We start from the raw sequence: 57,229 nt of genomic DNA, 5'->3' as shown, positions 1-57,229 counted from the left end.
CTGCGCAACCAGCGGATCCTTGCGGAGCTGAACGACCCGCAAACCGCTGTCGTGTTGTTCGATCTCGTGCTGGGTTATGGCGCATCGACAGAACCTGCCCGCGAGTTGTTAGAGCTGATCGAACACGCGCGCCTTCAGGCGGCTGGCCGCGACCTGCCGGTCCTGATCTCGCACGTCTGCGGCACGGAAGCCGATCCACAAGTCAGAAGCCGTCAGGTCGATACCTTGCGCGAAGCCGGCGTTCTCGTCGCCGGTTGCAACGCGCAGGCGGCGCTCTGGGCGAGCCACGTCGCCCACCTTCAGGCGCAAAAATAACGGGACCATGATGAACACGCTATTTAACCAGCCACTGACCGTGGTGAATGCAGGCTTGAGCAGTTTCGCCGATAACCTGGCGCTAGCCGGCGGCGACGTCACCGATTTGCGCTGGCAGCCGCCCGCTCTCGGCGATGTCGACGCGGGACTGGCGCTGGCATCGCTGATTCGCCATCCGCTGGTCGAGCAGGCCAACGTCCAGGCGTTCCAGCAATATCTCGCGGCGCAGCCCGTGCTCGTCGATGTCATGAGTGCAGCGCAAGCGATCAGCGCGATGGCGCATCGCAAGCTGATCCTCCACGCGGGGCCGCCGATCGACTGGGCCGATATGTGCGGACCGGTGAAGGGTGCGATTGTCGGCGCGATCCTGTTTGAGGGATGGGCGACGACCCACGAAGCCGCCGAGCGGCTGGCGGCGGATGGCGCGATCGACTTCGAGCCGTGTCACCACTATCAGGCGGTCGGCCCCATGGCGGGCATCATCAGCCCGTCCATGCCGCTGTGGGTGATCGAGAACAAAACAAATGGCCGGCGGGCTTTCAGCAACTTCAACGAAGGACTCGGCAAGGTGCTGCGTTTCGGCGCCAATAACCACGAAGTCCTGGACCGCCTGCACTGGATGACGCAAGAACTCGCGCCGGCTTTGAAGGCCGCATTAAAGGTGCTGGGCGAAGTCGAGTTGAAGCCGATGATGGCGCAGGCGCTGCACATGGGCGACGAAGTCCATAACCGCAATGCGGCCGCCACCGGCCTCCTGATCAAGCGCCTGATTCCCGCGTTGCTATCGACCGGATTGCCGATCGAGCGGATTCAGCGCGTGACGGAGTTCATCGTTGGCAACGATCACTTCTTCCTCAATCTCTCGATGGCCGCATGCAAGGCGATGACCGATGCGGCCCACAACGTGCCCTTCAGTTCAATGATCACGGTCATGGCGCGCAACGGCGTGAATTTCGGTATCCGCATGTCCGGCACGGGCGACCGATGGTTCCAGGCGCCGGCCAATCCCGTGGAAGGTTTGTTCTTCCCGGGCTATGGAGTGGAAGACGCCGCAGCCGATCTCGGCGACAGCGCGATCACCGAGACGGCGGGCGTGGGCGGCTTCGCCATGGCGTCGTCGCCGGCGATTGTCAAGTTCGTGGGCGGCACGCCGGCGGACGCCACCAGCAACAGCCGTCGCATGCAAGCCATCACGCTGGGCGGCAATCCCGCGTTCACGCTTCCCGCGCTGAATTTCGCACCGACCGCCGCGGGCATTGATGCCCGCAAGGTGGTTGATCGCGGCATCCTGCCGATCATCAATACCGGGATTGCGCACAAGGAGGCGGGCGTCGGGCAGATTGGCGCGGGCATTACCACGGCGCCGATGCCGGGTTTCATCGAAGCGATTCGCGCGCTCGCCGAATACGTTTAAACCACACGGGACACGCATCATGACCAAGCCTCTGGCAATTGTCGCGGTCGGCGGCAACGCGCTGATCCGCGACGATCAACACGATAGTATTCCTGATCAATATGACGCGGTCGTCGAAAGTGCGGGGCACATTGCCGACATGATCGAGGCCGGATGGGATCTGGTGCTGACGCACGGCAACGGACCTCAAGTCGGTTTTATCCTGCGCCGCTCCGAACTCGCCGCCGATGAAGTCCGGCCAGTGCCCCTGGACTACGCCGTCGGCGATACGCAGGGCGCTATTGGCTACATGTTTCAAAAGGCGTTGAGCAACGCGTTGCGGCGTCGCGGGATTCGTCGGCAAGTGGTCACGGTTGTGACCCAGACGCGTGTCAGCCGCGACGATCCGGCGTTCCTCAAACCGGGCAAGCCAATAGGCGCTTTCCTCGATGAAGCCACCGCGCTGCAGCGCCAAAAGTCACTCGGATGGACGCTGATGGAGGATGCCGGACGAGGCTGGCGCCGGACCGTGGCGTCGCCTCAGCCGCTGGAGATCATGGAGCGGGAGGTCATCGCGACGCTGCTTGCGCAGGGGTGCGTGGTGATTGCGTGCGGCGGCGGCGGCATTCCAGTTCTGGTCGATGAACACCATCAGATCTCGGGTGTGGAAGCGGTCATCGACAAGGACCTGGCTTCGGCGCTTCTCGCCGAGCAATTGGGTGCCGATCTCCTGCTGATTCCCACAGGCGTTGAACAGGTGGCGATTAATTTCGGCAAGCCGGAACAGCGCTGGCTCGACACGCTTAGCCTGGCCGAAGCGCAAAAATTGATCTCGCAAGATCAGTTCGGCGCGGGAAGCATGCTGCCCAAAGTGGAAGCAATCATGCGATTCGTTACCCATAGCCGGGCGCATGGCGGACACGGCAAAGGCTTGATTACCAGTCCGGAAGCGATCAAGCGTGCGCTCGATCGCAAGACCGGGACGTGGATCACGCAATAGCGGTTCGTGTCGTGTGAATTTAACTTAGCAATACGAATTTCATTGAAGAACGAAGGCAGACAGATGAACAAAACTACTTTGCTGGCCGTCAACGGCACGCTCATGCGCGGGCTCGAACTGAACGGCAACATGACCGCGGCGGGCGGCGTGTTCTTGCGTGAAGATCACACCGATCCGCATTACCGGCTCTGGAGCATTGGCGATCGTCATCCGGGAATGATCCGCGTGGCAGCCGGCGGAACCTCTGTCGCGCTCGAGGTCTGGGAATTGCCGCTCGCGTCGTTTGCCGCTTTGTTGTTGAGCGAACCGGCGGGTCTGGCGATCGGCAAGGTGACGCTTCGCGACGGCAATCAGGTGTTGGGCGTGCTGGCCGAACCCTGGCTGGTTGAAAACCAGAAAGACATCACCGCGCACGGAAGCTGGCGTGCCTATACCGGCCATTTCCATTCCGCCTGACCGTTCGAAACCTCCGGGGACATTTGTATGCGCAACACTGACGAAGGCCCGAATACGGCGCCCGGGTACCGCATTGCCATGATTTTATTGGGCATTGCCATTACGCCGGTTTTACTCTCCTCTTCCAGTCTGGGGAGCCAGTTATCAAGTCTGGCGTTGATCAAAGTGGTGGTCATCGGCGGCATTATCCTGACCATCCTTTCCGCGATCACGATTTGCGTCGGCGAGAAGGCGCGGCTGCCAACCTACGGTATCGTCAAATATCCGTTCGGCGAAAAAGGGGCGATCGCCATCAACATCCTGCTCGCGATCAGCTTGTTCGGGTGGATCGCCGTGACCGCGAATATGTTTGGGCATTCGGTTCACGATCTGCTGGCGCAGCAGGGCTTTGAAATACCCGTGCCGCTGCTGGTTGCGGTGGGTTGCGTGATTTTTGTGGCCGCTACAGCGTTTGGTTTCGAACTGCTTGGGAAGGTGGCTCAGTTCGCCATACCTGTCATTGCGTTGATGCTTTGTTATTGCGTTTATGTCGCGGCGCACGGGATGGTCCCGGTGCCAGCCGGATTCACCGATATGAATACCGGCGTGGCCGTTTCCACTGTTGTCGGGACGATTATTGTGCTGGTGGCCACGCTGCCGGATTTCGGCAGTTTCGTTCACGACCGCAAGCACGCGTTGATTGGCGCGGTGCTGACGTTCCTGATTGCTTATCCGTTGTTGTATTGGGCGGGCGCCACGCCGAGCGGGATATCAGGGAAAGCTTCCTTGCTCGGCGCGATGGCTGTGTTTGGCGCTGTGCTGCCGGCTGCGTTGCTGCTCATTTTTGCGACGGTAACGGGGAATGCCGGGAATATGTTTCAAGGCACGCTGGTCGTTTCGACCTTGTTCACGCGGTTTCCGAAATGGCAGATTACTGTCGCGCTGGGCGTGCTGGCGGTCATTGTCGGGAGCATGGACATCATGGCGTGGTTTATCCCGTTCCTGCTTTTTTTGGGGATCGCGACGCCGCCGGTGGCTGGGATTTATATCGCTGACTTTTTGCTTTATCGGCGAGGCGGGTATGACGCGCGCTTGCTCACTACTGATCCTCAAGTGAAGGTGCTTACGTTCGTTGCATGGATCATCGGGTCGCTGGTCGGGTTCATGACGGTGAAGGGCGTTTTTTCCTTCACGAGCATCCCGTCGCTTGATTCGATTATTGTCGCGTGTGCTTGTTATGCGATTTTTAGCCGGGTTACGCGGTTGCGGGGGGTCGCTTCGCGGCTTTAAGTGGAATTGGTTTTCGTTCGCACTCGGGTGGGGGCGCTGGCGCTTGGTGGGCTGGGGGTGGGTTTTCGGGTTGGTGGGCCGGGGTCGATGCCAGGGTGTCAGGTTCTGGGGTTAGTGGGCGGGGTCATCGCTGGGGTGGTCGGTTCTGGGGTTAGCGGTCAGGGTCAATGCCGGGTTGCTGCTTTCAGCGGTAGTGGTCTGCGAGAGTCGGATTTTCTCTTTATCACTATTAGCCACTGTGCGTGGCGGCACGTCATTTCTTTGTCCAAAGCGACAAAGAAACGAAGCAAAGAAAGCGCTTTAACCGCTCTACCCTAAGTGTCCACAGCGTGCAGTTTCTATTCATAGGTGCCCCAAAAGCACGGTGCTCGCCAGAGCCACGGATGTGTGAAACCCTCCTTCTCCGAACACCGATACCCACACGCTTCGCCACCAGTGATTGAACCTGCCCAAGGTTCACCCCGCGCTATCCGCGGACAACCTCCCGCCAAATCAGTACGCGCCTCGAACCTCGTCGCCAACCCGCCAAGAAACGAAGCCGTGAAGATGTGGGCGGCCGTAACCGACGAAGATAGCTGTACAGAACGCGCAGCCAATTCACAAAAAACTGAAGCAGCAAACACAAACACGCATGAAGCTGCCCTATGAATACGGTCGCACAGACCAGGTAGCTAACCTGTCAAAAAACCGCAGCCGTAAATACCTGTGAGGCCGTTCGGGTTCCTTAGCAATGGTGCTTGCCCGAGAGCGTACGGGGCGAAGCGTGTTCGTGTCAGGATTCGCGAGAAGGAGGGGTTCAAACATCCTTCGCTCTGGCGAGCACCGTGCTTTTGGGGCACCTATGAATGAAAACTGCACGCTGTGGACACTTAGGGTAGCGTGTTTGAAAGCGTTTTCTTTGCTTCGTTTCTTTGTCGCTTTGGACAAAGAAATGACGTGCCGCCACGCACAGTGGCTAATAGTGATAAAGAGAAAATCCGACTCTTGCAGACCACTAACACTGAAAGCAGCAACCCGGCATTGACTCCGACCGCTAACGCCAAAAGCACCACCTTGGCACTGACCCCGACCGCTGACCCCAGAACCTAGCAACCCAGCACTGGCCCCAACCCACTAACACCAAAATCACCACCCATAAGACCCGCCCCCAGACCGCGCGCCAGCAAACCTCCCTTCGCCAGCAAACCTCCCTCCTTACCCCTGCGCCCCGATCAAATTCATTACCTTGATGTTCCGCGTATCCGGCACCTCCGCATACGACAGGACCTTCAATTGCGGCAAGCTCCTCCTCAAAAAACGAGCAAGCATGGCGCGCAACGCATGCTGCACCAGAAGCACCGGCGGTAATCCCATGTTCTGCTGACGCAGAATCGCATTTTGCGTCGAATTCAACAGCGTCTGCGCCAAGCCCGGCTCCAGCCCCGGATTCGCCCCCGTCGCCAGCGCCTGCGACAACACGCGCTCCAACGCCGGGTCCAGTCCCATCACCTGCAACTCGCCACTCCCCGGATACCATTGCTGCGTGATCGCACGCCCCAACGCAAGTCGTACCGCCGCCGTCAGGTCGTATGCATCGGATATCTTCGGTGCATGTTCCTGTAATGCATCCAGGATCGTGCGCATGTCGCGGATAGGAACACCTTCTTCCAGCAAATTCTGCAGTACCTTCTGCAAAGTGGTCAGCGCCATCGTCTTCGGCACCAGATCGTCCGTCAACGAAGGCGTGTCCTTGCCAATGCGCTCAAGTAACGCCTGCACTTCCTGACGACCCAGCAATTCCGCCGCGTGCGTAACCACCAGATGGTTGAGGTGAGTGGCCACGACCGTGCTGGCATCGACTACGGTATAGCCGTACACCTGCGCCTGTTCACGCAGGCTCGTATCGATCCACACCGCCGGCAAACCAAACGCCGGATCGTGTGTCGGATTCCCCGGCAGCGTTGCCGAAACCTGCCCCGGATTGATCGCAAGCCATTGGCCCGGGAATGCTTCCCCTACGCCCACTTCCACGCCCTTCAACGCAATCCGATAACCATTCGGACGCAACTCCAGGTTGTCGCGAATATGGATCACCGGCGGCAGAAAACCGATTTCCTGAGCGAACTTCTTGCGGATACCCTTGATCCGCTTCAACAACTCACCATCCGCGTTCCGGTCGACCAGCGGTATCAGCCGATACCCCACCTCAAGCCCGAGCGGATCGATCATCGCAACGTCGTCCCAGCTCGCTTCGGTATTTTCGATCGGTGCGGCGGCGGTGGGCACGACGTCGGTGACCAGCGACGCTTTTTTCTTCGCCTGGATGCGCTGGTTCATCGAACGTGCCGCGTATATCAGACCGCCGCCCAGCAGCAAGAACGCGAAATGCGGCATGCCCGGAATCAGCCCCATGATGCCGATGATCACGCCGGTAATCATCAACACGCGCGGGTTGTTGAAGAGCTGCCCCGTCAACTGCGTGCCGATATCCTCTTCAGTCGCCACCCGCGACACGATCACACCCGCTGCCGTCGAAATGATCAGCGAAGGAATCTGCGCGACGAGGCCATCGCCGATAGTCAGCAGCGTGTAGTTCGTGGCCGCGTGCGCGAAGTCCATGTCGTGCTGGAGCATCCCGACAATCAAGCCGCCCACGATGTTGATGATCATGATCATCAAGCCCGCGATCGCGTCGCCGCGCACGAACTTGCTTGCACCGTCCATGGAGCCGTAGAACTCGGCTTCCTGCGCGACCTGCAAGCGGCGCTTGCGCGCCTGGTCTTCGTTGATGAGACCGGCGTTCAAGTCGGCATCGATAGCCATCTGCTTGCCCGGCATGGCATCGAGGGTGAAGCGCGCGCCCACTTCAGCAATCCGGCCCGCGCCCTTGGTAATCACCATGAAGTTGATGATCATCAGGATCACGAACACCACAATACCGACCGCGAAATTCCCGCCCACCAGGAAGTGGCCGAATGATTCGATCACCTGGCCGGCGGCATCGGGACCGGTATGGCCTTCGAGCAGGACGATCCGCGTGGACGCCACGTTCAGCGACAAACGCAGCAGCGTGGAGAACAGCAGCACGCTGGGGAACGCGGCGAAGTCGAGCGGCTTCTGCGTGTACATGCTGACCAGCAAGACCATCACCGACAGCGCGATGTTGAACGTGAACAGCAAGTCGAGCAAAAAGGCCGGCAACGGCAAGATCATCATGCCGAGGATCATGCAGATCAGCACCGGCCCGGCGAGGGCCCGCAAGTTCTGCGATCCCAATGCGTCGGGGCGCTTCGAGAAAAATCCGGCGCGCGCGTTCATGCTGTGCTTCCTTTCATCGGGTCATTTGGGCCATTGGTGCCATTAGTGCCGCTGCTGGCTTGTTCAGCCGCGAACGCCTCGGCGGCTTCCTGGTCGGCTTCTGATTCGGGGACGCCGCCTTTATCGAGTTCGGGAGGAACCTCGAGGTTCTCGGGTTCGTCCGGCCTCGTGCCGCCTTCTTTCTTGAACTTGCGCAACTGGTACACCCACGCCAGCACTTGCGCCACGGCGCCGTACAGCGCGCCAGGAATCTCACGATCGATCTCGACGTTGTGATACAGCGCCCGGGCAAGCGGCGGCGCTTCGAGCAGCGGTATGTTGTGTTCGAGCGCCATTTCGCGGATGCGCGTGGCCACGAGATTCACGCCCTTCGCGACGACCTTCGGCGCGCGCATTTCGCCATCGGCATATTTCAGCGCGACGGCGAAGTGGGTTGGGTTCGTGACGATCACGTCGGCGGTGGGCACCGCAGTCATCATCCGGCGGCGGGCAGCGGCGCGTTGCTGCGCACGAATGCGGGCCTTGACCGCCGGGTCGCCATCGCTTTCACGATGCTCACGCTTCACTTCCTCCTTGCTCATGCGCAGCTTCTTCGCGTGCGTCCAGAGCTGGTAGGGGACATCGATTGCGGCGACGAGGAACAGTCCGGCGATCGCCATGCCGCAGCACACCACGAGCAGATGCATGGTGTCGGCGAGCGCGAGGTTCAGCGGTTTCGTGACGAGGCCCAGCACCTCCTCCTTGCGGCTCCACATCGCCCAGCCGGCGAGTCCACCGACCACCAGGGTCTTCAGGATCGACATGCCGAGCGCAATCGGTCCTTGCACCGAGAAGATCTTGCCAAGCCCGCTGATAGGGTTCAGGCGGCCGAAATTAGGCGCGATGGGCTTGAGACTGAGCAGCCAGCCACCGAGCGCCATGGGTGCGGCGACGGCGGCCAGGGCCGTCAGCGCGAGCACGGGCAGCAGGGCCATGAACCCTTCCTTGCTTGCCGCAGAGGCGCCAATCAGCATCTGGTTGGTATCGAGAACGGTGTTGTGATTGAACGTGAACGCGCCGCGCAAGAGGGCCTGCATATGCTGGCTGATGGGACCGGACATTCCCCAGACGCCGAAGAATCCCGCCGCCAGCAGGGCGAACGACGTGAGTTCCCGCGAGCGCGCGACCTGACCTTCCTCCCGCGCCTTTTCAAGGCGCTTGGGAGTGGCTGATTCGGTCTTTTCGACGTCGCTCTCTTCTGCCACTTCGCTGTGCTCCAGTCCTGCAGGGCTTCAACGAAACCCCGACGCATTGATCCACTGCAGCGATTATTGCGAAAAGCAGCAAGCGGCCATTGCTTGATCAGGGTGGAGAAACCGGGGTAATTCGGGCGATGGAATCGGCGCAAAACGCGCGCGGCCGAACAAAATGAAAAATGCGCCGGTCCCGGGGCGGGAAGCGGCGCACAGTGCAGTGTTTTGAATCGGTCGGGCAGAACCGCTTTTACACCCCGTAGATCCCGGGGACGCGGCCATCGGGACCATAGAACGATGACTTGGGCGGCGCCATGGTCAACGCGGCAAGCGCATTGCGGTTGTATTCCATGCGCGAGCGGATCAGCACGCCGATGGTGTTATTGCCTTGCCGCGCGCGTCCCGCCGCTGCGAGCAATTCCTGCCAGTGCGAGGCCAGCGCTTCGTCGCCGGTAACGGCTTGTTCCATGCCGGCAAAACCCTTCGGCAATCCGAGCGCGTCAAGTTGCTCGTCGCGCTGGCGTTCCAGTGCGGCAAGCTGCTCGGTCAACGCGGTTTTTTGTTCGATGATCGAAGGCAGCGTATCGAGCGGCGCGGCCGCAATGAGCGCTTTTTCTTCGTGGGCAAGGAGCGACTCGAACGCCTGGACGGCAGCAGTTTCGTCGATAACAGTGGCAAGCAGGGCGTCTTTCATGGGCGACTCGCTAAAAACTCCGGCCCGCATTCATAGCGGTGCCAAGGTCAAAAAAAGCCGCCCGGCGCTGCATCGTGGAAACGATGCGTCTATCTGAAACCTATCGTCCATGTACCGCGGGCTCGCTCTGGGCGTCGCCTGCAACACGTAGCCGTTATGCTCAGCCGCCGGCCGGCGGGGTGTTCGTTTGGATCAGTTCACGTGCGCTGCTGAGCATGCCGTCGGCGACCTTGCCCGAATCGACCTTGTAGCTGCCGTCGTTCAGCGCGGCCTTGATCGACGCGACTTTCGCCGTATCGATGTCGGACGTGCCCGACGTGCGCAAATCCGTCGATAACGCCGACAAGCTCACTGTCGAATTCGAGCCGCCGGTGCTGCTGGCCGTGCCGCCGGTCGTGCTGGCGGCTTGCGCGTCGGCTTGCGCCGCACGTTGTTGTGCAGCTTCCTGCAAAGCTGCGATCTGGCTGGTGTTGCTGGTATCGATTTTCACGATGGTCTTCCCTGACGATGTGATCCCTTTATCGGCGGACCTACGTAAAAACTTTAACCCTCCCGCCGCCCAGACCACGCGCCAGTCAGCCCTATCTTCCGCTCAGCCTTACCGGATAAGCCCGATAAGGAATTGCAACAATTTGAAACAGGTGAGGGGTAACCCACATAGGGCGCCTCCGGACCATTTTTCAAAGCTGGATCTCCACGGTCGAGCCGTCTTTCACAATGCCGGAAATGATCTGTCCCCCGGCCGTTTTGACGCGGACCTGCTGACCCGGCGCGGCGTTATTCATGACGCTGCCTTCCGCTGATATCGAAAAGCCCGTTCCGGCGGTCACCACGCGCACGCTCTGTCCGATCACCACGGCGCCGGCGCCGCGCAGCATGTCGGTGCGCAGCGGCAGGCCCGCCGCGAGCCGCGACAACGTCACCGCGCCGACGGCTTGTGACGGGTCCGTGACAATGGCTTGCGGCATGGAGGTGAGATCCCCGTCGCGGGGAATCAGGTCAGCAGCGGTGAGCACTTCGCCGGGCGCAACCGCGCGGGCGGCAAGGTAATACGTGGCCATTACCGAGACGCGTGCTTGCAGGTAGAGCGTCCACGGCCGGTCGCCGGAGCAACGCACGCCGACGGTGGTGCGGCCCCAGAGACGCGAACCTGCCGGCAGGAACGGCTCGAGCGTCGAACAGGCCGCGAGGCCGCGCGGGAAGACGGGCGTAACGGTGATGTCGGCCTTGCCGGGTAACCCCGCCGCCTGCTGGGTCAGGAAGATGAGCGCAGCGGCGCGCACCGAGTCGCCGTCCTGCGTCTGCTGGTTGGGCCCGCCGGCCATCGCGGGCGCGGGCTGGAGCGGGGCGCGGATGGGCGCGGCGGTGCGCATCGAAACGGGCATCATGCCGGCGACCGGCGTGGCAGGCGCAGCCGCGATCGGCCTCACCTGGAAGCCTCGCGAGGTGCCCTGGGCCGATGCGCTGCCGTCCGTCGCGACAACCACGGGCATTACGTCGCGCGAGGATGTGGTGACGCGGGGAAGGGTATCGGCGGCGTTGTTTCCAGCGTTACTGATACTGGCAGGCGCTTTCGGCTCGCCATTACCGGGGATCTCGATCATTACGCCGGCATCGGGGGCATTGATCGATGCCGCTGCGCTCCGGCTCGGCGTCATCGCCAGCCTGGGCGCCGTAGCCGTGGGCTTCGCCGCCTTCGCTTCGCCCGGCCCGGGAATCACGATGAAACCGCTGGTATCGGCGGAAGAGGAAGACGCATCGGCGGCGTCGGCGTGGGCATCGAGTGCCTGCGCGGCGGCACGCATGGCGGCATCGGCTGCATGGGCCGCCGCGGCGTAACCCGCCGGACGCGAGGTGCGCGCCGGCTGAGCGGGGCTCGTGGGCGGGCTTGCACTTGCGTCCACTGTCATGCCGGCGTCTTTCGCCATCGTCACGACGGCCGCCGGATTGGTTTCGGCGGGACCGGCAATCATGATCGTGCCGCCGTTATCCTGCGCGCGCGCCGTTGTCACGCCTGCCGTCATGAGAGCCAATGCAAGCACGCAGAGCGCAACTGGAGCGCTCGGCACAACACGGCGAGCCAGGTGAGCGCGGGCTTTCACCAGGCCGTTCGCGGCCAGGCGATGAACCGCCGGCTTGCGAGCAGGCGCAGTGAAGCTGTGCATTGTGTTTCTCCCAAACAAATCCAGCAAATCCGGCCAACCAAAAACGGGCAACCCCTCATCCAAAGTCGGTGAATTCCTCAAAAGATCAACTCACGAGACGAATTCTAGATTTCGGCGGCTAAAGGCAAGCGTCGAATAGAGGCCGGCTTTCCCTGTTATTCGTCTGATTGCATCTTGCGTCTCCCTCCTAATATTCGTCTCATGCAAAAGTCTTCGATAGCCAATGGCCGATGACCGATGACAACCCGGCGCTTGCCCGATTGCCCGGCGCCATTGGCCGCGAACCGCGCGAAGACACGCGAAGCACCGCAGACAAGATCCGAAGCTGAAGGAGGACCGCCATGCTGGACAAGCTCGACCAGGAATTTGCGTTTGGCCGTGAAGCGCTGGATGTGCGCGCGTACCGGCAGGAACTGTTGTCGTCGAATATTGCTAACGCCGATACCCCGGGCTACAAGGCACGCGACGTCGATTTCTCCAGCGCCCTCGCAGGCGCGCTGAAAAAGACCGGCGCGGCCGCGAACACCACGGCTTCCGGCACCGCGCCGCTGCAGATGGCGCAACCGGTGAGCGTGTCGACCGGCGCGGCGCTCGCGACGACATCGGCGGGACATATGTCCGGCAACACCACGCTTACCGCCAGCGGTGGCAGCACCGACGACTACGGCCGGCTCGCATACCGGATTCCGAGCCAGCCGGCGCTTGACGGCAATACCGTCGACATGGATTCGGAGCGGGTCCAGTTCGCGGACAACGCGCTGCATTTCGAATCCGGCATGACGGTGGTGTCGTCGCAGATCAAGACGATGCTTTCCGCGATCACGTCGAACTGAACTGAACACTGAACGCGCACAGCGCGCAGCAGCCAAGCTAACGAGGAGAAGCAATGCCCTCTTTGATGAACATCTTCAGCGTTGCCGGTTCGGCGATGTCCGCGCAGGCACAGCGCCTGAACGTGACCGCCTCGAACCTGGCGAACGCGGACAGCACGACGGGCCCGGACGGCCAGCCGTACAAGGCGAAGCAGGTGGTATTCGCCGTCGATCCGCTCGGCGGCGCGCGCACGGCGTCCGGCCAGCAAGTGGGCGGCGTGCAGGTGACGGGCGTGATCGACGACCCGACGCCGATGAAAACCAGCTACGACCCGACCAATCCTGCAGCCAACCCGGACGGCTACGTGACCTTGCCGAACGTCGATCCCGTGCAGGAAATGGTCAACATGATTTCTGCGTCTCGTTCGTATCAGGCGAATGTGGAAACGCTCAATACCGCCAAGCAGCTGATGCTTAAGACCCTGACGATCGGAACCTGAGGACAACCCCGTGACAACCAATACTTCGATCGGCAACAACGGCACGCCGATGTCGCAGACGCTGCTGAACACCATGAACGGCACGTCGAGTTCATCGAGTTCATCGTCGGCCAGCTCGAGCTCCAGCGCGACCGGCGCGCAGTCGCCGGCGGACCTGCAGAACACCTTCCTGACGCTGCTCGTCACGCAGCTCCAGAACCAGGACCCGACGAACCCGACCGACAGCTCGCAGATGACCTCGCAGCTCGCGCAGATCAGCACGGTGTCGGGCATCGGCCAGTTGAACACGTCGCTGAGCTCGCTTGCGACGCAATTGTCGGCGGGACAGTCGGCACAGGCTGCATCGCTGATCGGTGCGACCGTGCTTGCGCCGGGCAACACCATGACCGTGAGCGGCGGCAAGGCCAGCGCCTTCGGCGCGCAGACGGCCAACGCGCTCAGCGACATGACGGTGAGCATCACGAACAGCGCCGGCCAGGTGGTGCAGACCATCGACCTCGGGGCGCAGGCGGCAGGCACGGTGCCGATCTCAGGCTGGACGCCAACCGACAAGACCGGCGCGACGCTGCCCGACGGCACGTACACCATCACGGCGGCGGGCACGATCAACGGCGCCGCGGCCACGGCGACCGCGCTGTCCTCCTCGCAGGTGCAAAGCGTGGTGCAACAGGCCGACGGCACCACGGGCGTCCTGTTGACGAGCGGCAAGACGGTCGCGTTGACCAGCATTGCATCGATTCTCTAAGCCTTTATTCATTAGCGCATTCTTCTAGAAGCGGAGACCGTCATGGGTTACCAACAAGGTTTATCGGGTTTGTCGGGCGCGTCGAACGATCTCGACGTGATCGGCAATAACATTGCCAACGCGAATACCGTCGGCTTCAAGCAAGGCCAGGCGCAATTCGCCGATATGTACGCGAACTCCGTGGCCACCTCGGTGAACAACCAGATCGGCATCGGCACGCAGATGTCGCAAGTGCAGCAGCAGTTCGGCCAGGGCACGATCACCACGACCAGCCAGGCGCTGGACGTCGCGATCAACGGCAATGGCTTCTTCCAGATGTCGAGTAACGGCGCGAACGTGTACTCGCGCAACGGCGTGTTCAACCTCGCGTCCAACGGCACGATCGTCAACGCCGCCGGCCAGACGCTGATGGGCTATGCCGCCAATGCGCAGGGCGTGATCAACAGCTCGGGCACCGTGCCGCTGGTCGTGCCGAATTCGAACCTGCCGCCGTCGGCCACCCAGAACGTGAGTTTTCAGTTCAACCTGAATTCGCAGCAGGCCCTCCCGACCCAGACGCCGTTCGATCCCACCAACGCGAATACCTATAGCGCCACCAGCCAGATCAACGTCAACGACACGCTCGGCGGCACGCATCCGGTCAACGTGTTCTTCGTCAAGCAGGCGACGGGTTCATGGGAAGCGTATGCGACCACCGGCGCAGACAACACCCCCGTCACGGGCACGTCGACCGGCGTGGCCGGCGATCTGGGCCAGGTCTCGTTCGACCAGTCGGGCAACCTGATCCCGACGCCGCCAGCCACCAGCATTACGCCGTTCTCCTTTGCGATTCCCGATGGCGCGTCCAACACCGGCGGCGTGCAGACCATGTCGATGTCATTCGCCGGCACGACCCAGTACGGCGCCACAACCGGCCTCGTGAGCAGTAGCCAGGACGGCTATTCGTCGAGCGAACTGGCGGGCTTTTCGGTCGGCCCGGACGGCACGCTGACGGGCACATACACGAACGGCAAGACGCAGGCGCTCGGTCAGATCGCACTGGCAACGTTCGCCAACCAGAACGGCTTGCAGGACCTTGGCGGCAATAACTTCCAGCAGACCGCGGCTTCGGGCCTCGCGCAGGTGTCGGTGCCGGGTTCGACCAACCACGGCTCGCTGCAAGGCGGCGCGGTGGAAAACTCGAACGTCGACTTGACCAGCTCGCTCGTGGACCTGATCACGGCGCAGCGCAATTACCAGGCGAACGCGCAGACGATCAAGACGCAGCAAACCGTCGACCAGACGCTCATCAACCTGTAAGAGCCGCCCACGCCGCGCACGAGAGAGTCATAAATGGACCGTCTGATCTATACCGCGATGAGCGGCGCCGCGCAGGCGCTCGAGCAGCAGAGCGTCACGGCGAACAACCTCGCGAATGCATCGACGACGGGATTTCGTGCGCAGCTTTCCGCGTTTCGACAGGTGCCGATGAACTTCGAGAACAGCGCGTCGGGCGACCCGACCACGCGCACTTTCGTGCTGTCGTCCACGCCGACCGCCGATTACACGCCCGGTCCGATCCAGCAGACCGGCAATCCTCTCGATGTCGCTGTCCAGGGTCCGGGCTGGCTGTCGGTGCAAACCGACGACGGCAGCGAGGCGTACACGCGCGCCGGCAATCTCCATGTCGATGCCAACGGCCAGTTGGTCACGGCGACCAACCTGCCGGTGATCGGCAACAGCGGTCCGATGTCGATTCCGCCGGGCGCGGAGGTCACCATCGGCAAGGACGGGACGGTGACTGCGCTGATGCCGGGAGATCCGCCGACATCGATCGCAATAGTCGACCAATTGAAGCTCGTCAATCCCGATTCGGCGACTCTGACGCGCGGCGACGACGGCCTGTTTCGCACCGCCGACAACCAGCCCGCCGACGCCGATCCGACGGTGACGGTGGCGCCCGCGTCGCTTGAGGGCAGCAACGTGAATGCGGTGGCCGCGATGGTCGACATGATCACCAACGCCCGCCAGTTCCAGATGCAGACCAAGTTGCTCGAATCGGCCAGCACGAACGACCAGGCGGCTGACAAGCTGCTCGACTTCAGTTAATCCGCAGTACCAGGATAAAAGACATGAACCGCTCTCTTTACATCGCCGCAACCGGCATGAACGCGCAGCAGTCGCAGATGGACGTGATTTCGAACAATCTCGCCAACGTCAGCACGAACGGCTTCAAGGGCTCGCGCGCGGTGTTCGAGGACTTGCTGTACCAGACCGTCCGCCAGCCGGGCGCGAATTCCACGCAACAGACCGAACTGGCGTCGGGCAGCCAGATCGGCACCGGTGTGCAGCAGGTCGCAACCGAACGTCTCTACACGCAGGGCAACCTGTCGCAGACCGGCAATTCGAAGGACGTCGCCATCAACGGCAACGGCTTTTTCCAGGTGACGATGCCCGACGGCACGACCGCCTACACCCGCGACGGCTCGTTCCAGACCAATGCGCAAGGCCAGCTCGTGACGTCGAGCGGGTATCAGGTGACCCCGGCCATCACGATCCCCACGACCGCGACTGGCATCACCATCGGCTCGGACGGCACGGTCACGGTGACGCAGCAGGGCAATGCGGCCAACACAACCGTCGGCCAGTTGCAGCTCGCGACCTTCGTCAACCCGGCCGGCCTCGACGCGCGCGGTGAAAATCTGTTCGCGGAAACGGCTTCGTCCGGTAATGCGAACGTCGTCACGCCGGGTTTGAACGGCGCGGGACAGTTGCAGCAGGGGTACGTGGAAGCGTCGAATGTGAACGTGGTCCAGGAACTGGTGAACATGATCCAGACCCAGCGCGCCTATGAAATCAACAGCAAGGCCGTGACCACGTCGGACCAGATGCTGCAGACGCTGAGCCAGATGCAGGTTTAAGTTGCACCAACCGCATCACCCGCAGCAGCGTAATTCCGAAGGATCACGAAGATGTCATCACAATTTTCACGGACTCTCAGCGTATCGATGGTCGCGCTGGTCGCCTTGGCGGCCTGCGCCCTCGTGCCCAAAGAGCCGATCACCCAGCAGCCGATGACCGCGCGCCCGCCGGCGCCGCCGCTCAATTCGGCATCGCCGGGCGCGATCTACAACGCGGGCTACGCGGGACGGCCGCTGTTCGAGGACCAGCGGCCGCGCAATACCGGCGACATCATCACCATCGTGATCGCGGAAAACGTCAACGCGACGAAGTCATCGGCAGCGAATGCGGCGCGTAACGCCAGCGAGGCGTTCGCCGTGCCGGTCACGCCGGGTATCTTCGGCGGGCTGTTCCACAACACCAATTTGAGCGCCAGCGGTTCCAACGGTTTCAACGGCGCGGGCGGCGCAAGCGCGGCCAATACCTTCAACGGCACGCTGACGGTTACCGTCACGGGTGTTCTGCCCAACGGCAACCTGGAAGTGAGCGGCGAGAAGCAGATGCTCATCAACCAGGGCAACGAATTCGTGCGCTTTTCGGGTGTCGTCAATCCGACGACCATCTCCGGCACCAATACGGTCTTTTCCACCCAGGTGGCGGACGCGAAGATCGAATATTCGGCGAAGGGTTATATCGATGAATCGCAGCAGATGGGCTGGCTGCAGCGCTTCTTTCTCAACGTGGCGCCCTTTTGATCATGAAACTCATTCCTCGCTTCGCTTTCATTGCGCTGGCGTTTGTTGCCGCGCTCGTTGCCGCACTTCCGCAGGCAGCTCAAGCGGAGCGCCTCAAGGACCTGGTTTCGTTCCAGGGCGTGCGTGACAATCCGCTGATTGGCTATGGCCTCGTGGTCGGGCTCGACGGCACCGGCGACCAGACCACCCAGACGCCGTTTACCACGCAAAGCTTGGTAAACATGCTCGGCAACCTCGGCATTACGCTGAATTCGTCGACCACCCAGAACATGCAGTTGAAGAACGTCGCCGCCGTGATGGTGACCGCTGTGCTGCCGCCGTTCTCGCGGCCGGGCGAAGCGATTGACGTGACGGTGTCGTCGCTCGGCAATGCCAAGAGCCTGCGCGGCGGGACGCTGCTGATGGCGCCGCTCAAAGGCGCCGACGGCCAGGTCTACGCCATGGCGCAGGGCAATCTCGCGGTCGGCGGCGCGGGCGCCAGCGCCAACGGCAGCCGGGTCCAGGTCAACCAGCTTGCGGTGGGCCGCATTCCGGGCGGCGCGTTGGTCGAACGGGCCGTGCCCGCGGCCGTGACGCAAGCCGGCGGCGTCATGACGATGGAACTGAACACGCTCGACTTCGACACCACGCAGAAGATCGTGGCGGCAGTGAACAACGATTTCGGCATGGGCACGGCGATCGCGCTCGACGGCCGCACGATCCAGTTGCGCGCGCCGAGCGACCCGTCGCAAGTGGTGTCGTTCATGGCGCAGCTGGAGAATATCGATGTCAGGCCGTCGCAGGCCGCGGCGAAGGTGATCGTCAATGCGCGCACGGGTTCTATCGTGATGAACCAGATGGTCACGCTGCAGAACTGCGCGGTCGCGCATGGCAACTTGTCCGTGGTGATCAACACGCAGACCGCCGTGAGCCAGCCGGGTGCGTTCTCCAACGGTCAGACCGTGGCGGCGCGGCAGTCAAGTATCCAGTTGAAGCAGGACACGGGCGCGCTCAAGTCGGTAGCGGCAAGCGCGACGCTCGCGGACGTGGTCAAGGCGTTGAATGCCCTCGGGGCGACGCCGGCGGATTTGATCTCGATTTTGCAATCGATGAAAGCGGCGGGTGCGTTGCGCGCCGATCTTGAAATTATTTAAAGGCGACAGGTCATGAACGCGAACGGGACCGGTACGACAAGCAACGCGCTCGCAGCAATGAATACAACCGACACCGGGAACGGCCTGGGTTCGTTGTCGAACCGGTTTGCGCTCGACGTGCAGGGCTTCGACGCCATGCGCGCCCAGGCCAACGCCGCGCCGCAACAGGGGTTGAAGGCGGCGGCCAAGCAGTTTGACGCCGTTTTCACGCAGATGATGCTCAAGAGCATGCGGGACGCCACGCCGTCGGACGGTCCCTTCGATTCGCACGACAGCGCGACTTTCACGTCGATGCTCGACCAGCAGCTTGCGCAAAACATGGGGGCGAAGGGCATTGGCGTAGCCGACATGATGCTCAAGCAACTGATGCGCAACGCCGGGGCCAGCGCGGGAACGCAGGCGGACGGCGCGGGCGCGAGCGGCGACACCAGCGCGAACGCCGGCAACATGGCCGCGATGAACGCGATGGCGAAGGCGTATGCGAACGCGGCGGGTTCGTCGACGGCTTCGTCGAAAGCATCGCTTGCCGGTAACGGTTACAGCGCCGACAGCGCGCTGACGCCGCCCGCGCGCGGTGTGGGCTCGGACAAGGTCGCCGCGTTCGTCGACCGTCTCGCCGCGCCGGCGCAGGCCGCCAGCTCGGCGACCGGGATTCCGGCGCGGTTTATCATCGGTCAGGCGGCGCTCGAGTCCGGCTGGGGCAAGCGCCAGATCAAGAACACCGACGGCAGCTCGAGCCATAACGTGTTCGGCATCAAGGCGACCAGCGACTGGAGCGGCAAGACCACGAGCGCGGTGACCACGGAATACGTGAACGGCAAGCCGCAGAAAGTGGTGGAAAAATTCCGCTCCTACGACTCGTACGAGGACGCACTCACCGACTACGCCAGCGTGCTCAAGAGCAATCCGCGCTACGCGCCAGTCGTGGAAGCGTCGCGCGATGCCGCCGGTTTCGCGCACGGAATGCAGAAAGCGGGCTACGCAACCGACCCGCAATACGCTAAAAAGTTGATTTCGATCATGCGGCACATTGCTTGATGGGTGCGGACTGAGTGCGAACTGGCGCACCTTTTGCAGCATCTAATATAAGTGGACGAAACGTATTACGAGTAAGGTGTGAAAAGCGACGGGGCCAATGTCGCAATAAAAGACGATGCAGGCTGACGGCGAGGAACGGGTGCATGGTGCGCCCGGACGGCAGTCGGCCGGGACGCATCGAAATGGAGAGAGAACGTGCTGGTTCGTTTCGATTTGCGCGCTTTGCGAACGTTTTCGGCCGCCGGATACGGGATTAGGAAAGTTTTTTTACAGCCAACCCTAAATATTCGATCCCGGTTGCCGCTAAATGAAACATCGAAGTGCCGGACCCACCGGGTCCGGTTGGACGCTCGAACTGTCTCGGGGATCGTGACGTGAGCGAGCAAACGAACACGGCAAGCACCATGAACATGAATCCGCCAAACGGTTCCGACATCGCAGACGACGAGTCCGACCTTCCCGATTTCGGCCGGCGCAACCCGCTGGAAATCGGCGTCTCCCTGCGCAACCTCGTTAATCGAGCCGATTTTCTGACCGTCGGTCACGGCACGGGCCAGATCGTCACCCGCCTGCTCGACGTGAATCCGGCGGCGCGCACCTTTGTCTTCGATTGGGGTGGCATTCCCGAGCAGAACCAGGCCATGCTGCGCACGGAAAACCTGATGTTCCACGCGAGTCCCGACGGAATCCGTGTTGAATTCGCCACCGGCACGCCGCGTGAAATCGCCTTCGAAGGGCGCCCGGCGTTTGAAGCGGATTTTCCGCCGGTGTTGTTCTACATGCAGCGGCGCGAGTATTTCCGCGTGGAAGCGCCCGTGCTCGATCCGTACATCTGCAGCGGCGAACTGCCGAGTGGCGAGCGTTTTCGCTTTGAGGTGAACGACCTCTCGCTGGGCGGCGTTGCGCTGCGGACCATGGACGAGCGGGTTGCATCGATGGAAGTCGGCTTGATCCTGCATTCCGTGGAACTGCACTTCAGCAACCCGGGTAAAGTGGTCCTCGACCTGCAGCTGATGTCGAACCGGCAGACCGTGAATACACGGGGCGATCTGCGTTATACGCTCGGCTTCAAGTTCATGAGCTTGCCGGGGTCAGCCGAAAACACGCTGCAGCGCCTGATTACCCAACTCGAGATGAAACGCCGGTCGCTCGCGCGGTAACTTTGATACGGCGGCGAGCCCCGTGCTCGCTGCGCCCGCGCTTCAACGCTTCTTCAGTACTCCGTCCATCCGGCGAACTGACGCCCAATCTCCTCGCTGCTTCACCAATTGCCCCGATCCACGCCGTTGAATAATCCGTCATGGCGCAGTGCGCGCACGGATTTCATCGGGGCTTGAGCCGGACGGCGCCCACTTTGCGATGAAATTCACCCGCGCTCCGATTCACCGCGCCGGGATTCAACTTTTTCTGCAATCGGCCGATATACACCAGTTGTCGTCAAACAGCGGCGGCCCGGGCTTCGTGCCTTTACCAGGATTCCTTGCATGTCCCTATTCGATATCGGCGTCAGTGGTCTTAATGCAGCCCAATGGGGTCTGACGACCACCGGACAGAACATCAGCAACGCCGCAACTCCCGGTTACACCCTGGAGAAGCCGGTGTACCAGGAAGCGTCGGGGCAATACACGACCTCGGGTTATCTCGGCTCCGGCGTCAATACGGCGACCGTCGCGCGTTCATATAGCTCGTTCCTGACCACGCAGCTCAATAACGCGCAGTCCAACAGCAGTTCGCTGAACACCTACTACTCGATGTTGTCGCAGTTGAACAACCTCGTGGGCGATCCGACCACGGGTATTGGCGCCGGCATGACGAGCTATTTCACCGGCTTGCAGTCGGTGGCGAACAGCTCCGCCACGACGTCGACGCGCCAGTCGCTGATGAGCGCCGGGCAATCGCTCGTCAACCAGATGAACGCCGCCGCCGCGAACTACAACCAGCTCCGCTCCGGCGTTAACCAGTCGCTCACCAGCGCGGTCACGCAGATCAACAGCTACACCAACCAGATCGCCACGCTGAACGGCCAGATTGCGTCCGCGAGCGCACAGGGGCAGCCGCCGAACCAGTTGCTCGACGCACGGGATCAGGCGGTATCGAACCTGAGCCAGTTGACGAACGTGCAGGTCACCACCGTCAACGGCGCGTACAACGTGTCGATCGGCACGGGTCAGCCGCTGGTCTCGGGTACCACGGCGTATCAACTGCAGGCGGTGACGTCGGCGTCGGACCCGAGCGAGTTGTCGATCGCGTATGCATCGCCGGACGGCTCGCCGCAGACGCCCGCGCAAACGCAATATCTGCCGGACTCTACCTTCGGCGGCGGTACGGTAGGCGGATTGCTCGCGTTCCGCAGTCAGTCGCTCGATCCCGCGCAAGCCCAGCTTGGTTCGCTCGCGACCAGTTTCGCCGCTCAACTGAACCAGCAAAACGCGCTGGGCGTGGACCTGAACGGCAATCCCGGCACCGCGCTGTTCTCGACCGGCAGCCCGGTCATTTATGCGAATGCGCGCAATACGGGCAGTGCTCAGTTAAGCGTATCGATTGCGAATCCGACCCAGCCGCCGAGCAGCAACTACACGCTCTCCTACAACGGCACGAACTACACGCTCACCGACAGCGCAAGCGGCGCGTCGCTTGGCACCATCACGCCCGATCCGACGACCGGCGCGGTCAGCGGCACGATTGCGGGCCTGAATATCTCGGTGGCCAGCGGCACCATGAAGGCCGGCGATTCGTTCAACATCCAGCCGACGAGCGGCGCGCTCGCCGCCTTCTCGCTGGTGACCACGAACCCGACCGCAATTGCGGCGGCGTCCCCGGCGGTGGCATCGGCGGGAGCGAGCAACGCTGGCACCGCGAACATCTCGGCGGCGACGGTGACCGCGGGTTATTCGATCCCGAGCGCCATGACGTTGACGTACAACGCGACCACCCAGCAGATGACGTCAAACCTGCAGGTCACGTTGCCGGACGGCACGACCGTCGGGGCGGGCGTGCCGTTCGCCTACGACCCTGCCCAGGGCCTCACCATATCCAACGGCACGAATGTCAGCGCGACGATCACCGGCACGCCGGCAAACGGCGATACCTTCACCATCGGCGCGAACAAGGGCGGCAGCAGCGACGGCAGCAATGCACTCGCGATGGCGAATCTGGGGTCGGCGAAGTCGCTGAACGGCGGCACGGATTCGTTGACGAGCGCGTATGCGAACTACGTCAACCAGATCGGCAACCAGACCAACAATCTGGAGAGTTCGAGTACGTCGGCGACCGCCGTGCTCACGCAGGCGACGTCGGCGCAGCAGTCGGTGTCAGGCGTGAACCTGAATGAAGAGGCCGCCAACCTGATTCAGTACCAGCAGTTGTACCAGGCCAACAGCAAGGTCATCCAGACCGCCTCCACGCTGTTCACGACGCTGCTCGGCATTTTCAACTGAGGCTTTCACGATGCGCATCTCCAGCTCCCAGTACTTCACGATGAACGTCGAGACGATGAGCAATCAGCAGGCATCGCTCGCCAACATGTACGCGCAGATCTCATCGGGCAAGGCCTTGCAGACCGCTGCAGACAATCCGCTCGGCGCCGCGCAGGCCGTGGCGCTGACCGCGCAGGCGTCCAACCTCGCGCAATACACGACCAACCAGTCGTCCGCGCTGACCTCGCTGCAGCAGGAAGACGCCACGCTCACCAGCGTGACGACCGTGATGCAGAGCATCCAGTCGCTGGTGGTGAACGCCGGCAATGGCACGCTCAACGACACCGACCGGACCTCGCTTGCGACCCAGCTCCAGGGTTATCGCAGTACGCTGATGACGCTTGCCAACACCACCGACAGCAACGGCAACTACATCTTTGCCGGCTTCCAGGGCGGCTCGCAGCCATTCGTCGACAACGCATCGGGCGTTGGCGCGACCTACGCGGGCGGCCCCGGGCAGCGGCAGGTGCAGATTTCCGATACCCGCACGATCAACGTAGCCGATCCGGGTTCAGCAATATTCCAAAGCGTTTCGTCGAACGAAAGCACGCCGGTTTCGGCGGGATCGGCCGCCAATACGGGTTCGGGCACGATCGGTCCGGTCAGCGTGACCGACAGCAGCGACCCGGCCAACTCGTCGACCTACGCCATCACCTTCGGGACCACGACCACCGGCACGCCGCCCACGACAGTCAGTTCGTATTCGGTTACGGCTCAAGATCCGGCGACAGGCATAACCACAACCGTGACTCCCCCGACGCCCTATACGGCCGGCGACAACATCACGCTGGGTTCGCAGACCGTCGCTATTTCCGGCACACCGGCATCGGGCGATACGTTCACCGTGGCGCCGGCGAACACCGGCAATATCAGCGATACGGACATTTTCACGACGCTAGATTCGTTGGTGAATGCACTGAAACAGCCGGCAGATACGGCGGCCGGGCAGGCGACGCTGCAAAACGCGCTGACCACCGCGGGCTCGAAAATCAGCAACACGTACAACAACGTGCTGACGACGCAGACGGCCGTGGGTGGCCGCGAACAGGAAGTCTCGGCAACGCAGCTCTCGACGCAGACGACCTCGACCCAGACCGCCAGCAACCTGTCGGACCTGGTGAGCGTCAATCTGGTCAGTGCGATCAGCCAGTACGAACTGACGCAGAACTCGCTGCAGGCCGCACAACAGGCGTTTGCGCAGATCCAGAAGATGTCGTTGTTCAACTATTTGAGCAGTTAAGCGCCGGGGGGCGAGCGGGGAAGGAATTGATGTGGGTTGTAGGATGTGTTTTGGGCCGCCGGTTTGAAGGGCGGCCCTTTTTATTGGGTCATGGGGAGCATGTAGATGCCCGTTGAACGCCGTGTGGGAACCGATGCGGTGAATAGCCGCCTTATTCTCCGCATTTTATGCGGAGAATAAATCGCCCTTTGCGGTGATTACGCCTCATAATCACCGCATGAAACGCGGAGAATGGACTTTTGTCTGGGAGGATCCTGACTGGCCGGTCTGGCGCTACGATCTGTCGATGATCGCCGCGCCACTGGCCGCGGTCAGTCGCGCCCAGGGGTTGCTGCACGGCAGGCTAGCCGATGTCGGTTTGACCCTGCGCAATCAGGCGAGTCTGGCCGCGCTCACGGAGGAGGTGCTCAAGACCAGCGAGATCGAAGGGGAAAGGCTGAATGCGGATTCGGTCCGATCGTCTATCGCGCGCCGGCTTGGGGTGGATATCGGCGCGCTTGCACCGGTCGACCGGCACGTGGAGGGCGTGGTTGAAATGGTCCTCGACGCCACCACCCGCTGCGATGCCCCGCTGACCCGCGAGCGCTTGTTTGCGTGGCACGCGGCGTTGTTCCCGACAGGCTTCAGCGGTATGTCACGGATCCAGATCGGCGCATGGCGTAACGACGAAAACGGCGCCATGCAGGTGGTCTCCGGTCCTATCGGCCGTCAGCGGGTTCATTTCGAGGCACCGCCGGCCGATCGCCTCAACGCCGAGACAACGCGTTTTCTCGACTGGCTTAATCAGGACTCGGCCGTGGCGCCGGTGATCAAGGCCGGGCTGGCGCACCTATGGTTCGTCACGCTGCATCCTTTCGACGACGGCAACGGCCGTATCGCCCGGGCAATAGGCGACTTGCTGCTCGCTCGCGCCGACGGCAGTCCGCAGCGCTTCTATAGCCTGTCGGCGCAAATCCAGTCGGAGCGCGGCGCTTATTACGACATCCTTGAGCAGACGCAGCGCGGATCGCTCGATGTCACCGCGTGGCTCGCGTGGTTCCTGGACGCGCTGCATCGCGCGGTGGACAACGCTCAGCACACGGTGGACGCGGTGCTGGTCAAGACGCGTTTCTGGCAGCGCTGGGCTGCCGCGCCGTTCAACGAGCGGCAGATCAAGCTGCTGAACCGGCTGCTGGATGGTTTCGATGGCAAGCTGACCAGCAGCAAGTGGGCGGCGATCGCGAAGTGTTCGCCGGATACCGCGTTACGGGACATCGGCGAACTGGTGGCGTTGGGGGTGCTGCGCAGATCGGTGTCGGGCGGGCGCAGCACGGCGTACGAACTGGTTGATTGAAGTCCTGCGCGTTCCCGTTGTCCCGTGCGTGATCGTAGGCCGGGTCCAAATCCATGCCGCAACGCCGCGCGAACATCTCGGGCTACGCCAGCGCAGCCAATGCCGCCTCGACCCACCCGAAGCCAATCCTCTCCTGTTCAAGACGCAGGTTTTTACGCAGCCGGTTATCGCGCAAGTCGTTGAACAGGGCCTGCTCTTGCTCGTTGAGTCTCGGCAGATCGCGCAGCGTTTGCTGTTCCTCCCGATCCCATTGCGACGCAAATGCCAGCAACGTTTCGCGGTCCATCAGAAACGACTCCGCATGATCGAACCGGCTGCGCAGTTGATCGAGGATCGCGAAGCCGTGGGTGTCGATATCGCCCCAATAATAAATCTGGCGACGTGTAAGCCATTGCGCGTTGGCCAGCATCTCGAAGCCATATCCCGCACCGAAGATGACCATGCCGTCCTTGACTGGCGGAAAGGCCAGGAAGTTGATTTCGTTTTCGGTGATAAAAATCCGGCCAACATCAGGGTTGAGTTCGATAAAGCTCGCGGCATCGAGCGTAATGTCTTGCGTGGCGTGCGTAGTCCGGAACAGCGCCTTGTCCGCGTCGAGCACGCGAAAGCGGATGCGCAACGGCTTTTCGCGCAAGCCAAAACGGCTGGCGAACTGATTCACGCCGGAGCGCGACGGGTCGACCGCCTCCGGGCTCAAGACACGATCGAGCAACTCCGCCAGCACGCCGCGATGACCCTCAATGAACTTGGTGTGGATATCGGGGATATCTACCTGCCGGAGATAGACATCGGGACGCGGATGAGCCTGGAACCACTCACAGATATCCAGCAGTTTGCTCCACACATCGGCAAGCTCGAGCGCGCGCAGCGGCCGCTCGGCAAGCCACGGCAGCAAACGCGCTTCCCGCGTGCGCGTCGTTTCCAGCAACGCTGCGAAGCGGGCCGTTTCCCGTTGCTTGCCGATAAAGGCCACCGCGTACTCGAGCGAATCGAGCCATACGGCGTCCGGCAAAGCATTGGCGCCGAATACCCGATGCCTGAACTCCCTCATTTCGACGCGGCAATGGGTAATCGCCCGAAGCTCGATGATCCATTGCCGGATCTCCTCGAATCGATCGGCGATCTCGGCGGATGAAGGACCCTTGAGCATGAGTCGCCTGGGAAAAAGCGACTCGCCCCTGGCCAGGCTGCCGAGCAATTCTCCCCGCTCCCAAAGCCGCATGACCTGTTTGCGCAGATCGGCTGGCGTGGTCCAGCTCATTGGCCCTTCCTTGCTTTTTCCTCGCGATACTCTTCGATCGACAGATTGCGCAATCTCGATTCCCGCCCTTCCTTGTTATCGACGAAACCCACGCTCGCGACGAAGGGCTCGATGATGTGGATTTTCTGCAAGGGCGTGACGATCAGCAGTTGCAGATTGAGCTGCGCAAAAAGGCGCAGGCCGTATTGCGCGGACTCATCGGAACCACGGCCGAACGCTTCGTCGATCACCACGAAGCGAAACGAGCGGGAACGCACCGCGCCCCATTCAAGGCCAAACTGGTAAGCGAGGCTGGCCGCGAGAATGGTATAGGCGAGCTTCTCCTTCTGACCGCCCGACTTGCCACCGGAATCCGAGTAATGCTCGTGTTCCGTATCGTCCTCACGCCAACGCTCACTGGCGGCGAATACGAACCAGTTCCGTACGTCGGTGACTTTGGTGGTCCAGCGGCGATCCGGTTCACCCAAACCCTCACGTCCGCGAAAGCGTTCAATGATCTGTTTGACCTGTAGAAACTTGGCCTCCGAATATTGGGCGTCGTCGGAACCCGTCAGCGTGCCTTCGGTGCAAGAACGTAACTCGCTTTGAAAGTCGCGAATATCCGCGTCGGGCGTCGACAACGCTTCGAGCACGATGTAGCGCCCCGTGTTGTAGTCAATCTGCGTGAGCGACTCGTTGATGCGCGTGATGCGTTCCTTGATCGTCTCTCGCTCTCGCGCCAGTTGCGACTGGAAGTTGGCCACTTCCCGAATCGTGTTTTCGTTCAGCAGGTCCTTGAAGCGGTTTTCAAACCGGGGCAAATCATCACCCTTCAGCTTGTCCAGCATCATCCGGTATTCACCCGCCGATTCAATGGCAACGTCCACTTCCTGCGTTTCCAGCGGGAAAGCGAGGTTATAGGCGCTCATTGCCTGGACGATCTTGTCGCGCTGGCGTGAGACTTTCTTGTCTTCGGCGTCGATAGTGGTCTGAAGAAATCCGCGCAGGTCGCTTTCGCGGTTGTCGCAGGATTCCACCGTGAGCTGATGTTTGCCCAGCACTTCGTGCCAGGTCGATTCCAGTTGCCCGAAATAAGCCGTGTAGCTTTCGTAGCCGGGGTCATCGAGAATGGCGCGGGTCTGCGTGCGCAATTCTTCCGCGATGCTCTGCTTTTCGCCGGTTCGGGAACGCGCGTCCTTGTGCTCGTCGAGCTGGCTTTCCGTGCTCTTCAGCGCCGCGCTGACTTCACTCAACCGCGCGGTCAGTTGCGCGAGCATGTCCGACGCCGACTCGAGCAGCCGCTTTTCATCGCGTAATTGAGCTACTTCAACCGCGAGTGAATTCCAGTCGAGTTCACGGAACTCGGCATGCTCCTCCAGCTTCGAAAGTACCGTCAACCGATGCTTGCACGCTTTCTGATCGGCCAGGATTTTGGCGACAAGACTGCCCAGTTCGCTCAGTTGAGCGGCCAACTGCCGGGCTTTGGCTTCAAGGGCCGCGATCTTGGCTTCGTTGGTCCATCCCAGTACATATCGGCTGCGATCATCCAGGCGATGACGGTCGTCCTTCTCATGGCGTTCACCCGGCGCCTTGATCTGGCCCGCACGCGTGATTGCCCGCGTTTCACGGCGGAACTGTTCCTGCGTGCTGCAGCAAACCACGTTGAAGCGGTGTGCGACCTCGCGTTCGAGCCAGTCGTAGAAGGGCGAATCCGGCTTGATCGCAAGCTTCCGGGCGAGGGAATCGGCCTGCAGCGCAGGCAGTTCGCCACGAACGCCCGACCGGATCCGGAAGAACACGAGCCGTCCCCGGAGGTGGGTTTTGTCGACCCATTCCACGACCGCCGCGTAATGCGTGTCAGGGACCAGCAATGACAGGCCGAAGCTGCGCAAGAGCCGTTCGGCCGCGCCTTCCCAATCGCGCTCGTCTTCGCGTACCTGCAGCAGTTCGCCGGCGAACGAGAGTGACGCCTCAGGCAGATCGAGCGCCTCGCACAATGCCACGCGCATGGCGACTTGTTCCGCGGGAATGTTGCTTCGACGGCTTTTCAGGCTGTCGATTTCCGCCGACAACGCGTCGTGCTCCTGTTTCCCCTGACGCAGGCTGACGCCATGCTCGGTCAGATCGTTCTGATAGCGAACGTCTGCTTCCTGAGCGGACTCGGACAGGGCGGACAGGCGTTGGCGCAACGCCTGGAATGCGGCTTCGTCTTCAGCCGGATGCTCGCCGACGGCACACACCAGCTCGGCATGATGCTGTGCCTTGCGTTTGCGGGTGTCGCAATCGAGGTCCTTCTTGCGTATTTCGGCGTCAAGCCGCTCCAGGCGGTCACCGCCGTTCTCGGCGATGTTGCGCTTGAGTTCGCTTTCTTCCACGCGCTGATTGTCACGCAAGGCTTCGAGCCGCCTGATCTGGCCGTCTTGCCTTTCCCAGTCCGCCGTCAATCCCGCGATGCGTTTGTCAAGCAAGCCAAGTTTCAGGCCTGCGGCGTAGTAGCGAAGCGCTTCACGGCATGCGCGCAGTCCTTCCACCTGGAGCAATAGCTTGGCGTATCGGTCGCAGTCGTCGGTGAGTGGCGTGAGACGGTCCATTTGCCGCTTGGCTTTGAGCACCGCTTCGTGCGCGCGATTCAGGTCGTCGAAATGGGCAATCAAGGCGGCAATCCGCGGTGCAACCTCGAAGGGCTCGAGCATATGGCTGCGCACGAAGTCGGTGAGATTGCCCACGGACTTCATCGATACGGTCTGATGAAACAGTTCCAGCGCCTGTTCGTTTTCAATCCCGAAGCGACGGCGGAACCACGCGCCGTACGGGGGGAAACTATCGAATACTTCTGCTCCGAGGCCGCGCAGCTTCTTGCGCAATGCCGCGATATCCGTGCCGAAGTTCGCGAAGTCCGCGGCTATCGACAATGCGCGCTCGGCGCCGACAAAAAGCCTTGCGGGCTGGCCGTGCGGCTCCTTCATCCAGAAGACCTGGGCGAGCGTGATGGTCTGGTCATAGCCGGCGTTATGAAAGGTGCCCAGGACGACGGAGTAGTTGTTGTGATCCCGCAGCGCGACAGGCTTGGCGTTACCGCTGACCTCGTTGCGTTCTGACTTGTAGTGACCGAGCACGTACGAACGAAGCGATCTTTCCTTGTTGTCCGCGCCGGCCGCCTTGTTGTAGGCAATGCGATGCGCCGGAACGAGCAGCGTGGTGACCGCGTCGACCAGCGTCGATTTGCCCGAGCCGATATCGCCCGTCAGCAGCGCGTTCTCGCCGTGCGGATTCAGCACCCAAACGCGGCCGTCGAAGGTGCCCCAGTTGTAGACCTCCAGGCGCTGAAGGCGGAAACCCGACAGCGCGTCGTCGGCCACGAAGTCGAGACCTGGCAGTTGCATGTCAGTCATGGGCGTCTGCCTCCGCTGAACCATCGAGTTGAGCGCGGTAGGCCGCGAGCCTTGCATCGAAATCAGCGAGCCACTGAGCGTCCACGAACGCTTTCAGGATGCGCTGCACCTCGAACGCGGCCGGACCTTCCTGTTTACCTGCCCCAGGTTTGAGCCGTCGCAAGAATCCCAGTTCGACGATTCTGTTGACATGCGTCTCGATCTGATCGACCACTTTTGCATCGTTGCTGCCGGCGGGCAGAAATACCCGCATCAGTTCGGTGATCTGTTCGCGCGTGAGGATGAGGCGAGTATCCGCACCGCCTGCGTCAGATTCGGCCAGCTTCTTTCTGAGCAACGCAAGCAGCAGGCTGACCGGGAACGACAACGGCCGCCGTGCGACGAGACGCGGCAGTTTGGGTTCGTCATCTGCCCCGTCTTCCTCCGGACGCGCGCGTAAAAAGGCGTACCCCTCCGCTTCGTCCAGCACCAGCGTGAGGCCAAGTACCGAAACATAATCGCGCACGCGGGCTTGCAGTTCGAGCAAGGCGTGCCAGAGAGCGGGGTCGCTGTCCCTATAGCAGACGCCTTTGAGCAGCGGAATAACCACGCTGGAGAGACCGGCTGTGGAGGGTGTAGCTACGTCTGAATCTTGATCCGGCATGCTTACCTCACAAAAATGACGCGCGGAAAGCTGGCTTGCCGCGTGTGTTGCTCGCCGCTTGGCGCCTTGCCTTGCCAAGTCACGATATCGACCGCTTTTTCATCCACCACTGTCGTAAAAGAGTCGCTGCCGAGTTGCAGGTAGGCCACCAGTTCCGCCAAACCGTGTTCAAGCGGTTGCGTGTCGCATAGCTCACGCAACGTCACTTGAGCGCGATCCTGCAGGACATGACGGATGTGCCGCGCAAGCTTTTCGCGGTCGATCACGACCTGCGAATAGAGCGCGCCAGCGTCCACGTTGGCGTCACCGGCTTGCAGCGCGATATCGGCCAGGCGCGGTTTGAAAGACGGGACGTGCAGCGGCCTTTCCATGGGGAGCTCGATGTCCGCGGCGGTGTCGGCGATAGTCATTATCTGACCGGGTGGCGGCTGCTCTCGCACAGCCAGCGCATGCATCTCCACGCCGCGCAGGATGTCCATGATGCGGCGATTTTCCAGCCACGCCTGATCGTCGAGAAACCGTCGCAACTGCTGCGAAAGCGTGGCCACGGTTCGCTGCGTATGCTCACCGGCTTCCAGCCAGTCGTAATGCACCCGGCGCGTGCGGCCATCGGGTTTGAGTTCTGCGACGGACGGCAGCGCCAGCACGCGTTCGAGCAGCATCGACAACTCTTCCTGCCTGCTGCTCGACATCAGGAAATCCCAAAAGGCGCGAAAACTTCGCCCCTGATCGGAGTCGGAAATGGCGTCGCGCTCGCCAAGGATTTCCTCCAGCAGCGCACCTTTGGCGCCGTCCCATAGCGCAATGCGCTCGCGCACGCGCCGGTCCAGGCCACGGAAATTCTGCTCTACCTCGCGAAAATCGGTCAGGAGTTCCCGCGCTAACGCGATGAACTGCTGGAACCGGTCTTTCAGCTCGGTGGCATCGAGGAGTGCGATATCGCCAGTCAGCGCTCGGGCGATTTCCGCGTCGATGTCGTCGCGCCGTTTCTGCAACTCCGTGATCCGGGCCTGCGGGTCGCTTTCACTTCCTTGGCTCATTTGCTTGAGCAATTCGAACAGGGTGAGCAGCCGGGACTCGGTGCCGACAAAGCTGCGTTCCACCAGCGTCCCTAGCCACGCGATGGCTTTCTCGGTGGCGGGGGTGAGATCGAAGTGAGGTTCGTCCGAACCTTGAGGATAGAACTTGCGCAGCCAGCCTTTGTCGTTGGCGGCCCAGTCGTCCAGATAACTCTGCGCCGTTTTCGGGAAGGCCGCGGATCCCAATTGTTCGCGCAGGCCGAACAGTTCGTCCTCCAGCGCCTCGGCCAGATCGGCTTGCGACATGACCCGCACGTTGGGCGCGATGAAGGTCCGTTGCAGGAAGCTTGCTACAAGGGGGGCGTGATCGGATCGCAGGAGGCGCCACGCCGGATGATTCTGGCGCAACTGGTCGAGGGTGAAATAGTCGAGGTTCATGGGCGAAGCGCGTGACCGCCGGCCAAGGGAATGGGAGGGGAAATAACTGAATGATAGCCGCGCGGCGGAACCGCCAAGCGCGTGAGGTTGATTTGTTACGTGCCGACGAGAATCTAAAGCGCAGCCGCCACGCGCCCCATCTGGTCGATACCGCTATCGAAGATGCGCTGAAAGAACGGGATCATGTTGGGGATCATCAACTGGAGCAGCAGGAATCCGACCAGCATGGTGACCGGAAAACCCACCTGGAAAATCCCGATCTGCGGCGCCGCGCGATTCAGGATGCCAAGCGCCAGGTTGGTAATCAGCAACGCGGCGACGACCGGCAATGAGAGCAGCAAGCCCGTCGAAAACACGCTCACGCCATAGGTCGCAAGCGTCTGCCAGCCGCGTGCGTGTACGGCTGAGCCCAGCACATTCGCGCTCACCGGCACGCTCTGGAATGTCTGCACAAGGGCGCTGATCATTTGCAGATGGCCGTCGAACACAAGGAACGCCAGCATGGCGATGGTGTTCAGATAACTCGATATCACCACCGAATTCCCGCCGGCACGCGGGTCGTAAAGCATCGCAAAACTCAGGCCCATTTGCATGCCGATGAACTCGCCGGCGGCATCGATGGTAGCGAACGCAATCTGCATCGTCATGCCGAGCGCCGCGCCGATCAGGAACTGATTGATGAGGATGAGCACGCCATCGGCGGAAAACACCGTCACTTGCGGCACTGCGCCAATAGTCGGCGCCACGATCAGCGCCAGGAATCCCGCGAGCGCCACCTTGACGCGAATCGGAATGGCCTGGTGGCTGAGCATCGGCGCGGTCGCGATCAACGCGAGAATCCGCGTGAACGGCCAGAGGAACGACGTCAGCCAGACATTGAGCTGCGCGTAAGTGACGGAGAACATGGCTAGCCGGTGATGGCGGGCGTGATGGTGAAAACGTGGCGCATGTAGTCGAGCAGCATTTCCATCATCCACGGTCCGGCGATCACGAGCGTAAGCGCCACGGCGAGCAATTTCGGAATGAACGAGAGCGTGCTTTCGTTGATCTGCGTGGCGGCCTGGAACAGGCTCACGACCAGGCCGACCACCAGTGCGACCAGTAACAGCGGAGCCGAGAGCAGCAGCGCCACGTACATGGCCTGGTGCGCGATCGACATGACGGATTCTGGGGTCATCGTGTGAGTCTCGTTCTCTTTCTCTGACTTTAGGATACGAAGCTCTGCGCGAGCGAGCCGATCAGCAACTGCCAGCCGTCCACCAGCACGAACAACATCAGCTTGAACGGCAACGAGATAGTGGTGGGCGACACCATCATCATCCCCATCGACATCAGCACGCTCGCCACCACCATGTCGATGATCAGGAACGGAATGAAGATGGTGAAGCCGATCTGGAAGCCGGTTTTAAGCTCACTCGTCACAAACGACGGCACCAGCAGAGAGAGCGGCACGTCTTCGGGACCGTTCATCGGCGGCGCCTTGGCGATCCGGGCGAACAGCGCGAGATCAGCCTCGCGGGTCTGGCGCAGCATGAATTGCTTGAACGGCGCGACGCCGCGCGTCATGGCCTGATCCATCGTGATGGTGCCGTCGGAGAACGGCTTGTACGCGTCGACATAAGCCTTGTCGAGGACCGGCGACATCACGAACAGCGTGAGAAACAGCGCGAGTCCGACGAGTACCTGATTAGGCGGCGTGCTGGTCGTGCCCAGCGCCTGCCGCAACAGCGACAACACAATGATGATGCGCGTGAAGCCCGTCATCATCAGCAGCATGGCCGGCAGGAACGACAGCATCGTGAGCAGCAGCATCGTCTGGACGCTGAGCGAATACGTCGTGCCGCCGTTCGGGCCAGGGCTGGTGTTGAATGCGGGAAGTCCTGCCGTGCTTTGGGCGAAAGCGGTGTAGGGGAGGGCCAGCATGACGACGGGTAGCAACAGTTTCGCCAGTCTCACGCAGCGTGCAAAAAAACGAACCTGCATTACTTGCTCCCGCCTGCGAATTTTTGCAGACGTTTGGTCGCTTCACCGGCAAGGGCATCGCGAAAACGTTGACCGAAACTGCCTTGCAGCGCCTGGCCCTCGGTGGGGAGGCCGTCGGGTTTGAGTTCCACCGATCCCGCCGGCATGGTGTGCAGCAGCCGCACATTGCCGGGCGCCGCGCCGAGCACGAGCCATGTGTCGCCAATCTCCACTACCGACACGCGCTCCTTGTTGCCCAGCGACGCCCCGCCAATCACCTTCACCAGTCCCGTGCGCTTGGTGCCTGCCACGCCGAACTTGCGCGCAAGCCACGCGCAGCCGAACACGAACGCAATCACGATCGCCAGTCCGAGCAGCGTTTGCAGCACCGCGCCCACGCCGAGCGACGGTACGGCCGTGCCCGCGCCGACGCCCGATGTAATCTGCGCCGCGTGATTGACGGCGTTCATGTCGGCGGCGTGAGCTGCGAATGCCGTGGCGAGCGTCGTGAAAGCGACGGCGAAGCGTTTCATCGATTCAACTTCCTGATGCGTTCGGACGGCGTGATGATGTCGGTGAGACGGATACCGAACTTGTCGTTGACCACCACGACTTCGCCCTGCGCGATCAGGCAGCCGTTGACCAGCACGTCCATCGGTTCGCCCGCCAGGCCATCGAGTTCCACCACCGAACCCTGCGCCAGTTGCAGCAGGTTGCGGATCGCGATCTTGGTACGCCCGAGTTCCACCGTCATCTGCACGGGGATGTCGAGAATCATGTCGATGTCATTGCGCGTCGAAGGCGCTTCGACTTTCGACAAAGGCTGGAACAATCCCGCCGATGAAGCCGCCGCCGGCGTTTCATTGCCGTTCTGCTCAGCCAGCGCGCTCGCCCAGTCGTCCATGCCAAAGTCCTCGCCCTTGAGCGGATCGGACGGCAGCGTGCCTGGTTCAGTTACGTCACTCATATCCACCTTCCTTCATCGTGTCGCTTGCGCTGATCATCTTCTGGACGCGCAACGCGTATTGACCATTGAAAATTCCGTAGCCGCATTCCATCACCGGCACGCCGTCCACTTTTGCCGTGACGACTTCGGGCACGTTGATCGGCAGGACATCGCCCGCTCGCATGTTGAGAATCTTTTCGAAGGTCGTGCCGATCTCCGCCAGATCCACCGTGAGTTCCACTTCGGCCGCCTGCACTTGTTGCGACAGCACACGGATCCAGCGGCGATCGACTTCGAGCGCTTCGCCTTGAATGGGCGAGGAGAGGATGTCGCGAATGGGTTCGATCATCGAATACGGCATGCAGATGTGCAGCGTGCCGCCGGTCGTACCAAATTCGATGGAGAACTGCGTGACGATCACGATCTCGTTCGGCGTGGCCACGTTCGCGAATTGCGTGTGCATTTCCGAGCGAACGTATTCGAGGTTAAGCGAACGCACGCTTTTCCACGATGCCGCGTAGTGTTCGAACACGAGGTTCAGCAGCTTGCTGATGATGCGTTGCTCGGTCTGCGTGAACTCGCGGCCTTCCACGCGCGTGTGGAAACGGCCGTCGCCGCCGAAGAGGTTATCGACGACGAAGAACACCAGGTTCGGATCGAACACGAACAGCGACGTGCCGCGCAACGGCTTGATGTGGACGAGGTTCAGGTTCGTCGGGATCGGCAGGTTGCGGGTGAATTCGCTGTACTTTTGCACCTTCACCGGACCGACCGAGATTTCCGCCGAGCGCCGCATGAAGTTGAAGATGCCCACGCGCAAGAGGCGCGCGAAGCGGTCGTTGATGATTTCCAGGCCCGGCATCCGGCCCCGGACGATGCGTTCCTGCGTCGCGAGGTTGTAGGGGCGCACGCCGTGGAAGCGTGTTTCGTCGGCGACTGCGTCGACTTCCCCGGTGACGCCCTTGAGCAGGGCGTCCACCTCCTCCTGCGACATGAACTCTTCGTGGCCCATGAGTGTTCCTTGGTTCCTGTGCGCGGTTGCTTGATGTTTGGCGGTCGCGCTTCTTGCAGTTGGCTTGAACGTTTGCTTCTGCGAAAGCGGCTGAAGGCGAGGGTTGCCGCGCGGATTATTGAACGACGAATTCCGTGAACAACACTTCCTGGACACGCGCCGGACTGTCAGGCGTGCCGCCGGTCTTCTGGACCGTCTCCAGCAACTCTTTCGCGAGCTCACGCTTGCCGTCGATGCCCGCCAGATCCTCCGGCCGTTTCGCCGATAACAACATCAGAATGTGGCTGCGTACTTCCGGCATGCGTTCGCCCAGTGCTGCTTGTGCCTTCTGGTCCGGCAGTTTCAACGTCAAGCCGATACGCAAGTAATGCATGGTGTCGTCGGACTGGAGGTTGACGGTCATCGATTCCAGCGGGAAAAACACCGGGGGCGCAGAGAGCGACGCCTTTGTTAATGCGCCCAAATCGGGCTTGTGCAGGAGGTAGTAATACACACCGGCACCGCCGGCGCCCAGCAAAACGATAAGACCCGCCGCGATCAGCAAGATGCGCTTCATCTTGCCGCTCTTCACGGTGACTATGGGTTGTTGAGTTGCGGTGGTGCTTGCCATGGTTGCGAACCTCTTTCTGTAGCCTGAATTGTTGGCGAAAGTGAGGTTTTGCGATGGGTCGAACAGAAGGGGTTATTAGGGCTAACTCGTGAGTTTGGGGGGTGTTGGCACTGGGGGGCGGTTTTTGGGTGTTGCTTGGGGGTGGAGGCGGGGGGTGTGCCGGGTTGCCAGGTTTTGGGGTTAGCGGTCGGGGTCTATGCTGGGTTGCTGCTTTCGGCCGTGGTGGTCTGCGAGAGTTGGATTTTCTCTTTATCACTGTTAGCCACTGTGCGTGGCAGCACGTCATTTCTTTGTCCAAAGCGACAAAGAAACGAAGCAAAGAAAACGCTTTCAACCACACTACCCTAAGTGTCCACAGCGTGCAGTTTTCATTCATAGGTGCCCCAAAAGCACGGTGCTCGCCAGAGCGACGGATGGTTGAAACCCTCCTTCTCGCGAATCCTGACACGAACACGCTTCGCCCCCAACGCTCTCGGGCAAGCACCAGCGCTCAATGACCTTTACGGTTCTTCAGACCATCGCCGCGCTAAAGTCGGCAAGTCTCGGTTTGACCGGAAAACGCCCCGCTTATAGCTCGCGCGGCGAGCATTGCGCTCGCCCCATGCTTCAAGCAAACGTATCCACCAACCCAACTTGCCTGCGCACCGGCATGCTGATCGTGCTCAGCACATCCACGCTCCCCCCGCTATCAACACCGCCAATTTCGCCCGAGCCGCGGCCGCCTCGCCCCCCATTCGATGACGCTCCATCTCCCTGCTGACCCGATTGCTGACCCGCAAAACCATCGCTCACACTCGCACTGCCAAGCGATATCCCGCTGCCTTGCATCGCTTCACGCAAAGTCGGTAATGCCGCTTCGACCGCCGCCCGAACCTGCGCGTGCGTCGACACAAACAACGCGTGCGCATGGTTGTCCGTGACCTGCAAGACCACCTGCAACGGCCCCAGGTCCTTCGGGTTCAACGTCAATTCAGCACTCTGCTGATGACCGTTCGACAAAAACACCACCTTCTGGCTAAACGCCTCATCCCATCCACTCGACCCAACATGCGGCGCAATCGCCGCACTGCCCGCAGCCGTCGCCGCACTCTGGGCCGGCGCGCTTCCCGTCGTCGCGGACGCCTGCATCGAAGCCGAATGCGCAGCAGCCTCCGCTGTCGACTTGTAAGCAGCACTGCCGTCATCAGCCGGTGTCGCGGAAGCCTGAGCCGGCGCATCGGCTTGTTGCGCCGCCGAGGTCGCGCCAGCTTGCTGCGTCGTCGATGAACGGCTCCCCCCATCACCCGCCGACGACGTGATCGATACCGCCCGGTTCGATGCCCTCGAACCACCACCCTTGCCACCCACGGCCACATTCGCACCGTTGGCCACATTCGCTCCATTCGCCGCTGTTGCGGCTGCCGCCGCTGCCGCATCGGGCGATGGCGTCGCAGCACCCTGCGTATTCGCCATCTGCAAGAGCCCGGCGTGAAGCGCATCTGCAGCCTGCGCGTCGCTCAACTTGTCCTTCGACTGCGTGGAAGAGGTCGCGTCCGTTGCGTCCGCATCCGTCGCGGCAGTCGCCGGATCAGTCGCAGCCGTCGCAGGATCGGCGGCCGCACCACCCCGTGCCCTCAACATGGCCGCTGCGGTCGCCGCCGCAGTCGCGGCCGCTGCCGTCGCTGTGGCTTCGGGCCGTGCCGTCGCCGCATCCGTCTGAGCCGCCTCGTCCGCAGCGCTCGCGTCAGCCGCCGTCGTAGATGCAGTCGCAGCCTGCGCTTGATCAGCCGCGGATGAAGCTGATGACGCCGATGAAGCCGTAGAACTCGCCCCCGCCGCCTGGTCCGCGCTGTCGGCCTGCTCCGCCGCCGCTTTAGCCTGTGCAGTTGAAGCATCGTCGGGCTTGGGTGCGTCGTGAACACTGCCACGCGCCGCCGATGCCGCCGCCGCAGCTTTCGCCGCCTGCGCCTGTGCTTGCACTCGCGCCTGAGCCACCGCTTCCTCGTTAGCCTTGGTGGTTATGTTGTGCAGCGTCGAAACAAACGATGCCGCCGCACTATCGCTTGCCGACGTTGCCGCCGCATTCCGCGATTGGGCAGCGCTCAAGCTAAGCATCGTGCTGGCAGAATTAACGGTCGACATACATGGCCTCTTGTATCTTGTACACGATAAAAATCGCTAAAAACTTCATGCCTTTTCGGCGCGCATCCGCAACATCTTGGAGGCGTGCTCATCGGAATCACGTTGTTCAATCCGTGCTTCCTGCTTGACCTTCACGGCCTCGCCGCGCGCAGCCAGCACTTCATATGAACCCAGCTTCTGCTTGCGCTGCTGCCATTCGGGCTTGGCCGCTTCCAGTCGCTGGTTCGCGCCCACGAGCAAGATGCGCTGCTGGCCGATGGCGGAGTCGAGGGTATCGACGAATGCCTGGAAATTCCGCAGCGTCTGCGCGGTCGTGCCTTCCTGCGCCGATGCCGTAAAACGCGCGTGATACTCGTCGCGATACGTGATCAGCGAGTTCAACTGCGTCTCCACCTCGTCACGCTCTTGCTGGAGCTTGCCAAGCTTTTTCGTGGCGGCCTCCAGTTCTTCTTCCGCGAGGTTGATCAAGGTCTTGATCGGCAGATGCTTGGACATGGACGTCAGATTCCTAAATTGTCTTTATTCGAACAATGCATCGAGTTGGGCCAGGCTCGGTTCAAACATGGCCTGCTCACGAAATCCCTGCTGCAAAAATGCTTCGATGCGCGGGTACAGCGCAATCGCCCGATCGAGTAACGCATCCCGCCCCGTGGAATACGCGCCTACATTGATCAAATCGCGGTTGCGCTGGTAGCGCGACAACATCTGCTTGAATAAACGCACCCGGTCGAGATGCTTGTCGTCGATCAGCGCCGTCATCGCCCGGCTGATGGACGCTTCAATGTCGATGGCCGGGTAATGCCCCGCTTCAGCCAACGAACGCGACAACACAATATGGCCGTCGAGAATGGCGCGCGCTGAATCGGCGATAGGATCTTGCTGATCGTCCCCTTCCGTCAAGACCGTATAAAAAGCGGTGATCGATCCCGCACCTTCCCGGCCGTTCCCGGTCCGTTCAACCAGCGCCGGCAGTTTGGCGAACACGGAGGGCGGATATCCTTTGGTGGCGGGCGGTTCGCCGATCGCGAGCGCAATCTCGCGCTGCGCCATGGCATAGCGTGTGAGCGAATCCATCAGCAGCAGTACGTGTTTGCCCTGATCCCGGAAATATTCGGCCAGAGAGGTCGCGTAGGTCGCGCCCTGCATCCGCAAAATCGGCGACACATCGGCGGGCGCCGCCACCACGACCGAGCGCGCCAGCCCGTCCTCGCCAAGAATCTGCTCGATGAATTCCTTCACCTCGCGGCCCCGTTCACCAATCAGCCCGATCACGATCACTTCAGCGCTCGTATAACGCGCCATGGTGCCGAGCAGCACGGACTTGCCCACGCCCGACCCCGCGAACAGGCCCATGCGCTGGCCACGTCCCACGGTCAGCAACGCATTGATCGCGCGCACGCCGACGTCCAGCACCTTGTGAATAGGCTCGCGATTGAGCGGGTTGATGGTCGGCGCGGTCAGCGGCGCATCGATCTTCGAGCCAAGGGGCCCAAGCCCGTCGAGCGGCCTGCCCGACGCGTCGACCACACGGCCGAGCATTTCCCAGCCGACCGGCAGACGCTTGGCGCCGGCCATCGGGTCGTTGATCGGTGCGCTTTCCAGCGGATACACCCGGGCTCCGGGCAACAGGCCGGAGACTTCGGTGGTCGGCATGAGGAACAGCTTGTCGCCGGAGAAACCAACGACTTCGGCCTCGGCCATCGGGATCGAACTGCCGGCGGGCAACTCGATCATGCATTCCGATCCCACGCCCAGCTTTAACCCCACGGCTTCCAGAACCAGGCCGGCTGCACGCGTGAGACGCCCGCACGCACGCAACGGTTTCGATATCTGGCTGCGCGCCTTGCTGGCTTCAAGTTGCGCGCGCCAGCCATCCAGATGCGGGTTGTTCGCCATATCGGCGAGATCGACGATGGTCCGGGCCGCAATTTCTTCGATCGTCGGTTCGGCGTCGTCGTCCGCGGCGAGCGGACCGAACGACGCGCGCGCCAGTTCCTGTTCGAGCTCGCTCAACCCTTCCTGCGTGACGCGGCGCGTGGCGCTTGCATTGACATGGGTTGAATTCACCATGGTTGTGATCTCCCGAGCGCCGCCGCTACGCGCTCCCAGCGCGTGACATTGGTTGCATCGATTTCACCGCTTGCCGCATGCGCCCGGCAACCGCCACGCTCAATATCCGGATCGGTCCTGACCGACCATCCCGCCGCCTGGAGCTCTTCCAGCAAATACGCTTCGACAATCGGCAGATCCGCCGGATTCACTGTCAGATACGGCGCTCCCGCCAATGCCGGTTCTGCCGCGATCACCGAGCGCGCGACGGCCAGCACCGCGGTCGGATCGAGTGTCAGATGTTGCGAAACCACTTGTTGCGCGATGTCCAGCGCCAGCGCCATCAGCGCCTCGGCGACTACAGCGTCTGCGGCTTGCAGCGCGATCTTGAAGGTATCGGCCATCTGCGCCAGCCGCGTGGCTTCCGCACGCGAGTCGCGGCGGCCTTCTTCCACGCCTTGTTCGTAACCCTGGTCGTAACCGGCCTTGTAGCCCATTGCCTGACCCGCCACATGGCCCGATGCCAACCCTTGCGCGTGCGCTTCATCGCGAACACGCCGCAAGTGCTGTGCCAGCGCGGCCTGATCGGCGGCGCTGCGATCGACCGGAACCGGATCGAACGACGCCATCTCCCAGCGCTGGTAAGCGGACATGCGGGCCTTCTTGGCCGCGTCGGTAGCGTGAGCCTTCTTGGCGGCTTCGGCGGCGTCAGACATACGCGTCCTCGGCCTTGCCGCCTAACTGGATCTGACCGGATTCCGCCAGGTTGCGCACGATCTGCAAGATCTTGCGCTGCTGTGCTTCGACTTCCGAGAGCCGCACCGGGCCGCGCGAGTCGAGATCCTCGGCCAGCAGTTCGGCGGCGCGCTGCGACATGTTCGCGAGGAACTTCTGCCGCAGCGGCGGTTGGGCGCCTTTCAGCGAGACAATCAGCGTTTCGGATTCCACTTCTTTCAGCAGCAACTGGATTGCGCGGTCTTCAAGTTCGAGCAAATTCTCGAACACAAACATTTGATCAATGATCTTCTGCGCGAGTTCCGCATCGAATTCCTTCACGTTTTCGATCACGGATTCTTCGTGCGCCGTCGACATGAAGTTGAGGATTTCCGCCGCCGTGCGGATGCCGCCCATCGGCGCGCGCTTCAGGTTGTCGCTGCCGGAGAGCAGTGTGGTCAGCACGTCGTCGAGTTCGCGCAGCGCGGCCGGCTGGATGCCGTCGAGCGTGGCAATGCGCAGCAACACGTCGTTGCGCAACCGCTCGCTCATCAGCGCCACGATCTCGGACGCCTGGTCGCGGTCCAGGTGAACCAGAATGGTCGCGATAATCTGTGGATGTTCGTTCTTGATCAGCTCGGACACAGCGGCTGAATCCATCCACTTCAGGCCTTCGATGCCGCTGGTATCGCTGCCCTGCAGGATCCGGTCGATCAGCGCGCCCGCCTTGCTTTCGCCGAGCGCCTTGGTCAGCACCGCCCGGATATATTCGCTCGAATCGAGCGACAGCGCGGTGTGCTGCTCGGCTTCCTGGACGAACTCGGTCATCACGTTATCGAGCTGTTCGCGCGTCACGTTTTTCAACGTCGCCATGGTCGCGCCGATCTTCTGCACCTCGCGTGGTCCGAGGTACTTGAACACTTCCGCCGCTTCCGATTCACCAATCGACATCAGCAGGAGCGCGGCTTTATTCAGGCCTTCAGCGTTCATCGGACACCCAGTTCTTGACGACCGTCGCGACGATTCTCGGGTCCTGGCGCGCAACCATGCGCGCGTAGTCGAGATTGCGTTCGAACTTGGCCTTGTTGCTTTCGTGACCGAGCAAACTGACCTCGGCATCCTTTTCGTCTTCTAGCTGCGACTTCGGCATGGACGGCCCGTCGAGCAGCGACAGGTCATCCGGTGAGGCGAGCGCTGGCGGCGGAGGCGGCGGCGGGAACGCGCGGCGCAGCGCCGGCTTCACCATGCTGAAGTACAGGAACAACGCCACCGCACCGATCCCCGCGTACTTCGCGAGCTGGATGGCGCGCGCAATCATGTCTGGAGTGCGCCACCACGGCACGTCGGGAATCACGGTCGAATCCACCAGGAAGGTGCTGTTGACCACGTTCACCGAATCGCCCCGCTTTTCGTCGTAGCCCATCGCGTCTTTCACCAGTTGCTGCACCTGCTCGAGCTTGTCGGCGGGCAGCGGCTGCATGGTCACGGCGCCCTTGGCATCGACCTGTTTCTGGTAGTTCACCACCACCGCAACCGACAAGCGCTTGATGCCGCCCATCGGCTGCTCATAGTGGCGCACGGTCCGGTCGACTTCGTAATTGGTCGTGGTGTCCTTGCGCATGCTGATCGGCGCGGCTTTCCCGGCGTCCGCGCCGCTGGCGGCTGCGTCGATAGGCGCGGAGGCCGCAGCCGGCGGCTGGTTCGACAGCGCGCCCGGCACGCCGCCCACGTTTGCGCCCGCGGTGTCATTCGAAACGCTCGACTGCTGGCTGCGGATCGCCGTGTTTTGCGGGTTGGCGTTCGGGCCGTAGCTTTCGGCGGTTTGCTCAAGCTTCGAGAAATCGATATCCGCGCTCACCTGCGAGTGCGCGTTGCCGGCGCCGAACAGCGGCGCGAGGATGGCGTCGATGCGCCCCTGCGTGTTGCGCTCGATCTGCTGCACATATTTGAGCTGCGACGCGTCCAGGCCGTTCGCCGAGCTTTGCTGCGTGAGGAGGTTGCCGTCCTGATCGACGATGGTCACGCCCTTCACCGGCAAATCCGGCACGCTGGACGACACCATGTGCTGAATCGCGATGATCTGGCCCTCATCGAGCGCGCGGCCGGGGTAGAGATTCAGCATGACCGACGCGGTCGGCAGTTCCTTTTCCCGCACGAACACGGTGGGCTTCGGAATGGCGAGATGGACGCGGGCTTCGCGCACCGAGGAAATCGAGCCGATCGTTTTTTCCAGCTCACCTTCCAGCGCGCGTTGATAGTTGACCTGCTCGGCGAACTGGCTGATGCCGAACTTCTGGTTATCCATCAATTCGAAGCCGACCGAGCCGTTCTTCGGCAGACCTTGCGACGCGAGGCGCAGGCGGGTTTCGTGCACCGCGTCGCTGGGAACCAGGATCGCGCCGCCCGATTCGGCGATCTTGTAGGGAATGTTGCCTTGCTGGAGCGCCGCGACAATTGCGCCGCCGTCGCGGTCGGAGAGATTGCTGAACAACACCCGGTAATCCGGCTGGCGCGACCACATCACGAGGCCCGCTACCACCACGGCCAGAATAGCCACGGCGATGATCAGCGGCATGCGCGGGTTGTTGCGGAACTGGTTGAGCGTCGGTATGCGCGGACTGAAGCCGCCGCTGCCGCCGAAGTCCGCGCCGCCCGCGTAGCCGGCTCCGCCCGCACCTGCGGCGATCGACCCGGCGGTGCCTGGCTGCGCGCCAGTCAGACCCATGCGGGCGTCCGGGTTGATCAGGTTGGTTGTGGAATCCATGCTTCGAAACTCTCCGAGTCTTGCGTTTTCTGCAGCGCGCACCGGCGATAGCCGTGCGCACTACAGGCACTTTCATGAGAGGAATTATCCGTAAGGAGAGGTAAGTCGATTCAGCGAACAGAAGCGAGTTTTGGTTTCCTTTCACCGCTTTGCGAAATGGCGCTGCTGCTAGACTTTTTCCTAGTCGGTCAGGCCATATGGCGAACCGCTCAGGCTCCGGCGCAGACGCCGGCCTGAGGCCCGGGACAGGCTCCGGTTCGAATTGTCCCAGAAGTGCTGCAATCCCTATGTTTCACCGATTTTCAGTTCCTTTCCGTTCCTTCTGGAGACCCTATGAATGCTCCTATCAGCCCGTTGAGTTCGGCGCTCCAGCAAATGCAGGTCATGGCGACGCAGGCTGCGGGCGGCGCCGGCCAAGTCGCGAGCGGTAGCGTCGCGCCCGAATCGGGTGCAGCGAGCGCCGGCAGTTTCGCCGACGCGCTGAAGTCGTCTCTCGACAGCATCAGCAGCAGCCAGAACAACGCGATCAACCAGGCGCAGGCGTTCGAAGTGGGCGCGCCAAACGTTTCGCTGAACGACGTGATGATCGACATGCAGAAGGCGAACGTGGGATTCCAGTTCGGTTTGCAGGTCCGCAACAAGCTCGTGTCGGCTTATAGCGACATCATGAACATCGCGGTCTGAGCGCTGCGCCGGTTTTTCCGCATCGTCGATCCGCCGACTATTTCCCCTCCTGGAATTCGCTGTGACGCAAAGCACGCCTAAAGCTTTTGCCGCTTTCTCCGATAACCCGGATAGCAGCACGATAAACGGTCAGACAAATAGAAGGGTCTCGATCAGTTCATCGGCATCGGTTCATCACGGTTACCGTCAATAAGTGAGCCGGCGGGCCGCGCCTTGTGCGCGAAACGCCCACGGCAACCAACTTGCATGGGACCAGAGTAAGGAGAGGGTCGGATGTTTTCCCAGGCACACGGTGGGGCTAACGCTTATGCGCGCGTCGGCGTTCAGACAGGGGTAATGGGCGCGAGCCCGCACAGGCTGGTCGCCATGTTGTATCAGGGTGCGCGACAGGCCATTGCCCAAGCGCGGATGCACCTGCAGCAAGGCAATATCCCGGCACGCGGCGAAGCGATCACGAAAGCGATCAGCATTATTGAAAGCGGTTTGCAGCAGTCGCTCAACATGGACGTGGGCGGCGACATCGCGGCCCGCCTGGATGCGTTGTACACGTACATGTCGCATCGTTTGCTGGAAGCGAATGTGCGTCAGAGCGAAGAGGTGCTGGTGGAGATCGATGGCCTGCTGGCGACCCTGGAGGAAGCCTGGATGGCGATTGCACCCGATGCAGCAAAAATGGCTGCGGCGTGAAGCCGCGAAACATGCTTGCCCATAATGAAAACCACACAAGAATATTTCGCTCATTATGAAGCGATTGCCGCACTTTCTACGTGCATGCTGGCCGCAGCACGCAGTGGAGAATGGGGTGAACTGAAGACGATGCAGGGCGCGTACCGGGATCTGGTCGACGGCTTGAGAGAGGTCGATCCCCGTTCCGAACTGGACGACACCGCGCGTGCCCGCAAGCTCGAACTGGTGCGCCGGATTCTTGCCGACGACGCCGCCATTCGCGATCTCAGCACCCCCAGCCTCGCGCGTTTGTCCGCAGCGTTATTCACCGTGAACAGGCCAGTGCGAGTTTTGAAGAAGATGATCGGGTTCCGCTAGGGCGTGTTTGACGCGTTCGCGGCTCGTTGAAACCGGTGGCCGGCCGTTCGGCTGGACTGCTGACCCGAGGATACTGGCATGACTGGACTGGACTCCGCCGTCGCTGCGCTGCTTGCCAGCCGCACTGACATGCTGTTGTCCGCGCTCAATACGCAGACCAGTTCGACCGCGCCCCAAGCCAATACCTCGCAACTTTTAGTCGATACCCCCAAGGTCGCCACGCCCGCGGCCGTTATCAGCGCGTATGCCGTGTCCGGCCCGTCGACGCAGACCGCGTTGAGCGAGATCGCGCGTACGCTCGACATCATTTCGCGGTTCGGCGGCAGCACGACGCCCGCTTTGCCTGGCACCGTGCCGTTGTGGCCGACCGCGCCGCGCCTGGTCGTGGCCGCGAGCGCCTTCGAGAGCCTGTCCGGGTCGTTGTTTTCCTCCAGTTCGGCGAATGCCGCGAGCGCGGTCAACCCGCCCGCGCCGCCTTTGCCCGCGCCCGTGCTGGCGGCAATGCTGGCCCGGACCGTCGCGGACAGCGGCCTTTTCTACGAAAACCATATCGCCCTCTGGCTGGGCGGACAGCGTTCGCTCGCGTCGCTGCGAAATGAGCCCCAGGGGCGGGTGGACAAATTGGCAAGCGAATTGCCGTCGGATTCTTTCCTGGCTGCGGCTGACGGTGCGCCTGACGCCTGGATCGACGAAACGCTGCTGCCGCCCACCTTCGCCGCCGCCGATACCCCCGACGCGCCCAATCCCATGCGTCCCGTGCCTACGCCTCAAACGCCGCAGCAGGCGGCGGCGCTGGCGGCATCGGTGCGCGCGATGCCCACGAGCCTGTTTTCATCGACGGCGCAGGGAAGCGGAATAAGCGCGCCGCCTTCGGCCGCGCATCTGCAGGATACGGCCGTGCAGGCGGCGATTGCCTCCGGCATTCATCCATCGACTATTCCGCTGGTCCGCCAACAGCTCGACGTGCTCGCTTCCGATCAGTTTCGCTGGTCCGGCGAAGCGTGGCCGGGCGCGAAGTTCGAGTGGGAAATCCAGCCGCAGAACCGCGCTCCCTATGGGCGCGATGCGTTCCAGGAGAGCGGCGCGGGCGCCGGTTCCACCGATACGGATCGCGCCTGGCACACGCGTGTCACGCTGAGCTTGCCCACGCTCGGCAATGTGGATGCCGATCTTGTGCTCACCGGCCAGCAACTGGTGGTGCGCCTGAATGCGAGCGAGGGCGGCGCCGCTCGTCTTGCCGCCGATGGTCATCATTTCCAGCAACAACTCGACGCGGCGGGATTGCAGCTCACTGGATTGACCGTGCACGCCCGCGACGCGCTGGCTGACCTGGCCGGTGACCCGGCGTTCCCCCATTTCATCGATGCCGCCAATGTCGCCGATGCCGCCAGCCCGACGGTATTGCCATCGGCTGGGAGCGACACGTGAGTCCGCGCAACGATTCGCGCAAGCAGGCGACCGCGCTCGCCTACGACACCAAAAACGCCGACGCCGCGCCGCGTGTGGTCGCGAAGGGCTACGGGCTGGTCGCGGAAATGATCGTGCAGCGCGCGAAGGACGCGGGGCTGTATGTGCATGAATCGCCGGAGATGGTGTCGCTGCTGATGCAGGTCGACCTGGACTCGCGCATTCCGCCGGCGCTTTATCAGGCGGTGGCGGAACTGCTCGCGTGGTTGTATCGGCTGGAGAACGGGGTGGAGGCGGGTCCGCCGCCCGAAGTGGACCCAACAATTCCAGTGCGCAAGGGACGGAGCCGCGCGGCTTGATTCATCGAGCGCTGCGTTTTCGGCGTTATCCCCAAGCCTTTTGCTCATCAACCGCTGCTGGCCGGAGCCGCAAATTCCATGGCGGCGGCGTGCACGCCACGGACCTGATCCGCGAGCACCATCCCTACTCCGCGAACGCGCGCTCGATCACTGCGTTGAAATCGAACGTGGCCGGCAGCGTTCCATACACGCGATTGACGTAACCACGGGCATCGCCGAGACGGGTTTCCATGAACGCCGCCGCCACGTCCGGCGGCGCGTGCTGCGCGAGCAGAACCCCTTGCGCGACGAGCACCAGTTGCTGCGCAATCCCCCGCGCCGATGCTTCGCGCGTAGCCGGGTCACCTTGCAGCATGACGTGCAGCGTTTTCAACGCATCGCCGAGAACGCGATGTTCACCCGCCACCGCCTGCCACGAATCGAACAGCGCATGGGCCGCATCGGGTTCGCGCTCGAATGCCCGCAGCACGTCCAGGCACATCACATTCCCCGATCCTTCCCAGATCGAATTCACCGGCGCCTCCCGATAAAACCGCGCCATCGGTCCCGTTTCGACGTAACCGTTTCCGCCCCAGACCTCCATTGCCTCGCCGGTAAATTCCAGCGCGCGCTTGCAGACCCAGAACTTCGCCGCCGGCGTCACGATACGGCGCCATGCGCGTTCTTCCGGCTTCGCTGAATTCTCGAAGGCGCCCGCAAGCCGCATGAACAGCACGGTGGCCGCTTCGGATTCCAGCGCGAGATCGGCGAGAACGTTGCGCATCAGCGGCTGGTCGATGAGCTTTGCGCCGAAAACCCGCCGATGCCGCGCGTGATGAACCGCCTGGATCAGCGCGGCCCGCATCAACGCGGCGCTGCCGATCACGCAATCGAGACGCGTGAAGTTCGCCATTTCGATGATCGTCGGTACACCGCGCCCTTCGTCGCCAATCATGATGCCGTAGGCGTCGAGGAATTCGACTTCGCTGCTGACGTTCGAGCGGTTGCCGAGCTTGTCCTTGAGTTGCTGGACCTGCACGGCGTTCTTCGATCCATCCGGCGCGAAACGCGGGACATAAAAGCAGGAAACCGGGCCGTTTTCCTGGGCGTTGTCACCGGTGCGTGCGAGCACGAGATGGGCGTCGCATTGGGGTGCCGAGAAGAACCACTTATGGCCGATCAGCCGATACTCGCCGCCCCGTCCGCCCGCACCTTCCGCGACCGCGCGGGTCCGGTTGCTGCGCACGTCCGAGCCGCCCTGTTTCTCGGTCATGCCCATGCCGATCATCATCGACTGCTTGCCGGCGCCAAGCGGAATATCGCGTGGATCGTGCTGGCGCGAGAGCAATTGCGCTTTCAACTTCGCGTACAGCGCGGGTTCCTGCTGCAGCACGGGAATGCTGGCGAAGGTCATGGTCAGCGGGCACAACGAACCGCTTTCCAGTTGCGCGTGGAGAAAATATCCGGCGGCGCGCGCAGCCATCGAACCGGTTTTCGGCGAAGCCGTTTCGAACGGCAGCGAATGAAGGCCCTGCTCGCGCAGCATCGAAAGCAGGGTGTGCCAGGCGGGATGGAATTCGATTGCATCAATTCGCTCCCCGCGCGCGCTGAACGGATGGTGTTCGGGCGTATGCCGGTTGGCCAGATCGGCGAGCGCAAGAATATCGGGATGGGTGAGCGCCAGACCGTCGCGGGTGAGGGCATCGAGGTGCCATGCCGCGCCTTCGCGCTGGATAGCGCTGACCAGCGCCGGGTCGCTCGAGAGCGCGTTGTAGCGCTCGAGCGGCGGAGCCTGATTTGTAACTTCGTGTGTTTGGCCGTAAGTGGATGAGCGCATCGTTTGTCTCCGTCATGCATTTATTCAGTTTGCCCGCTCATCTCAATTTTTGCAAAAACCTTGATCACCGTCATGTTCCTCGGCTTCGTTAAATGAAATGAATAGTGCGATTTAACGTTCATTCAAAATTTGCGCTTCGGTTACTGCATCGATGCAATCAAATTAATTAGTAATTCGAGATATTTCAAGAATCGTCTCAAATTTTCCGCTTTGAGGTATTTCCGATTTTTAATCCGCAGTCCTTGCTTCTCCAATGCCGAATCTATAATCTGCATCGCTCACTTTGGGCGATTAGCGCAATCACGCAAGTAAGGAAAAGGCAATTTAAATGAGCATCAATGTTATTCAGCTAGTACAGGGCGCTTTGACCGAAAGCGTGTTGCAACAACTCGCAACAAAATTGGGCGTCGCTCCCGAAGCGGCGAAGCGCGTGGTCGGCATGATCGCGCCCGCACTCGTCGGGTCGCTGATGAACAAAGCCGCATCGCCTGAAGGCGCGCGCAGCTTGTTCGCGTCGATCATGTCACCGGATGCGAACGCCAATATCGTCGATATGCTGCCGCAACTCGTCCACGGCGACGGCCTGCAATCGTTGCTCGCGTCGGGTACGCGACTCGCGAGCGGCGTGGCGTCAGAAGAACGCGTGAACGCGCTGAGCAACGCGGTGGCATCGAAGACCGGCGTATCGGTTGGCGCCACGCATGCATTGGGCGGCATCGTCACGACCACATTGTTCGGCGTGCTAAAGCATTACTTCACGAAGTCCGGCGGCAATGTCGGCCAGTTGCCCACGCTCCTCGGCCATCAGTTGCCGATGGTGAAGGCAAGCATGACCGAGGAAGTCGCCAGCGCGCTCGGTCTGGGCGGCGCCGCCAGTTTCCTGTCCGGCGTGGCAGCGCAGATGAAAGCGGTGTCGTCGCATCTTGAACACCCGTCAATGGTCGGCGGCGCATCGGCGGCCATCAACCCTTCGCTCGACCGGATCGTGGTGGAAGAGAAGGCTCGATCGAAGAAATGGTGGTGGCTTGCTGTCGCCGCTGCTCTCGCGCTGCTCGCATTGCTGTTCGGCCGTAGCTGCGTCAACCAGCAGGCGCAGGCACCGGCACCCGCTGCGGCTCCTGTTGCAGCGTCCGCCGCAGCGCCCGTGGTTACATCGACTCCGGTGGTTGCTGCTGAAGCGGCTTCGGCAGTGGCTTCGGAAGCCGCTCCGGCTTCGGCGCCTGCTGCTGCTCCGGCACCCACGAAGGACGCACTGCTGACGTTCACCGTCGACAAGCTGGGCGCACCGACCATTCACGCAACGGTCGGCAGCGAAGAAGAGAAGGCCAAGCTGCTCGCCGCCCTGACGGCGAAGTTCGGCGCGGACCATCTGAACGCGACCATTACCGTTGACCCGGACACCAAGCCGGCTAGCTGGCTCGACAAGCTCGACGGCCTGTTGCCGCTGATGCAATTGCCGGGCGCGGAAGCCAAGTTGTCGGGTGAGAAGATCGAGTTGAGCGGTACCGCTGCAGATGTGCGCAATGGCTGGATGGACAAGCTGAAGACGTTGTTCGGCGCGGGCTTTACCATCGGCACCTTCAATGTCACGCAAGCAGTCCAAAGCGCGAAAGACTCGTTCATGAGCGCGTTCTCGTCGTTGAGCGATGATTGCTCTGCCGCAGATGTCGCCAAAGTGCTGAACCTGCAAGTCATCAACTTCCGCACGGGCTCTGACGTGCCGCCGCAAGACGCGCAACTGGCGTTGGCAAAATCGGCACAAGTGCTGAAGACGTGCGAAGGAAAGGGCAAGGCCGTGAAGTTGACCGTGGGTGGTTACTCGGACAATGTCGGCCAGGCAAGCACGAATCTGGCGTTGTCGAAGAAGCGGGCGGAAGCAGTGCGCGCGTTCCTCGTGAAGCATGGCGTTTCTGCTGATTCGCTGACCGCGCAAGGTTTCGGCGATGCTAATCCGATCGCTGACAACGCAACGGCCAGCGGACGTTTCGCAAACCGCCGGATCGACTTCGCTGTGCAGCAGTAATCGATTGACCGGACGTCACGAAGGTCCGGTATCGACGTAGCAACGAAAACCCCCTGTCCCGCGCGAGCGGGACAGGGGGTTTTCTTTTGGCGCTGAGTGAGTCACGACCCTGAGTCGCGACCCGACGCGTTATCTCGATGCGGGGTTGCGCACGCGCGCAGGAAATCGTTCAGCCGGGCCTTGAAGGAAGTCATCGCCGAGATTGGCCGGCAGTGTTTCCCGCACGACCTCCAGCCACGCACGTGCCGCGTTCGACAAATAGCCGTTGCGCCGCCAGCCCACGGCCATGTCCCAATGAATTTCCGGCGCGATCACCGGCCGGCAGGTGAATGCGTTGACATCGAGCCGCCGGCAATACGGCGCGGGCAGCAACGCAATACCGACGCCCGCCTGCACCAGCGCCGCCATGAAATCCCAGTGGCCGCTGCGCCCCACGATAGCCGGCGCGAACCCTGCTTCGCGGCAGGCGTTGAGCACGAGATCTGACAACGCGAGGCTTTCGCCGTAGAACACGAACGGTTCCCGCGCGAGATCGGCGAGCGGCACGTCCACCAGCGCGTCCCAGCGCGAGCCTTTCTGCGCAACGAGCCAGAGTAATTGGCGGCTGATCGGCAGTACGTCGAACGTGGCGAGATCGACCGGTTGCAGCACGCCGCCAAGCTCCATTTCACCATCGATCAGCGCCGCCTCGATCGCCTTCGAGCCACGCTCGAACAGCTTCAATTCCACCTTCGGATAGCGCTTCTTGAATGTGGCGATGGCCGGGGTGAACAGCGTTCCGCCCATGGGCGGAATCCCGATAGTGAGGGTGCCGCGCCCGAGTTTGCCGAGATCGTTGAGTTCAGCTTCGAGTTGCGCGTGCGCCGCCAGTACGTCGAGTCCGCGCTGATAGACGATCTGGCCGGCGTCGGTGAGCACCATCTGGCGGCTCTCGCGCAGCAGCAGTGGCGAACCTATTTCGTCCTCGAGCGACTTCACCATCTTGCTGATGGTCGGCTGCGTGACGAACATTTTCTCCGCCGCAGCGGTGAAGCTTTTCTGCTTCACGACTTCGACGAAATACCGCAACGATCGCAATTCCATACAAACCCCTTGAATTCCAAATTGGAATGCATTTGATAAATTTAAGTCACTTTGATTATGGTGTGGCGCGCGCTATATTTGGCTAAAGGTTAACCCTATCAATGAGCTGAAAGATCTGTCATGCCCCTTCCTGCCGATGTTTTGCCTTCATCGAGACAATCCGCTAATGCTGGCGTTGCCGCCCAGTCGCGCGGCGCGTTCAGCCGCTTTGCGCGCATCGCGCTGCAGAGCGCCGGACTTGCGGCAATCTGGCTGGTCGCGGATTTCGTTGCGCGCACCTTCCACTTGCCGGTGCCGGGCGGTGTCGTCGGATTGCTGATCTTGCTCGCGCTGCTGTTCTGCGGCGGCGTTGCGCCGCGCTGGGTCAAGGCCGGCGCGGACTGGCTGCTCACCGACATGTTGCTGTTCTTCATTCCGGCCGCGGTTGCCGCCGTTCAATACGGTGGCTTGTTTCGTGAAAACGGCTGGCGCTTGGCGCTGGTCGTGGTGTTCGGCACGCTGATGGTGATGGTCGCCGTCGCGTTTGCCGTGGAACGGGCTTCCAGGCTTGAACGCTGGCTGGAATTGCGCCGCCTGATGGACGTGCGGGGTGCGCGGAGTGCGCGCCACGCCGCCCGCGCCTGACGTTTAATGTTTACTGCCATCGCGATGACCCCTCTCTACGACTTCCTGTTCGCCGATGCCGCCGCGCGCCCAATCGCGGCGGGATGTTTCGTGCTGACGGTGTTGCTGTATTTCGCGTCGAAGCGGCTTTACGCTCGTTTCCCGCGCCCGTGGCTTTCGCCCTTGCTGACAGTTCCGGCGGCGCTGGTCGCCGTGGTGTTGTGCGCACGCATTCCATACCCTGTTTATTTCGCCGATACCCGCTGGCTCATGTGGCTGCTCGGGCCCGCTACCGTTGCGTTCGCCGTGCCGATTTTTGAATACCGGCAATTGCTGAGGAAGCATTGGTTGTCGTTATCGGTGGGGGTGACGGTTGGGATTCTGGTGGCGGTCGGCGGCTCGTTGATGCTGGCGAAATTGCTGCATTTGTCGCCGGAATTGCAGCGCAGCCTCGCTACTCGATCGGTATCGACGCCCTTTGCGCTCGCTGTCTCCGACAAGCTTCATGCGCCGAAGGATCTCACCGCGTTGTTCGTGATCGCGACGGGCGTGGTTGGCATGCTGTTTGGGGAAATCGTGCTGGCGCTTGTACCTTTAAGATCACGCTTGGCGCGCGGTGCGCTTTTTGGCGCGGCCGCGCATGCCGTGGGCACGGCGAAAGCGCGCGAACTCGGCAGCGAAGAGGGCGTAGTCGCCAGCCTGACGATGATGATCGCCGGCGTCGTCATGGTGTTACTGGCGCCGGCATTGGCGTTTTTACCGTTCTAAGGCGCCCCGGGATTGTGGTCCGCGCGCGGCGAGCTGCTACGGACGCGGGCAAAACAAAGCCCGCGCTCAAACGCGCTTCCTCCATCCCAATTTGCTACAATCCCAACTCGCTTCGAGGAGCGTTGCGACGGCTTTCAACAACGAAGGCCGCCAGGCTCGAAGCATTCAATCGGACGGAGTGACCGGCGCTTTCAGAGAAGTAAGCGCTTGTTGAACCACCGCATCGAACGGCGCTCACGTCAAATTTCTATATTTCCATTTAGAAAGGAGGGCGTGATGAACGCCGCAGTTCTCGATTCAAACACCAACAAAGATTTCGTCGTCGCCGATATGTCGCTTGCTGCCTGGGGCCGCAAGGAACTGAACATCGCTGAAACGGAAATGCCCGGCCTCATGCAAACGCGTGAGGAATACAAGGTATCGCAGCCGCTGAAGGGCGCGCGTATTGCCGGTTCGCTGCACATGACCATTCAGACCGGCGTGCTGATCGAAACGCTGACCGCACTGGGCGCGGACGTCCGCTGGGCATCGTGCAACATTTTCTCGACGCAGGATCACGCAGCCTCGGCCATTGCCCAAGGTGGCGTACCGGTGTTCGCGTTCAAGGGCGAATCGCTCGACGAATACTGGGAATTCTCCCACCGCATTTTCGAATGGCCGAACGGCGAATTCGCCAACATGATCCTCGACGATGGCGGCGACGCCACGTTGCTGCTGATCCTCGGCTCGAAGGCAGAAAAGGACCGCTCGGTCATTGCCAAGCCGGAAAACGAAGAAGAAATCGCGCTGTACAAGTCGATCGCCGCTCACCTCGACATCGACCCGACGTGGTATTCCAAGCGCCTCGTGCACATTCAGGGCGTGACGGAAGAAACGACGACGGGCGTGCATCGTCTGTATCAGATGGAAAAGGAAGGACGCCTGCCGTTCCCGGCCATCAACGTGAATGACTCGGTCACGAAGTCGAAGTTCGACAACCTGTACGGCTGCCGTGAATCGCTGGTCGACGGTATCAAGCGCGCGACTGACGTGATGATCGCCGGCAAGATCGCGGTTGTTGCCGGTTACGGCGATGTGGGCAAGGGCTGCGCGCAATCGCTGCGCGGTCTGGGCGCGACGGTGTGGGTCACGGAAATCGATCCGATCTGCGCGCTGCAGGCAGCCATGGAAGGTTATCGCGTGGTCACCATGGAATATGCCGCCGACAAGGCCGACATTTTCGTGACGGCCACGGGCAATTTCCATGTGATCGGCCATGACCACATGAAGGCGATGCGCAACAACGCAATCGTCTGCAATATTGGTCACTTCGACTCGGAAATCGACGTTGCATCGACGCGCCAGTACACGTGGGACAACATCAAGCCGCAAGTCGATCACATCATTTTCCCTGACGGCAAGCGCATCATCCTGCTGGCTGAAGGCCGCCTGGTGAACCTGGGTTGCGCGACCGGCCACCCGTCGTTCGTGATGTCGGCATCGTTCACCAACCAGACGATTGCGCAGATCGAATTGTTCGTGCACGGCGACAAGTACGAAAACAAGGTCTACGTGTTGCCGAAGCATCTTGATGAAAAGGTTGCGCGTCTGCATCTGGGCCGTATCGGCGCTGAACTGACCGTGCTTTCCGACTATCAGGCCAGCTATATCAGCGTGGACAAGATGGGTCCGTTCAAGCCGAATCACTACCGTTATTGATCGCGGCGGTAGTGTCGTAGCACTCAGCGCGTGCGCATGGGTTCAATTAACAAGCCCATGCGCATGAAACTTCAAGTACCAGGAGACCATCGATGTCCGTGCTGCTGACCTGGCTGATCAACGCGCTCGCGCTGTTGATCATCACTTACCTCGTGCCATCGATTCACATCCGCAGTTTCGGCACCGCGCTGATCGTCGCGATCGTGCTCGGGCTGATCAATACGTTCCTGCGTCCGTTGCTGGTGCTGCTCACGCTGCCGGTGACCATTCTCACGCTCGGGTTGTTCATCCTCGTCGTGAATGCGCTGTGTTTCTGGTTGTGCGCTTCGTTGCTGAAGGGCTTCGAGGTGTCGGGTTTCTGGTCGGCTTTCTTCGGCTCGATTCTGTACAGCATCGTGTCCTGGCTGCTGTCGGCGTTGATCCTCGGTCAGCGCAACTTCTAAGAACGCGAGTGCCTTGCGCGCGCGTTCCACTCCTCCCATGAAACCGATCGAACTCTCATTCGAGTTTTTCCCGCCGAAAACGCAGGAAGGAATCGAGAAATTGCGCGCGACTGGCGCGCAGCTCAAGGCGCTCAACCCGAAGTTCGTCTCCGTGACGTTCGGCGCGGGCGGTTCCACGCAGCAAGGCACGCTCGATACGGTCGTCGAGATGATGAAGCAGGGACTCGAAGCGGCGCCGCATTTGTCGTGCATCGGGTCGTCGAAGGAGAGTCTGCGGGCCATTCTCGGCGCGTATCGCGAGCATGGCATTCGTCATATTGTCGCGTTGCGCGGCGACTTGCCTTCGGGCATGGGTGAAGTCGGCGAGTTGCGGTACGCGTCGGAACTGGTCGGCTTTATTCGCGCCGAGCATGGCGACTGGTTCAACATTGAAGTCGCGGCGTATCCGGAATACCACCCGCAGGCGCGCTCGCCCAAATCCGATATGGATAACTTCGTGCGCAAGGTGCAGGCCGGCGCGAACTCGGCGATCACGCAGTACTTCTTCAACGCGGACGCGTATTTCCGTTTCGTCGATGACGCCCGCAAGCTGGGTGTAGAGGTCCCTATCGTGCCGGGCATCATGCCGATCACGAATTTTTCGCAGCTGATGCGTTTC

53 protein-coding genes and 1 riboswitch (2 of these 54 cut by a window edge) are annotated in these 57,229 nt (G+C 61.7%); of the genes, 29 read left to right on the top strand and 24 right to left on the bottom strand.

Annotation, left to right across the window (positions count from 1 at the left end; genetic code table 11):
- The 5 genes from fdrA to ACSQ8V_RS17920 all read left to right on the top strand — a co-directional run.
- Positions 1 to 315 carry the end of an acyl-CoA synthetase FdrA gene (fdrA, locus tag ACSQ8V_RS17940; protein ID WP_436206503.1) on the top strand. It extends 1,242 nt beyond the left edge of the window, so the window shows 315 of its 1,557 coding nt (coding positions 1,243-1,557); its start codon lies off the left edge, out of view; its stop codon occupies positions 313 to 315.
- 7 nt (positions 316 to 322) lie between these two features.
- A complete protein-coding gene (locus tag ACSQ8V_RS17935) occupies positions 323 to 1,729 on the top strand; it encodes an oxamate carbamoyltransferase subunit AllG family protein (protein ID WP_436206502.1) in 1,407 nt (468 codons plus the stop codon).
- Positions 1,730 to 1,748: 19 nt separating this feature from the next.
- Positions 1,749 to 2,708 (top strand): carbamate kinase, encoded by a 960-nt coding sequence (arcC, locus tag ACSQ8V_RS17930; RefSeq protein WP_436206501.1) that lies wholly within the window; start codon positions 1,749 to 1,751, stop codon positions 2,706 to 2,708.
- A 63-nt stretch (positions 2,709 to 2,771) separates the two neighbouring features.
- A complete protein-coding gene (locus tag ACSQ8V_RS17925; protein ID WP_436182992.1) occupies positions 2,772 to 3,164 on the top strand; it encodes an allophanate hydrolase-related protein in 393 nt (130 codons plus the stop codon).
- A 27-nt stretch (positions 3,165 to 3,191) separates the two neighbouring features.
- A complete protein-coding gene (locus ACSQ8V_RS17920; protein ID WP_436206500.1) occupies positions 3,192 to 4,433 on the top strand; it encodes a cytosine permease in 1,242 nt (413 codons plus the stop codon).
- A gap of 1,194 nt (positions 4,434 to 5,627) precedes the next feature.
- Here the strand turns inward: ACSQ8V_RS17920 and flhA are convergent.
- The 5 genes from flhA to flgA form a co-directional block, all read right to left on the bottom strand.
- Positions 5,628 to 7,730: a flagellar biosynthesis protein FlhA gene (gene flhA, locus ACSQ8V_RS17915; protein WP_436206499.1), complete on the bottom strand. Its 2,103-nt coding sequence runs from the start codon at positions 7,728 to 7,730 to the stop codon at positions 5,628 to 5,630.
- The gene (gene flhB / locus ACSQ8V_RS17910; protein WP_436206498.1) at positions 7,727 to 8,974 is read right to left on the bottom strand and encodes a flagellar biosynthesis protein FlhB; all 1,248 of its coding nucleotides are present in this window, start codon (positions 8,972 to 8,974) and stop codon (positions 7,727 to 7,729) included. Before flhB ends, flhA begins: the two co-directional genes overlap by 4 nt.
- Positions 8,975 to 9,212: 238 nt before the next feature.
- Complete coding sequence (locus tag ACSQ8V_RS17905; RefSeq protein WP_436182988.1) at positions 9,213 to 9,656, bottom strand: flagella synthesis protein FlgN; 444 nt, start codon at positions 9,654 to 9,656, stop codon at positions 9,213 to 9,215.
- Positions 9,657 to 9,816: 160 nt separating this feature from the next.
- Complete coding sequence (gene flgM / locus ACSQ8V_RS17900) at positions 9,817 to 10,146, bottom strand: flagellar biosynthesis anti-sigma factor FlgM (RefSeq protein ID WP_436206497.1); 330 nt, start codon at positions 10,144 to 10,146, stop codon at positions 9,817 to 9,819.
- A gap of 190 nt (positions 10,147 to 10,336) precedes the next feature.
- Positions 10,337 to 11,821, bottom strand: coding sequence for a flagellar basal body P-ring formation chaperone FlgA (flgA, locus tag ACSQ8V_RS17895; RefSeq protein WP_436206496.1), 1,485 nt, complete (start codon positions 11,819 to 11,821; stop codon positions 10,337 to 10,339).
- Between the two features lie 341 nt (positions 11,822 to 12,162).
- On the opposite strand from flgA, the gene flgB reads away from it, so the two are divergent.
- From flgB to ACSQ8V_RS17830, 13 genes are all read left to right on the top strand, one after another.
- Positions 12,163 to 12,654 (top strand): flagellar basal body rod protein FlgB, encoded by a 492-nt coding sequence (flgB, locus tag ACSQ8V_RS17890; RefSeq protein WP_213767892.1) that lies wholly within the window; start codon positions 12,163 to 12,165, stop codon positions 12,652 to 12,654.
- 53 nt (positions 12,655 to 12,707) lie between these two features.
- Positions 12,708 to 13,133: a flagellar basal body rod protein FlgC gene (gene flgC, locus ACSQ8V_RS17885; protein WP_213767893.1), complete on the top strand. Its 426-nt coding sequence runs from the start codon at positions 12,708 to 12,710 to the stop codon at positions 13,131 to 13,133.
- Between the two features lie 10 nt (positions 13,134 to 13,143).
- Complete coding sequence (locus ACSQ8V_RS17880) at positions 13,144 to 13,878, top strand: flagellar hook assembly protein FlgD (protein ID WP_213767894.1); 735 nt, start codon at positions 13,144 to 13,146, stop codon at positions 13,876 to 13,878.
- Between the two features lie 42 nt (positions 13,879 to 13,920).
- Positions 13,921 to 15,177 carry a flagellar hook protein FlgE gene (gene flgE, locus ACSQ8V_RS17875; protein ID WP_213767895.1) on the top strand — a complete coding sequence of 419 codons (1,257 nt, stop codon included), beginning with the start codon at positions 13,921 to 13,923 and terminating at the stop codon, positions 15,175 to 15,177.
- 33 nt (positions 15,178 to 15,210) lie between these two features.
- Positions 15,211 to 15,966, top strand: coding sequence for a flagellar basal-body rod protein FlgF (gene flgF / locus ACSQ8V_RS17870; protein ID WP_213767896.1), 756 nt, complete (start codon positions 15,211 to 15,213; stop codon positions 15,964 to 15,966).
- A gap of 23 nt (positions 15,967 to 15,989) precedes the next feature.
- Entirely contained in the window at positions 15,990 to 16,778 is a 789-nt protein-coding gene (gene flgG / locus ACSQ8V_RS17865) for a flagellar basal-body rod protein FlgG (RefSeq protein WP_213767897.1), read from the top strand.
- Between the two features lie 51 nt (positions 16,779 to 16,829).
- Positions 16,830 to 17,513, top strand: coding sequence for a flagellar basal body L-ring protein FlgH (locus ACSQ8V_RS17860; RefSeq protein WP_213767898.1), 684 nt, complete (start codon positions 16,830 to 16,832; stop codon positions 17,511 to 17,513).
- A gap of 2 nt (positions 17,514 to 17,515) precedes the next feature.
- On the top strand, positions 17,516 to 18,646 hold the full coding sequence (locus ACSQ8V_RS17855) for a flagellar basal body P-ring protein FlgI (RefSeq protein WP_436182985.1): 1,131 nt from the start codon (positions 17,516 to 17,518) through the stop codon (positions 18,644 to 18,646).
- A gap of 57 nt (positions 18,647 to 18,703) precedes the next feature.
- Positions 18,704 to 19,684, top strand: a complete 981-nt coding sequence (gene flgJ, locus ACSQ8V_RS17850; RefSeq protein ID WP_436206683.1) for a flagellar assembly peptidoglycan hydrolase FlgJ — start codon at positions 18,704 to 18,706, stop codon at positions 19,682 to 19,684.
- A gap of 410 nt (positions 19,685 to 20,094) precedes the next feature.
- Positions 20,095 to 20,844: a flagellar brake protein gene (locus tag ACSQ8V_RS17845; protein ID WP_436183220.1), complete on the top strand. Its 750-nt coding sequence runs from the start codon at positions 20,095 to 20,097 to the stop codon at positions 20,842 to 20,844.
- A gap of 324 nt (positions 20,845 to 21,168) precedes the next feature.
- On the top strand, positions 21,169 to 23,121 hold the full coding sequence (gene flgK, locus ACSQ8V_RS17840) for a flagellar hook-associated protein FlgK (RefSeq protein ID WP_436206495.1): 1,953 nt from the start codon (positions 21,169 to 21,171) through the stop codon (positions 23,119 to 23,121).
- A gap of 10 nt (positions 23,122 to 23,131) precedes the next feature.
- Complete coding sequence (gene flgL, locus ACSQ8V_RS17835) at positions 23,132 to 24,400, top strand: flagellar hook-associated protein FlgL (RefSeq protein WP_213767901.1); 1,269 nt, start codon at positions 23,132 to 23,134, stop codon at positions 24,398 to 24,400.
- A 217-nt stretch (positions 24,401 to 24,617) separates the two neighbouring features.
- Positions 24,618 to 25,733 (top strand): Fic family protein, encoded by a 1,116-nt coding sequence (locus ACSQ8V_RS17830; RefSeq protein ID WP_436206494.1) that lies wholly within the window; start codon positions 24,618 to 24,620, stop codon positions 25,731 to 25,733.
- Positions 25,734 to 25,815: 82 nt separating this feature from the next.
- Here ACSQ8V_RS17830 and ACSQ8V_RS17825 read toward each other — a convergent pair whose 3' ends face one another.
- The 17 genes from ACSQ8V_RS17825 to fliF form a co-directional block, all read right to left on the bottom strand.
- On the bottom strand, positions 25,816 to 26,994 hold the full coding sequence (locus ACSQ8V_RS17825; protein ID WP_436206493.1) for a Wadjet anti-phage system protein JetD domain-containing protein: 1,179 nt from the start codon (positions 26,992 to 26,994) through the stop codon (positions 25,816 to 25,818).
- Positions 26,991 to 30,365 carry an ATP-binding protein gene (locus ACSQ8V_RS17820; protein ID WP_436206492.1) on the bottom strand — a complete coding sequence of 1,125 codons (3,375 nt, stop codon included), beginning with the start codon at positions 30,363 to 30,365 and terminating at the stop codon, positions 26,991 to 26,993. Before ACSQ8V_RS17820 ends, ACSQ8V_RS17825 begins: the two co-directional genes overlap by 4 nt.
- Positions 30,358 to 31,008, bottom strand: a complete 651-nt coding sequence (locus tag ACSQ8V_RS17815) for a DUF4194 domain-containing protein (protein WP_436206491.1) — start codon at positions 31,006 to 31,008, stop codon at positions 30,358 to 30,360. The genes ACSQ8V_RS17820 and ACSQ8V_RS17815 overlap by 8 nt, the downstream gene beginning before the upstream one ends.
- Positions 31,009 to 31,010: 2 nt before the next feature.
- Positions 31,011 to 32,465, bottom strand: coding sequence for a DUF3375 domain-containing protein (locus ACSQ8V_RS17810; RefSeq protein ID WP_436206490.1), 1,455 nt, complete (start codon positions 32,463 to 32,465; stop codon positions 31,011 to 31,013).
- Positions 32,466 to 32,578: 113 nt separating this feature from the next.
- Entirely contained in the window at positions 32,579 to 33,370 is a 792-nt protein-coding gene (gene fliR, locus ACSQ8V_RS17805; protein ID WP_436206489.1) for a flagellar biosynthetic protein FliR, read from the bottom strand.
- 2 nt (positions 33,371 to 33,372) lie between these two features.
- Positions 33,373 to 33,642 carry a flagellar biosynthesis protein FliQ gene (fliQ, locus tag ACSQ8V_RS17800; protein WP_213767908.1) on the bottom strand — a complete coding sequence of 90 codons (270 nt, stop codon included), beginning with the start codon at positions 33,640 to 33,642 and terminating at the stop codon, positions 33,373 to 33,375.
- 29 nt (positions 33,643 to 33,671) lie between these two features.
- Entirely contained in the window at positions 33,672 to 34,448 is a 777-nt protein-coding gene (gene fliP, locus ACSQ8V_RS17795) for a flagellar type III secretion system pore protein FliP (RefSeq protein WP_255631700.1), read from the bottom strand.
- Complete coding sequence (fliO, locus tag ACSQ8V_RS17790; protein ID WP_436206488.1) at positions 34,448 to 34,960, bottom strand: flagellar biosynthetic protein FliO; 513 nt, start codon at positions 34,958 to 34,960, stop codon at positions 34,448 to 34,450. The genes fliP and fliO overlap by 1 nt, the downstream gene beginning before the upstream one ends.
- On the bottom strand, positions 34,957 to 35,394 hold the full coding sequence (fliN, locus tag ACSQ8V_RS17785) for a flagellar motor switch protein FliN (RefSeq protein ID WP_213767910.1): 438 nt from the start codon (positions 35,392 to 35,394) through the stop codon (positions 34,957 to 34,959). The genes fliO and fliN overlap by 4 nt, the downstream gene beginning before the upstream one ends.
- Positions 35,387 to 36,385 (bottom strand): flagellar motor switch protein FliM, encoded by a 999-nt coding sequence (gene fliM / locus ACSQ8V_RS17780; protein WP_213767911.1) that lies wholly within the window; start codon positions 36,383 to 36,385, stop codon positions 35,387 to 35,389. The genes fliN and fliM overlap by 8 nt, the downstream gene beginning before the upstream one ends.
- Before the next feature lie 115 nt (positions 36,386 to 36,500).
- Positions 36,501 to 36,995, bottom strand: a complete 495-nt coding sequence (gene fliL, locus ACSQ8V_RS17775) for a flagellar basal body-associated protein FliL (protein WP_213767912.1) — start codon at positions 36,993 to 36,995, stop codon at positions 36,501 to 36,503.
- 606 nt (positions 36,996 to 37,601) lie between these two features.
- Entirely contained in the window at positions 37,602 to 39,116 is a 1,515-nt protein-coding gene (locus tag ACSQ8V_RS17770; protein WP_436206487.1) for a flagellar hook-length control protein FliK, read from the bottom strand.
- Between the two features lie 45 nt (positions 39,117 to 39,161).
- Positions 39,162 to 39,611: a flagellar export protein FliJ gene (gene fliJ, locus ACSQ8V_RS17765; RefSeq protein WP_213767914.1), complete on the bottom strand. Its 450-nt coding sequence runs from the start codon at positions 39,609 to 39,611 to the stop codon at positions 39,162 to 39,164.
- Between the two features lie 24 nt (positions 39,612 to 39,635).
- On the bottom strand, positions 39,636 to 41,186 hold the full coding sequence (fliI, locus tag ACSQ8V_RS17760) for a flagellar protein export ATPase FliI (RefSeq protein WP_255631702.1): 1,551 nt from the start codon (positions 41,184 to 41,186) through the stop codon (positions 39,636 to 39,638).
- Positions 41,180 to 41,881 (bottom strand): flagellar assembly protein FliH, encoded by a 702-nt coding sequence (gene fliH / locus ACSQ8V_RS17755; protein ID WP_436206486.1) that lies wholly within the window; start codon positions 41,879 to 41,881, stop codon positions 41,180 to 41,182. The genes fliI and fliH overlap by 7 nt, the downstream gene beginning before the upstream one ends.
- Positions 41,874 to 42,869 (bottom strand): flagellar motor switch protein FliG, encoded by a 996-nt coding sequence (fliG, locus tag ACSQ8V_RS17750; protein WP_213767916.1) that lies wholly within the window; start codon positions 42,867 to 42,869, stop codon positions 41,874 to 41,876. Before fliG ends, fliH begins: the two co-directional genes overlap by 8 nt.
- A complete protein-coding gene (gene fliF / locus ACSQ8V_RS17745; RefSeq protein WP_213767917.1) occupies positions 42,859 to 44,643 on the bottom strand; it encodes a flagellar basal-body MS-ring/collar protein FliF in 1,785 nt (594 codons plus the stop codon). Before fliF ends, fliG begins: the two co-directional genes overlap by 11 nt.
- 333 nt (positions 44,644 to 44,976) lie before the next feature.
- Between fliF and fliE the strand changes: the two genes are divergently transcribed.
- The 5 genes from fliE to ACSQ8V_RS17720 all read left to right on the top strand — a co-directional run bounded on the left by fliE (position 44,977) and on the right by ACSQ8V_RS17720 (position 48,137).
- Positions 44,977 to 45,327 carry a flagellar hook-basal body complex protein FliE gene (gene fliE / locus ACSQ8V_RS17740; RefSeq protein WP_436182973.1) on the top strand — a complete coding sequence of 117 codons (351 nt, stop codon included), beginning with the start codon at positions 44,977 to 44,979 and terminating at the stop codon, positions 45,325 to 45,327.
- Positions 45,328 to 45,600: 273 nt separating this feature from the next.
- Positions 45,601 to 46,014: a flagellar export chaperone FliS gene (gene fliS / locus ACSQ8V_RS17735; protein ID WP_436182972.1), complete on the top strand. Its 414-nt coding sequence runs from the start codon at positions 45,601 to 45,603 to the stop codon at positions 46,012 to 46,014.
- A gap of 24 nt (positions 46,015 to 46,038) precedes the next feature.
- Positions 46,039 to 46,371 (top strand): flagellar protein FliT, encoded by a 333-nt coding sequence (locus ACSQ8V_RS17730; RefSeq protein ID WP_213767920.1) that lies wholly within the window; start codon positions 46,039 to 46,041, stop codon positions 46,369 to 46,371.
- A gap of 78 nt (positions 46,372 to 46,449) precedes the next feature.
- Entirely contained in the window at positions 46,450 to 47,799 is a 1,350-nt protein-coding gene (gene fliK, locus ACSQ8V_RS17725) for a flagellar hook-length control protein FliK (RefSeq protein WP_436206485.1), read from the top strand.
- The gene (locus ACSQ8V_RS17720) at positions 47,796 to 48,137 is read left to right on the top strand and encodes an EscU/YscU/HrcU family type III secretion system export apparatus switch protein (protein WP_436206484.1); all 342 of its coding nucleotides are present in this window, start codon (positions 47,796 to 47,798) and stop codon (positions 48,135 to 48,137) included. The genes fliK and ACSQ8V_RS17720 overlap by 4 nt, the downstream gene beginning before the upstream one ends.
- 124 nt (positions 48,138 to 48,261) lie before the next feature.
- Here ACSQ8V_RS17720 and ACSQ8V_RS17715 read toward each other — a convergent pair whose 3' ends face one another.
- Positions 48,262 to 49,953 carry an isovaleryl-CoA dehydrogenase gene (locus tag ACSQ8V_RS17715; RefSeq protein WP_436206483.1) on the bottom strand — a complete coding sequence of 564 codons (1,692 nt, stop codon included), beginning with the start codon at positions 49,951 to 49,953 and terminating at the stop codon, positions 48,262 to 48,264.
- 328 nt (positions 49,954 to 50,281) lie between these two features.
- Here ACSQ8V_RS17715 and ACSQ8V_RS17710 point away from each other — a divergent pair, with 328 nt between their 5' ends.
- On the top strand, positions 50,282 to 51,976 hold the full coding sequence (locus ACSQ8V_RS17710) for an OmpA family protein (RefSeq protein WP_436206482.1): 1,695 nt from the start codon (positions 50,282 to 50,284) through the stop codon (positions 51,974 to 51,976).
- Positions 51,977 to 52,105: 129 nt separating this feature from the next.
- On the opposite strand, the gene ACSQ8V_RS17705 is transcribed toward ACSQ8V_RS17710, so the two are convergent.
- Positions 52,106 to 53,059 carry a LysR substrate-binding domain-containing protein gene (locus tag ACSQ8V_RS17705; RefSeq protein WP_436206481.1) on the bottom strand — a complete coding sequence of 318 codons (954 nt, stop codon included), beginning with the start codon at positions 53,057 to 53,059 and terminating at the stop codon, positions 52,106 to 52,108.
- 120 nt (positions 53,060 to 53,179) lie between these two features.
- Between ACSQ8V_RS17705 and ACSQ8V_RS17700 the strand changes: the two genes are divergently transcribed.
- From ACSQ8V_RS17700 to metF, 5 genes are all read left to right on the top strand, one after another.
- Positions 53,180 to 53,683, top strand: a complete 504-nt coding sequence (locus tag ACSQ8V_RS17700) for a CidA/LrgA family protein (RefSeq protein ID WP_436206480.1) — start codon at positions 53,180 to 53,182, stop codon at positions 53,681 to 53,683.
- Positions 53,684 to 53,707: 24 nt separating this feature from the next.
- Positions 53,708 to 54,430 (top strand): LrgB family protein, encoded by a 723-nt coding sequence (locus ACSQ8V_RS17695; RefSeq protein WP_436182967.1) that lies wholly within the window; start codon positions 53,708 to 53,710, stop codon positions 54,428 to 54,430.
- Between the two features lie 108 nt (positions 54,431 to 54,538).
- A riboswitch (S-adenosyl-L-homocysteine riboswitch) is annotated at positions 54,539 to 54,673 on the top strand.
- Between the two features lie 33 nt (positions 54,674 to 54,706).
- Positions 54,707 to 56,128 carry an adenosylhomocysteinase gene (ahcY, locus tag ACSQ8V_RS17690; protein WP_213767927.1) on the top strand — a complete coding sequence of 474 codons (1,422 nt, stop codon included), beginning with the start codon at positions 54,707 to 54,709 and terminating at the stop codon, positions 56,126 to 56,128.
- A 92-nt stretch (positions 56,129 to 56,220) separates the two neighbouring features.
- On the top strand, positions 56,221 to 56,571 hold the full coding sequence (locus tag ACSQ8V_RS17685; RefSeq protein WP_031364155.1) for a phage holin family protein: 351 nt from the start codon (positions 56,221 to 56,223) through the stop codon (positions 56,569 to 56,571).
- A 37-nt stretch (positions 56,572 to 56,608) separates the two neighbouring features.
- Positions 56,609 to 57,229, top strand: partial view of a methylenetetrahydrofolate reductase [NAD(P)H] gene (gene metF / locus ACSQ8V_RS17680; protein ID WP_436206479.1) — the 5' portion only. It continues 219 nt past the right edge of the window; the window shows 621 of its 840 coding nt (coding positions 1-621); it begins with the start codon at positions 56,609 to 56,611; its stop codon lies beyond the right edge, outside the window.

The organism is Caballeronia sp. LjRoot31 (assembly GCF_964253885.1).
Lineage (GTDB): Bacteria > Pseudomonadota > Gammaproteobacteria > Burkholderiales > Burkholderiaceae > Caballeronia.
This window is presented reverse-complemented; position numbering and strand designations above follow the sequence as displayed.

Bases quoted from the DNA above. Each gene is read 5' to 3' on its own strand.
- ACSQ8V_RS17935 (WP_436206502.1), top strand. From the start codon at position 323: ATGATGAACACGCTATTTAACCAGCCACTGACCGTGGTGAATGCAGGC.
- arcC (WP_436206501.1), top strand. From the start codon at position 1,749: ATGACCAAGCCTCTGGCAATTGTCGCGGTCGGCGGCAACGCGCTGATC.
- ACSQ8V_RS17925 (WP_436182992.1), top strand. From the start codon at position 2,772: ATGAACAAAACTACTTTGCTGGCCGTCAACGGCACGCTCATGCGCGGG.
- ACSQ8V_RS17920 (WP_436206500.1), top strand. From the start codon at position 3,192: ATGCGCAACACTGACGAAGGCCCGAATACGGCGCCCGGGTACCGCATT.
- flhA (WP_436206499.1), bottom strand. From the start codon at position 7,730: ATGAACGCGCGCGCCGGATTTTTCTCGAAGCGCCCCGACGCATTGGGA.
- ACSQ8V_RS17905 (WP_436182988.1), bottom strand. From the start codon at position 9,656: ATGAAAGACGCCCTGCTTGCCACTGTTATCGACGAAACTGCTGCCGTC.
- flgA (WP_436206496.1), bottom strand. From the start codon at position 11,821: ATGCACAGCTTCACTGCGCCTGCTCGCAAGCCGGCGGTTCATCGCCTG.
- flgB (WP_213767892.1), top strand. From the start codon at position 12,163: ATGCTGGACAAGCTCGACCAGGAATTTGCGTTTGGCCGTGAAGCGCTG.
- flgC (WP_213767893.1), top strand. From the start codon at position 12,708: ATGCCCTCTTTGATGAACATCTTCAGCGTTGCCGGTTCGGCGATGTCC.
- flgE (WP_213767895.1), top strand. From the start codon at position 13,921: ATGGGTTACCAACAAGGTTTATCGGGTTTGTCGGGCGCGTCGAACGAT.
- flgF (WP_213767896.1), top strand. From the start codon at position 15,211: ATGGACCGTCTGATCTATACCGCGATGAGCGGCGCCGCGCAGGCGCTC.
- flgG (WP_213767897.1), top strand. From the start codon at position 15,990: ATGAACCGCTCTCTTTACATCGCCGCAACCGGCATGAACGCGCAGCAG.
- ACSQ8V_RS17860 (WP_213767898.1), top strand. From the start codon at position 16,830: ATGTCATCACAATTTTCACGGACTCTCAGCGTATCGATGGTCGCGCTG.
- ACSQ8V_RS17855 (WP_436182985.1), top strand. From the start codon at position 17,516: ATGAAACTCATTCCTCGCTTCGCTTTCATTGCGCTGGCGTTTGTTGCC.
- flgJ (WP_436206683.1), top strand. From the start codon at position 18,704: ATGAATACAACCGACACCGGGAACGGCCTGGGTTCGTTGTCGAACCGG.
- ACSQ8V_RS17845 (WP_436183220.1), top strand. From the start codon at position 20,095: ATGAATCCGCCAAACGGTTCCGACATCGCAGACGACGAGTCCGACCTT.
- flgK (WP_436206495.1), top strand. From the start codon at position 21,169: ATGTCCCTATTCGATATCGGCGTCAGTGGTCTTAATGCAGCCCAATGG.
- flgL (WP_213767901.1), top strand. From the start codon at position 23,132: ATGCGCATCTCCAGCTCCCAGTACTTCACGATGAACGTCGAGACGATG.
- ACSQ8V_RS17830 (WP_436206494.1), top strand. From the start codon at position 24,618: ATGAAACGCGGAGAATGGACTTTTGTCTGGGAGGATCCTGACTGGCCG.
- ACSQ8V_RS17825 (WP_436206493.1), bottom strand. From the start codon at position 26,994: ATGAGCTGGACCACGCCAGCCGATCTGCGCAAACAGGTCATGCGGCTT.
- ACSQ8V_RS17820 (WP_436206492.1), bottom strand. From the start codon at position 30,365: ATGACTGACATGCAACTGCCAGGTCTCGACTTCGTGGCCGACGACGCG.
- ACSQ8V_RS17815 (WP_436206491.1), bottom strand. From the start codon at position 31,008: ATGCCGGATCAAGATTCAGACGTAGCTACACCCTCCACAGCCGGTCTC.
- ACSQ8V_RS17810 (WP_436206490.1), bottom strand. From the start codon at position 32,465: ATGAACCTCGACTATTTCACCCTCGACCAGTTGCGCCAGAATCATCCG.
- fliR (WP_436206489.1), bottom strand. From the start codon at position 33,370: ATGTTCTCCGTCACTTACGCGCAGCTCAATGTCTGGCTGACGTCGTTC.
- fliQ (WP_213767908.1), bottom strand. From the start codon at position 33,642: ATGACCCCAGAATCCGTCATGTCGATCGCGCACCAGGCCATGTACGTG.
- fliP (WP_255631700.1), bottom strand. From the start codon at position 34,448: ATGCAGGTTCGTTTTTTTGCACGCTGCGTGAGACTGGCGAAACTGTTG.
- fliO (WP_436206488.1), bottom strand. From the start codon at position 34,960: ATGAAACGCTTCGCCGTCGCTTTCACGACGCTCGCCACGGCATTCGCA.
- fliN (WP_213767910.1), bottom strand. From the start codon at position 35,394: ATGAGTGACGTAACTGAACCAGGCACGCTGCCGTCCGATCCGCTCAAG.
- fliM (WP_213767911.1), bottom strand. From the start codon at position 36,385: ATGGGCCACGAAGAGTTCATGTCGCAGGAGGAGGTGGACGCCCTGCTC.
- fliL (WP_213767912.1), bottom strand. From the start codon at position 36,995: ATGGCAAGCACCACCGCAACTCAACAACCCATAGTCACCGTGAAGAGC.
- ACSQ8V_RS17770 (WP_436206487.1), bottom strand. From the start codon at position 39,116: ATGTCGACCGTTAATTCTGCCAGCACGATGCTTAGCTTGAGCGCTGCC.
- fliJ (WP_213767914.1), bottom strand. From the start codon at position 39,611: ATGTCCAAGCATCTGCCGATCAAGACCTTGATCAACCTCGCGGAAGAA.
- fliI (WP_255631702.1), bottom strand. From the start codon at position 41,186: ATGGTGAATTCAACCCATGTCAATGCAAGCGCCACGCGCCGCGTCACG.
- fliH (WP_436206486.1), bottom strand. From the start codon at position 41,881: ATGTCTGACGCCGCCGAAGCCGCCAAGAAGGCTCACGCTACCGACGCG.
- fliG (WP_213767916.1), bottom strand. From the start codon at position 42,869: ATGAACGCTGAAGGCCTGAATAAAGCCGCGCTCCTGCTGATGTCGATT.
- fliF (WP_213767917.1), bottom strand. From the start codon at position 44,643: ATGGATTCCACAACCAACCTGATCAACCCGGACGCCCGCATGGGTCTG.
- fliE (WP_436182973.1), top strand. From the start codon at position 44,977: ATGAATGCTCCTATCAGCCCGTTGAGTTCGGCGCTCCAGCAAATGCAG.
- fliS (WP_436182972.1), top strand. From the start codon at position 45,601: ATGTTTTCCCAGGCACACGGTGGGGCTAACGCTTATGCGCGCGTCGGC.
- ACSQ8V_RS17730 (WP_213767920.1), top strand. From the start codon at position 46,039: ATGAAAACCACACAAGAATATTTCGCTCATTATGAAGCGATTGCCGCA.
- fliK (WP_436206485.1), top strand. From the start codon at position 46,450: ATGACTGGACTGGACTCCGCCGTCGCTGCGCTGCTTGCCAGCCGCACT.
- ACSQ8V_RS17715 (WP_436206483.1), bottom strand. From the start codon at position 49,953: ATGCGCTCATCCACTTACGGCCAAACACACGAAGTTACAAATCAGGCT.
- ACSQ8V_RS17710 (WP_436206482.1), top strand. From the start codon at position 50,282: ATGAGCATCAATGTTATTCAGCTAGTACAGGGCGCTTTGACCGAAAGC.
- ACSQ8V_RS17705 (WP_436206481.1), bottom strand. From the start codon at position 53,059: ATGGAATTGCGATCGTTGCGGTATTTCGTCGAAGTCGTGAAGCAGAAA.
- ACSQ8V_RS17700 (WP_436206480.1), top strand. From the start codon at position 53,180: ATGCCCCTTCCTGCCGATGTTTTGCCTTCATCGAGACAATCCGCTAAT.
- ACSQ8V_RS17695 (WP_436182967.1), top strand. From the start codon at position 53,708: ATGACCCCTCTCTACGACTTCCTGTTCGCCGATGCCGCCGCGCGCCCA.
- ahcY (WP_213767927.1), top strand. From the start codon at position 54,707: ATGAACGCCGCAGTTCTCGATTCAAACACCAACAAAGATTTCGTCGTC.
- ACSQ8V_RS17685 (WP_031364155.1), top strand. From the start codon at position 56,221: ATGTCCGTGCTGCTGACCTGGCTGATCAACGCGCTCGCGCTGTTGATC.